This is a genomic window from Bacteroidota bacterium (genome assembly GCA_018816945.1).
Classification (GTDB): domain Bacteria; phylum Bacteroidota; class Bacteroidia; order Bacteroidales.
Genome location: JAHIVC010000006.1, coordinates 1 through 57,671, shown reverse-complemented (window position 1 = coordinate 57,671; position 57,671 = coordinate 1). Strand labels below are relative to the sequence as shown.

Sequence of the window (57,671 nt, the reverse complement as noted above, 5' to 3'; positions counted from 1 at the left end):
GTCCTTCAACCCGTAAATTAATTGAAGATTTCAAATTAGTTTATCCGGGCACAAAATGGATCACTTATGATGCAATTTCATATCAGGCAATTCGACTTGCGCATCAGAAACAGTTTGGTGCTGCAATTATCCCATCGTATGATTTTTCAAAAGCAAAACTAGTGGTTGGGTTTAATGCTGATTTTCTTGGCACATGGATTTCACCTGTTGAGTTTACCAAACAATATTCAGCTGCCCGTAAATTATTGAATGGCGAAACAAGCATGCTTCGTCACATCCAATACGAAACTACCATGACCATTACCGGTGGCATGGCTGATCATCGAACCCCGATGAAAGCCAGTGATGAAAAAGCAACCTTATTGAATCTTTATAATGAGATTGCAAGATTGCTTGGAAAGACTCAATTTTCAATTTCAAAACCAGTTGTTGAGGTTCACAAGCTGGCAGTGGAGCTCATAGAAAAGATAGGTGATTCTATGGTTTTGTGTGGAAGCAATGATGAAGAATCTCAATTGATTGTAAATGCCATCAATTATTTACTTGGCAATTATGGAAAAACCATCGATCTTGTTCATAACATTCAATTCAAACAGGGAAATGATATTGAATTTGCTGAATTAATCGAAAGGATGAACGACGGGAATGTAGGTGCCATCATTCATTACAACGCAAATCCGGTTTACAATTACCCTAATGCCCAAAAATACGTGGATGGGTTAAATAAAGTAGATTTAAAGATTTCATTTGCCGAATCTCCCGATGAAACCAGCACTGTTTGCGATTATTTAGCTCCCGATCATAATTACCTTGAATCGTGGAACGATGCAGAACCCAAACTGGGCTTTTACAGCATGACGCAACCCTCAATTCGCAATATTTTTGAAACCCGTCAGGCGCAGGACAGTTTACTAAAGTGGATTGGCAATGATCAAAACTATCAAAGCTATATTGAAAAATTTTGGGAAGAGCATTTATTTGCAAAACAATCTAAGTTCGGAACTTTCAAAGCATTCTGGAACCAATCGGTACATGACGGAGTTTTTATTTCCGAAGAAAAACAAAATTCAAACTTTGCATATCAGGAAGCTGAACTTAAAATTACTGAGCCTGAGAAGGATAACTCAAAATATGAATTATTCCTTTATGAAAAAGCAGGAATAGGAAGCGGAAATTTTGCCAACAATCCATGGCTTCAAGAGCTACCCGATCCTATTAACATGTCAACCTGGGATAATTACTTATGTGTTTCTACCCCTTTGGCAGAAGAATTTGGTTTTAAAACTGAAGATGTTGCACTTATTAATGGCAATTTTGAAATGCCTGTGCTCGTACAACCGGGACTTGAGAAAAACAGTGTTGCCATTGCTCTAGGTTACGGAAGAACCAACGCTGGTAAAGTTGGAGATAATTTAGGCACCAATATTTATCCATTTATGACCCTTACAAATGGGTTAAAGAAATTAAGCGGTTCATCTGTAAGTATTGAAAAGGTTGATGGTAAAACTTATCCCTTGGCACTGACGCAAACGCATCACACCATGGAAGGACGTAGTTTAGTGCGCGAAACGACCCTGGAAAAATATTTGAAAGATCCTGCATCAGGAAATGAAAGACATGCCGAGGATGCAAAGAAAAACACGACTCTTTACACCAAACCGGAATTTACCGGATTCCATTGGGGCATGGCAATTGACCAGAGTTCATGTATTGGTTGCGGGAATTGCGTGATCAGTTGTCAGGCTGAAAATAACGTGGCGGTAATCGGTAAACAAGAAGTTCGTAATCGCCGGATCATGCATTGGATCAGGATTGACCGTTACTATTCGGAAGAATCGGAAAATCCGGAAGTATTCCACCAGCCCGTAATGTGCCAGCATTGCGATAATGCACCTTGCGAAAACGTTTGTCCTGTCGCGGCCACTCCACACAGCAGTGAAGGATTAAACCAAATGGCCTATAACCGATGTATTGGAACACGTTATTGTATGAATAATTGTCCATATAGGGTGCGTAGATTTAACTGGTTCGAATATGCCAACAATAAAGATTTTGATTACAACATGAACAATGACGTTGGCAAATTGGTTTTGAACCCTGATGTGGTTGTTCGCTCACGCGGAGTTGTAGAAAAGTGCTCCTTATGTGTTCAGCGAATTCAGGAAAAAAAATTACTGGCAAAAAGCGAAAACAGGCAATTACTGGATGGTGAAATAAAAACTGCTTGTCAGTCGAGTTGCCCTGCAGACGCAATTACTTTTGGTAATTTATTGGACCCGAACAGTGAGATTTCAAAGATATATGAAAATCCAAGAAATTATCATTTATTGGAAGAAATCCATACTTTACCTTCAACCAGTTATTTGACAAAAATCAGAAATAAAAAAAGCTAAACCAAGCCTTTAGAAATGTATAAAAAAGAAGTCAGAGGAATATTAATTGAGGGGAATAAAAATTATGGGCAAATCACCCGTGATATTACTGGACCCCTTTATGCACAAACCCCACTATGGTGGTATATTGCCATTTCAATTTCAAGCATCGCCATTTTGATTGGGGCCTTGGCAATTTACAGGACCATTTCAACAGGAATTGGCACCTGGGGTGTAAATAATAATGTTGCATGGGGATGGGCCATCATCAACTTTGTATGGTGGGTAGGGATTGGTCATGCCGGAACCGCTTTTTCAATTTTCCTTCTTATTTTACGCCAAAAGTGGCGTACATCAATCAATCGCGCTGCTGAAGCAATGACTGTTGTAGCTGTAATCTGTGCTGGTCTTTTCCCGATGTTGCACATGGGTAGGATTTGGAATGCTTTTTTCATATTTCCTTATTGGAACACAAGAGGTCCGCTGTGGGATAATTTTAATTCTCCCCTATTTTGGGATGTTGTCGCCATTAGTACTTATTTCATGGCATCGGCTGTGTTCTGGTTTATTGGAATGATCCCGGATTTTGCGACCATCCGTGATAATACGACCTCAAAAATTAAAAAAAGGGTTTATGGATTTTTAAGTTTTGGTTGGATCGGCAATGCAAGGGGATGGTTGCGTTTTGAAACAGCCTCACTTTTATTGGGAGGATTAGCTGCGCCATTAGTAATAGCTGTTCATTCGGTAGTTTCAATGGACTTTGCAACATCAGTAATGCCGGGTTGGCATACCACCATTTTCCCGCCTTACTTTGTTGTTGGGGCTATCTTCTCAGGATTCGGAATGGTTTTAACATTGATGATTATTGTCAGAAAAGTTTTTAAATTCCAGGATTATATCACCCAATCACATTTCGATGCCATTGCCCGGATCCTGACATTCATCAGCTTGATCATGGCTACGGCCTACACTACTGAACTTTTTATAGCCTGGTACGGTGGCAACGAATATGAAATGTTCACATTCATGAAAAACAGGGTTACGGGTGAATACACCATAGCCTTTTGGACCATGATTACTTGTAATGCAATTATTCCACAACTTTTTTGGTTCAAAAAAATCCGAAAAAATATTACCATTGTTTTCATCATGTCGATTTTTATCAATATCGGAATGTGGTTCGAACGATACGTAATTGTGGTGACCTCCTTATCAAAAGATTTTCTCCCATCAAGCTGGGCAACTTATTCACCAACTTATGTTGAGATTGGAATTTTTATTGGTACGCTTGGAATTTTCATTACAGGAGTATTATTATTCTTCAGATATATACCCATGATTGCAATAAGTGAAGTAAAAGGAATTTTGAAAAAAACCAGTAATTAAACAGCTATGTTAGAAACAAATATTATTGGAGTTTATGAAGATGAGGATGTTTTGCTCAAAGCCATTCATCAAATTCAGGATAAAGGAATAAAAATAAAGGACGTTTACTCCCCTTTCCCGATTCACGGAGTATTTGAAGCTTTAAAACTCAAGACAAGAATGCCATTGGCCACTTTTATTTATGGGGTTTTCGGAACCATAATCATCTTTGGTTTCCTTTATTGGACTTCAGTTGTAAGTTACCCTTTGAAATTTGGGGGCAAACCATTGAATTCGCTTTCATTCATCATCATCATTTTTGTAGCTACCATATTTGTAGCCTCATTCTTAACTTTTATGACTTTTTTCATTCGTGAAAAACTTGGACCGGGCAAAACCGTGGATGTGATAGATCCACGATCGACCGATGATAAATTTCTCATCGTGATTGAGAAAGAAATAAACATGACCGCAGAAGAAATTGATTTGATAAGAAAATCATTAAAAGAAAGTGGAGCATCGGAAATCAATGAATCAATAAAGGAAATCAAAGAAAAAAAATAATCTGAAATATTCACATAATGAACAAAGTGAAATATCAAATACTTAAAAGCACATTTTTCATCCTCCTTTTAATGGTTGGATTGAGTTCATGTAACCATGATAAAACAAAACCGGGATATGCTTATATGCCGGATATGTACTATTCTGAGGCTTACAATGCGAATTCTCCCAATCCCGTATTTAAAAACAATATGACGAACCAATTACCTGCACTCGGAACTATTGCTCGTGGACAAATGCCTTACCCCTATCAGGCAAAAAATTATTTTGATCAAATTGCTGCGGGCAATGAACTCATGAACCCTGTTGAAATAAATTTACAGACTTTGGCGGAAGGTAAAGTGCAATTTGATATTTACTGCATGAGCTGCCATGGTGAACAAGGTGACGGAAATGGTTATTTATATACCAGCAAATTATACCCTATGAAACCTACCTCTCTTATCGAATCATATGTCCAAAGTAAAAAGGACGGTGAAATTTTCCACGTCATCACAGTAGGTTCCCTATCTGGTCTAATGGGAGCGCATGCGAGTCAAATTAATGCCGAAGACAGATGGAAAATCATCAATTACATACGAAACGATCTGGCTAAAAAATAATTGAACAAGATAATCTTAACCCAATGGATAAAGAATTAACAATCTCATCAAAATTTAAAAATGCTGCTTTTGCATTGATTGGAATTGGCATCATCGCGTTCATCTATGGATTTATCAAACATCCTGAAAGGGCCTGGGCAAATTTATTGATCAACAATTATTATTTTTTAGCCTTGACGATTGGTGCTACTTTTTTTATGGTCCTGCAATACATTACACAAAGCGGTTGGTCCTCGGGTTTTGTTAGAATTCCTCAAGCCATTGCCAATTTTTTCCCGGTACTGCTTTTATTAATGATCCCCTTGTTATTTGGGTTACATCACCTTTATCATTGGAGCCATGCAGAAGAAGTTGCTCAGGATGCGATCCTACAGCACAAATCACCATATCTGAATGTTCCCTTTTTCATCATCAGGTTTTTTATTTATTTCGCAGTTTGGATTGGTTTGACCCAATTGCTGCGAAGACTTTCACATAAAGAAGATATTGAGGGTGGGCTTAAATATTTTGAGAAAAGCGAATTTTATTCAAAGGTTTACATTTTTTCTTTGGCGTTAACATTTTCTCTGGCTTCCTTTGATTGGATCATGTCGATAGATGCCCATTGGTTCAGTACTATTTTCGCTATCCGAAATTTTGCAATGGGCTTTTATCATGCAGTAGTTTTGATTACAATTATCGTCATTTTATTAAATAAATTGGGTCACTTTCCTTTCTTCAATAAATATCACCTACAGGATTTAACAAAGTATATATTTATCCTGAGCATTATTTGGGCTTATACCTGGTTCTGTCAATATATTTTAATATGGTATGCCAATATTCCTGAAGAAACAGTATATTATGTGCCGCGAACAATGGGTGAATTCAAACCTTTATTTTATACTGAACTGATCGTAAACTGGTTATTCCCATTTTTAGCTTTAATGTCGAACAAAGTTACGGCCAATAAAAATGCGGTTTTGGTTGTTGCAATTGTTTTAATGCTTGGTCAATGGGTGGATGTGTATATGCAGGTTACCGTAGGTACCCTTCACCACTTAAATATTGGGTTTATCGAAATTGGCAGTTTCTTAGGTTTCATTGGAATATTTGGATTGGTTTTAGCTTATTCTCTTAAAAAACATCCATTGGTAGCAAAGAATCATCCATATTTGGAAGAATCACTTGAACATCATAATTGAAAAGACTGTTAAATCTTCATCTAAAAGATGATTTTTATCATCCGAAGCTTGATCTATTTTTTATTAATTTTGCCATTTACTAAAAGCTACTTATTAAACTATCTATACTCATGAGAAAATTTTTTGACTTTCTATTTTCGATGCAATTTGCAGGCACCCTAATGTTGGTTTTTGCTGGAGTTATCGGAGCAGCAACATTTGTGGAAAACGATTTAGGAACACTTGCCGCAAAAATTATTGTGTACGATTCGCTCTGGTTTGAGGGTTTATTGCTACTTATGTCAATCAGTATGTTTGGCAGTATCTATAAATACAAGCTCTATCAACGAAAAAAACATACCGTTTTAATTTTTCATATTTCGTTTATCATTATACTCATCGGATCGGCCATTACACGGTATGTTGGAGAAGAAGGGAATATGAGAATTCGTGAAGGTGAAGCTTCAAATCAAATTATTTCGCAACAATCCTATATTCAAGTATCCGTAAATAATGGAGTAAATCGATATAACTACAGCGACAAGAAATTATTTAATCCTTACAAAAACAGTAGTTATGATAAAACACTTCATTTTAATAATGAAAGCAGCCATATCTCAATGGTAAGGTTTGTTCCGAATGCCGCAGAAACCATTATTGATGATCCAACCGGGAAACCAATTATTTCGGTTGTTACTATGGGTAGAAATGGCCAAGAAGCAAGATTTATCAGAAAAGGGGAGTCTGTTCTCATAGGAAATGTTTATTTCTCTTTCGAAACCGGAAATATTAATCCAACTCATGTACAAATCATTCAGAATGCTGATGGATATTTTTTCATTTCACCGTTTGAGGCAAGTTATACGGAAATGACCAATCAATCAAAAATCGTTTTGGAAGCAAATGCTATGCAGCAGTTTGAACCGATGAAATTGTATTCGTTTGGTGGAACAAGTTTAGTCATTCAAAAAATATATGAACGCGCCAGTGCAAGATTGGTTGCCGGACCGGCCAGTAAGGATGCGAATTATAATGATGCGGTTATTTTTAATATTTCGTATCATGATAAAAATGAACAAGTCACTGTTTTTGGTGGTCAGGGAGCAATGGGAGAAACAAGCTCTGTTAAAATTGACGGGATTGAATTCACGATGAGTTATGGTTCAAAAATTATTGATGTTCCGTTTTCACTGTACCTGCGTGATTTTCAGTTGGATCGTTATCCAGGCTCTATGAGTCCATCTTCATTTGCCAGCGAAGTGACTTTGATTGATAAGAGAAATAATATCGAAGAACCACGAAGGATTTTTATGAATAATGTACTGAATTATGATGGTTATCGCTTTTTCCAATCGTCTTATGATCAGGATGAGAAGGGTACAATTCTATCGGTGAACCATGATCGTTGGGGAACATTTGTAACTTATATTGGTTACTTCATCATGGCATTAGGGATGATTTTGAATTTTTTCCATAAAGACAGCAGATTTAGGCACCTGATGAGGTTATCAGCAAATACTAAAAAGGCCGGCATTGTTTTACTGCTGATTACTGTTGGTATTCTGAATACTAATAATGTTCAGGCTCAATACACGAACATTGATCCGACTAACTACATCAATGCATCTCATGCAAAAAGCTTCGGGCAACTCATGGTTCTGGATCAAAAAGGGAGGATTGAACCAATCAACACCCTTTCTTCAGAAATAGTCAGGAAAGTAACTAAAAAAGGAACGTTCCTCGGATTGAGTTCAGATCAGGTATTTTTAGGAATGCTTGCCGATCCTGGCAGTTGGCAATCAGTACCAATGATCAAAGTTACTGACAGTGAATTGAAAAGAATGTTAGGTGTAAGAGGAAGTCTTGCGTCATTTAATGATTTCATCGATTTTAATAAAGGGGGATCTTATAAACTTTCGGGCTATGTTGATGCAGCCTATAAAAAGAAACCGGCAGGCAGAACAGGTTTTGATAAGGAAATTATCAAGGTTGATGAAAGGGTGAACATCTGTTATATGGTTTATTTAGGAGATTTTATGAATATTTTCCCACTTAAAGATGACAAAAATAACGGATGGTATGCTGTCAGCGATTCGCTAAAATTTGCACCGGAAGATAGGGCTTTTGTGAAAAATGTGCTTCCAATGTATTATGGAGCGGTGCTAAAAGGTATTCAATCGGGAAACTGGAATGAAGCTTCGCAAAGTTTAACTTATATAAAAACTTTTCAGGAAACATTTGGAAGTCAGATTTTGCCTTCAAAAACCAAAACCAACATAGAAATTACTTATAATAAATTGAATATTTTCAAACGCCTGTTCCCATTATACAGCTTGGTTGGATTTGTCATGCTGATTCTATTATTTGCGGGTGTTTTAAATCCCAGATATAAATTTGAAAAAATTATTAAGATTGGAATCGTTTTGATCATTCTTTTCTTCGCTTTTCAAACCATTGGATTAGTGGCCAGATGGTATATCTCAGGTCATGCTCCGATGAGCAACGGTTACGAATCCATGATTTATATTTCATGGGCCACCGTTTTTGCCGGATTATTTTTTATTAAAAAATCTAAAATTACGGTCGCAACGACCGCTATTCTGGCTTCCTTAACTTTAATGGTTGCCAATATGAGTTGGATGGATCCGGAAATTACAAATCTGGTTCCTGTTTTGAAATCATACTGGCTTTTAATTCACGTTGCTATTATAACAGCAAGTTATAGTTTCCTGGCCATAGGTGCTTTACTTGGGTTTTTAAATCTTGTGATGATGATTCTTAAAAATCCAAAAAACAAAGATCGGATCAATGCCACAATAAAAGAACTGACCAATATCAATGAAATGAACCTGATCATCGGAGGATTCTTACTTACCATTGGAACTTTTCTTGGTGCCGTATGGGCAAACGAATCGTGGGGAAGATATTGGGGCTGGGATCCAAAAGAAACCTGGGCCTTGGTGACTGTAGTGGTTTATGCATTTATAGTTCATATGCGTTTAACTCCGGGTTTAAAAGGAACTTATGCTTTTAATTTTGGAGCATTGATTAGTTTTAGTTCTGTACTTATGACTTATTTTGGTGTAAATTATTACCTGTCCGGTATGCACTCTTATGCTAAAGGCGATCCTGTTCCGGTTCCTGTATTTGTTTATTATACCATTGCAGTCATATTTGCTGTTTCAATCTGGGCCTATATCAAGGAAAATAAACAAAACGTTAAAATAAAATCTGAATAATTTTAAATCAAATTCCTTGTAGTCTCCCCTGAATAAGGGACCTGCCTTGCCGCTGACAGGGATGTCAGTCGAATGACTGACAGAGGGGTAAAATAATAAAAATCTCATTTAAAACCGAAGCCTAATTCAGACTTCGGTTTTTTTATGTTGATTAATTTTATTTTTATTAGGTCTAAATTATAATAGTGTAATTTTTATACTATTTTTGTAACGGATTTATCTACTTGAAAATAAAGAATACTAAACCTGAAATAATGAAAATAGCTGAAAATAAAGTAGCTGTACTAGCATATACCATGACCACTGACGGTGGTCGAAAAATTATTGAACTCATCAGAAGTGAACATCCACGCGCTTTTATTTTTGGAGCGGGTGTATTGCTCGAAGGTTTCGAAAATGCAATGATGGGGCTAATAGCCGGCGAATCATTTGACTTTAAACTGGAGCCTGAGCAGGCATATGGACCACGTGACGTTTATGCGGTAATCGACATTCCAAAAGATACTTTTGAAGTGAATGGTGTAATTGACGAAAGTGTGCTCGTGATTGGAAACGAAATTCCAATGGCCGACAATCACGGTAACAGGCATGTTGGAGTTGTTGTCGATACCAATGCAGAAAATATTATCATGGATTTTAATCATCCTTTAGCAGGTAAAATACTCCATTTTAAAGGTGAAGTAATTGAAGTCAGGGAAGCTAATCAGGAGGAACTTGATTCATTAAATCATAGCTGTGGCTGCGGAAGCAGTTGTGGATGTGGAAGCGGTGAAAAGAAGAATAATTCAGGAGGTGGATGTGGTTGTGGAACTCACGAACATGAACACGCACATGCCGAAGACAATAGTTGTCCTACTTGTGGAAACGCTCCGGAAGATCAGGGAAAAGGGATTGGAAGTTGCCGTTGTAGTTAATGCAACCTTTTTTCAAAAACTCAAACCGAAATTTATAGCTAACTTTGAATCTAATTCAAATCAGGCAGTAAATTGGCTAAATCAGAGAATTTCACATGTTTCCATTGCGGAGATGATTGCGGATCGCATCCCATCATATACGAGGATAAACCCTTCTGTTGTAATGGGTGTAAATCAGTATATGAAATCTTGAAGGATAGCGATGCCTGTGAGTATTATGCTATCGAAGATAAACCAGGGACCAAAAATATAAATCCTGAATTGGGCAATAAATTTGCTTACCTCGACTTGGATGATATCAAAAAAGAATTACTCGATTTTTCAGATTCGGGAGTAAGTAAAGTCACTTTTTTCATCCCCTCAATTCATTGCAGTTCCTGTATCTGGTTACTCGAAAATCTGAATCGCTTGAATGCCGGAGTGATATTATCTTCGGTCAATTTTGTTAAGAAAGAAGCTCGAATCACATTCCGTGATACGGTAATTAGCCTTCGTCAACTTGTCGAATTAATGGCCTCGATAAATTATGAGCCCAGAATTACACTGAATGATCTTCAGAAAAAAAACGAAAAAACAGCGGACAGGAAAATATACTACAAACTTGGTGTCGCCGGTTTTGCCTTTGGGAATATTATGTTGCTCAGTTTTCCGGAGTACGTAAATTTTAACGATACGCTTGAGCAATCATATCGTAATTCATTCGCCTGGTTAATGCTCATTCTTTCTTTGCCGGTGGTATTTTACGCTGCCACCGATTATTATGTATCCTCTTTTAAAAGTCTTAAAAAGAAGATTATCAATATTGATATTCCAATCGCTTTGGGAATTTCTGTTTTATTTCTGCGCAGTGCTTATGAAATAATTTTTCAACTTGATGTCGGATATCTTGACTCTCTTTCGGGTCTGGTGTTTTTTCTGCTTATCGGAAAATGGTATCAGAATAAAACTTATCAGGCCTTATCTTTTGAGAGAAATTATAAATCATATTTCCCTGTCGCTGTTACAGTTATTGATAAGAATGAACAGGAGAGAGCCGTTCCGTTAAAAGAACTCAAAATCGGTCAACGATTGATCGTCCGAAACCGTGAAATCATTCCGGCCGATTCCATTTTACTAAAAGGCAAAGCCAATATCGATTACAGCTTTGTAAGCGGAGAATCAAATCCCGTTTCGAAAAGTTTAAAAAGTTTGATTTATGCAGGTGGACGACAGGTCGGAGAAGCCATTGAATTAATGGTCGAAAAAGAAATATCGCAAAGCTACCTGACTGAATTATGGAATCAGGAAATCGGCCTTGAAAAGGAAGGATCGAAACTAAATTCTATCATAGATAATGTCAGTCGTTACTTCACTCTGGCCATCATTTTGATCGCCCTCATGAGTGGGATTTACTGGCTCATTATTGATCAAAATATTGCAATGAACGCTTTTACTTCTGTATTGATTGTGGCATGTCCCTGTGCATTGGCGCTCACGTTGCCTTTTGCCTTCGGAAGTACCATGCGCATCTTCGGTCGTGCAGGTTTTTATCTCAAAAAAACGGATATTGTTGAACAACTTACGCGTATTGACACCATCGTTTTTGATAAGACCGGGACCTTAACCCGGAATGATGAATTTATGGTTAATGCTGATCAGTTAGAGCTTAAAGATAACGAATATTCACTTGTTAAATCTGCCGTTCGTCAATCCTCGCATCCAATGAGTTTGGCTATTTACAAAAGTCTAAGCCATCCGCTTTTAGAAGAAATTATAAGTTTTGATGAAATTCCTTCCGAAGGAATCAGTGCCATAATTAATCACCAGGAAATTAAGATTGGTTCAGAAAAATTTGTAACGGGAAAAACCAAAAATCAATCGACTTATTCTAGCAGGGTTTATGTATCGATTGATGGAATCCAGAAAGGATTCTTTCAAATAAACAATAAATACAGGAATGGCCTTGAAGAAGTGATCCGGCAACTAAAACCCAATCATCAATTGCACCTGCTTTCGGGCGATAACGATGCAGAAAGAGAAAAATTGCTGCATCTTTTTGAAGACGAAAACAGTATGCATTTTAACCAATCCCCAACTGACAAGCTCAACTATGTAAAACTTCTCAAATCCAAAGGAAAACATATTTTGATGATCGGGGATGGATTAAATGATGCCGGTGCATTGAATGAAAGTCATGTGGGCATTTCTATTGCCGATAATATTTATCACTTCTCCCCTGCCTGTGATGCCATTTTGGAAGCAAATAAATTTTCTGAATTATTCAAATTTATTGCATTTTCAAAAACCGCCATGAATATAATCAAATGGAGTTTTTTAATTTCCTTTCTCTACAATATTTTTGGGATTTCCTTTGCAGCTGAGGGTTTATTAACTCCTATTCTTTCTGCCATCTTAATGCCTCTTAGCTCTGTGACCGTAGTTGCTTTCATAACACTGAGAATAAGAACCCTCGCCGGATCAAGAAAAATTATATTCGACTAAAATTTCGCACACCTCAATAACGCTGAATTATCTAATCAAATTTATGGCTTGATTTAATTATTGATTATCTTTATGATTGTGAGATGTAAAAAAGCAATTAAGTGCACTATTCCAATCACTTCCAAACAATTCTTATCTGGAATAACTCTAAATTATTATTTTGGTAAACATTTACTTGATTACTTTTTTGATATCGTTAAAAAGCTTGATATTTTTGTTTAATAAGATGAGTGCATTATTTGTATTAATTGGTTTCAGTCTGTTGGTAGCCGCAGGATTTTTAATCGCGTTTATATGGTCGGTTAAAAGTGGCCAATACGAAGATGATTATACCCCATCCATTCGAATTTTATTTGACGACAAGCCTAAAAAACAAGAAGAGCCAGTGGAAGAAACAAAAGAAACACCCGATCATAAAACTAAAAATACAGAACATGGAAATTGAAAAATTCTATTACGACAACCGGATTGTAAAGTATTTTGCTTATGCCACCATCTTGTGGGGTATTATCGGAATGCTTGTAGGATTATTGGCAGCATTGCAAATGGTATGGCCGGCCCTCTCATTTGATCTTGCTTACACCACTTTCGGAAGGATCAGACCCGTGCATACCAACGCGGTAATATTTGCATTTGTAGGCAATGGAATTTTTATGGGGATTTATTATTCCCTTCAGCGCCTTACCAAAGCGCGGATGTATAGTGATATGCTTAGTTACATTCACTTCTGGGGATGGCAACTTATTATACTAGCAGCAGCAACTACACTGGTTTTAGGGTTCACAACAAGTAAGGAATATGCTGAATTGGAATGGCCCTTGGATATAGCCATCGCAATTATCTGGGTTGTTTTTGGTTGGAACATGATGGGTACCATTATCAAGAGAAGAACGGGACATATTTATGTTGCCATTTGGTTTTACATTGCCACTTTTGTTACAGTGGCGGTCCTGCATATTGTTAACTCTTTTGCAATTCCTGTTACTTTTTGGAAAAGCTATTCATTGTATGCCGGGGTTCAGGATGCGCTCGTACAATGGTGGTACGGACATAATGCAGTTGCGTTTTTCCTGACAACCCCATATTTGGGGTTGATGTATTATTTTTTACCAAAGGCTGCCAATCGCCCCATTTATTCTTATAAACTTTCAATTATCCATTTCTGGGCCTTGATTTTCTTATATATCTGGGCCGGCCCACATCACCTTTTATATTCATCCTTGCCAGATTGGACGCAAGCACTTGGGGTTGTTTTTTCAATTATGCTGATCGCACCATCGTGGGGCGGAATGCTCAATGGCTTACTTACATTGCGCGGTGCCTGGGATCGTGTTCGTGAAGACCCAATATTGAAATTTTTGGTAGTTGCCGTAACAGCTTACGGTTTATCAACTTTTGAAGGTCCTATGATGTCGTTAAAATCCGTAAACGCTATTACACACTTTACCGACTGGACCATCGCACATGTTCATATTGCTGCCTTAGGCTGGAATGGATTTATGACTTTCGGGATTATTTACTGGCTGATCCCACGCATTTTCGACACGAAACTCTACTCGAAAAAATTGGCCAATACTCACTTCTGGCTTGGCACATTAGGGATTTTATTTTATGCCATTCCACTATATTGGGGTGCAGTAACACAAGCTTTAATGTGGAAAGAATTTACAGCTGATGGGTTCCTGAAATATCCTAATTTCCTTGAAACGGTAACCCAAATTATACCAATGTACCATGCCCGAATTTTGGGAGGTACCCTATATATTTCAGGAGCTTTTCTCTTTGTATATAACATATTTAGGACTGTAAATTCGGGGAATTTTGTTAAAGAGGAAGCTGCTGAAGCTCCCGCTCGTGAAAAGATAGGCCTCAGACGCCAGCAAGGTGAAGGTTTTCATCGATGGTTGGAAAGAAGACCAATTCAATTTATGCTTCTGGCTTTATTGGCAATTCTGATTGGTGGCGTTATTGAAGTGGTACCAACTTATTTAATTAAGTCCAATATCCCAACCATTTCAAGTGTACAGCCTTATACTCCGCTTGAATTAGAAGGACGTGATATTTATGTTCGCGAGGGTTGTTATACCTGCCATTCACAAATGGTTCGACCGTTTAGGTCGGAAACAGAGCGTTATGGCGAATACTCCAAGGCTGGTGAATTTGTTTATGATCGCCCATTTCAATGGGGCTCGAAACGAACAGGACCTGATTTGGCTCGCGAAGGTGTGGTTACCGGTAAAATGTATAAACCTGCATCATGGCATTATAACCACATGAAAGATCCACAGCTTGTGAGTCCACAATCGATCATGCCCGCATATCCATGGCTCCTGACAAATGATTTGGATTTATCGGTCATCGATAAAAAGATAAGAGTAATGCAAAAACTTGGGGTACCTTATACTGAAGGGTATGCCGACATTGCAAAAGACGAACTTTTAAAACAGGCCGATGCGATTGTCGAAAATCTAAGAAACGGTGGAGTTGAAACTCAAAACAACAAAGAAATCATTGCTTTGATAGCTTACCTTCATCGTTTAGGAACAGATATCAGTAAAAAATAAGAATTATGAAAATCGTAAGTCATTATTTACAATCAATTGATGGAATCGCAATTTATCCGATTATCACCTTGATCATTTTCTTAAGTATGTTTATTACTATTACTATTTGGGCATTAAAAATCAGCAAAGAAGATATTCAGGATATGAATCAAATTCCTTTTGATGATGGCATGATTAGGGATGGGAATGAAGATGCTCATTAGAAAATTTGCTAAGGATACATATTTGACTATTGTATTGAATGAATAAGAAGAAAAACAACGAATAAAACCTTTCTTGTGTCCCTGCCTGCTGCATGCAGGTTGATACTTGAATTTTTTATCTAAAATTTTAACAGATGACAACCAATAATGAACACGAACTCGAAAAAGATGAACTAACCGGTGATGAACTTTTATCAGGTCACGATTATGATGGCATCCAAGAGTTGAACAACCCAATGCCAAAATGGTGGCTTTGGCTTTTTTATCTAACCATTGTATTTGCGGCCATTTACTATGTTCGTTACGAGGTGATGTACACCGGTATTTCGCAGGCGGAAGAATATGAAAACGAAATGAGTGAAGCAGCAAGAATCATGGATAGCCGAAGAACTAAGGTACTCGATGAAACCAACGTAGAAGTGCTGACCGATGAAGCCGGTTTAGCAGAAGGGAAAGTTATTTACGACAAACTATGTTTGGTGTGCCATCTCTCAAATGGTGAAGGTTTGGTTGGCCCAAATCTAACAGACGAATATTGGATACATGGTGGGAGCATTGGGGATATTTTTAAAATCATTAAAATTGGAAACCCATCTATGGGAATGATTTCATGGAAAGATCAATTAACACCGGTTCAAATCCAGCAAGTTGCTAGTTTTATCTATAATCTTGAAGGAACAAATCCTCCAAATCAAAAAGCAGCACAAGGCGAAAAATATGTACGTTAATCAAATTGGTCATGGTACAATTTAAACGCGATAAACCAGATGAACCCTCCTTTAGGGACCACCTCGCAACCATCGACAATAAAGGAAAACGGCTGTGGGTTTATGCAAAAAACCCAAAGGGAAAACTTACCAGTTACCGTACGATTGTTGAGGTGGTTTTATTAATATTCTTATTTGCAGGACCATTTTTAAAGATTAATGGAAATCCTGTTCTCTTACTAAATTTTATTGAACGGAAAATTATCATTTTAGGGATGCAATTTTGGCCCCAGGACTTTCATCTCTTTTTTCTGGCTATGCTTTCTCTTTTTGTTTTCATTATATTATTTACAACCACTTATGGTAGGGTTTGGTGCGGATGGACCTGTCCGCAAACTATTTTTATGGAATTTGTGTTTCGAAAAATAGAATACCTGATTGAAGGGAATACAAGAAATCAGAAAATATTAAGTGAACAGGCTTGGGGTTTTAATAGAATTTGGAGGAAAACTACAAAACATTTAATTTTTTACCTGATTTCATTTATAATTGGAAATACTTTTTTGGCCTATATTATTGGCATCGAGAATTTAAAATTAATCATACTCGGAAATCCTTTGGAGCACCTGAATGGACTGGCAGCTATGCTAATATTCTCAGGGGTTTTTTATTTCATTTTTGCGCATTTCCGCGAACAAGTCTGTACAGTTGTTTGTCCTTACGGCAGACTTCAAGGTGTATTGCTCGATAAAAATTCAATTGTAGTAGCCTATGATTATAAGCGGGGCGAACCCAAAGGTACCTTTTTCAAAGGAGAAGATCGCAAGAAGAATGACAAGGGCGATTGCATTAATTGTAAGCAATGTGTTCAGGTTTGCCCAACCGGAATCGACATCAGAAATGGGACCCAATTGGAGTGTATCAACTGCACGGCCTGCATTGATGCATGCAATAGCATGATGGATGCAGTAGAACAACCACGTGGCTTGATCCGATATGCTTCGGAAAAAATGATTGCCGAATCACAGAAATGGAAGCCAAATGCGCGTTCAATCGCATATTCTGCAGTCTTGGTGATCCTTTTGGCACTGATTGTATATTTGTTCAATACACGTACAAGTGTTGAAACGATTATTTTACGTGCCCCGGGTATGCTGTATCAGGAACAACCCGATGGCAGGATCAGTAATCTTTATAATATTAAAATGGTCAACAAAACCAATGTTGATGTGCCCATCGAAATTAGGTTATTGTCGCACAACGGAGAAATTACAATGATTGGGGATTTTACAAAAGTAAAAGCGCAAACTATTGGAGAATCTGTTTTTTTCATCAATTTCAAAAGCAATGAAATTGATAATCAGGAAACAGATATTGAGATTGGAATATTTGGCAATGGCCAAATGATCGAGCAAATAAAAACAACCTTTATCGGACCAAACAAATAAAAACATGCAAAAAAGGTTTAATTGGGGAACAGGGATTTTTATATTTTTAGTACTATTTTTTATTGCCATTTTTTCGTTTGTATATTTTGCATTCATGCAAAATAATGATCTGGTTGAAGATGATTATTATCCAAAAGAACTGACTTACGAAAAACAAATTGAAAAGCGCAAAAATTTACAAAAACTGGGCGAGGAAATTCGCTTGATTCAAAACAACAAAGAATTATGGTTTAGTTTTCCTTCAAGTCAAAAACAGAATGATATTGAAGGAGAAATATATATTTACCGGCCATCTGATGCGCGTTCGGACATGACATTCAAAATAATTCTCGACTCACTTAACTCACAAACCATTAAAGCTGACAAATTACTTAAGGGCAAGTATATTGTAAAAGTTGACTGGACCTATCAAAGCGAATCATTTTATCAGGAATTAACAATAATCTTATGATATGGAATTATTAGCAGCATTAACTTTAGGTTTGATAGGGAGTTTTCATTGTATCGGAATGTGCGGCCCCATAGCCATTGCCCTTCCCTTGACACATTCAAATTGGATATCTAAAATTTTAGGTGCATTTATTTATAATATCGGCCGGGCATTTACCTATGGCTTGATGGGGGTTTTCTTTGGTTTACTTGGCAAAGGATTTAAATTGGCAGGATTACAGCAATGGGTATCAATCGTAATGGGAGCCATCATGATCATCTCGGTCCTATTCCCAGTAGTTCTCAGAAACAGGGCACAATTGGATGGACTGATAAACAAATTAGTGAGCGGATTGAAAAAGGCATTCAGTGATCTTTTTAAAAACCATTCTTATAATTCGCTCTTTTTAATAGGATTATTGAACGGATTTCTTCCTTGTGGTCTGGTTTATATGGCCATAGCAGGTGCAGTTGCGACCGGCGAGGTATTAAATGGGGCTATGTACATGGTTATCTTCGGGTTAGGAACCCTTCCGGTGATGTTAAGTGTTTCATTAATTGGGAATATAATCAGTACACGCTTCAGAAACAGAATAAGAAAATTTATCCCGGTATTTATTGTGATCATTGGAATATTATTTATTCTTAGGGGAATGAACCTGGGCATAAAATACATCAGCCCAAAACTTAACAAGACAAATAATACCGAAATGAAAATGATGCATTAGTCAAAATACTTTATATTAATTTTACATTATAATTCAAACATAAAACATAAACAGATGAAAACTAAAAATATCATAATCATAATATTAATAGCAATTGGATTTATCACACTAAATTCATTCGGGAGGATTTCAAACACATTGAATTCAGACTCAGAAATGACAATGGGCCCTCAACAGGCTGCTGATCCGGCCGATGCAAAATACCCAAAAGGGGCAAAAATTTATAAAGAAAAATGTATCATTTGCCATATGGCCAATGGCGAAGGCATAACCGGAGCTTTTCCTCCTTTAAAAAATTCAGATTATCTTTTTAAAGACAAAGTACGTGCTGTTACTCAAACACTGAATGGCTCTCATATCCCGATGGTTGTAAATGGTGTAACCTACAATGCTCCCATGACACCTCAGGTTAATACCAAAGAAGATGCTGTTGCAGTAATAAACTACGTGCTCAATGCATGGGGAAATAAAGGTGGCACAGTTACTCTTGATGATGTAAAAAATATTGTAATCAATCCCCGCTAATAACTAATTAACATTCCACTTCTGATATCTTAGGCGAAATACCTATAGCATTAGGTTTTTAATTCATTAATTTTGCTTTTGGGTGATATGATTATGTAATTCCCATTTTGAGAATAAAAAATCATATTTGGATATAAACCATTCTGTATTATCTCAATAAAAAAATCATAATCACTTAAATATGTATCAGTTATAAACATATTTAATTATTGGCATACTGATTGACTATATTACTGAAACTATAAAATTATTGCTATGAAAAGTTTAAGGTATTTACTGGGAATTGTGATCATCATCATGTTCACACTTGGGTCTTGCAGAAAGTGGCCTGATTCGGATGAAAGTCAAACTGATTCAAAATTAATGGAAAACCTAGTGGTAGCCAAAAACTTTGATTGGAAGACTACAAAAACAGTTACCATTTCTCTTACGCTTCCTGTGAATAACCCATCAGAAGTAGTAAGAATATACACCGAAAATTTGGAGCAACTATTATATATTGGCTATGGTAACGCTACAACAAATACGGTTAGTACTACTATTACAACTCCTTCATATTTAAGTACTGCTGTCATTTATTATGGGTACAACAACAGATATGTACCTATATTACTTGGGTTCAGCAATGTTTTATCATATGATTACAATCTTGATTTAAAAAGCACAAATGCGGTTAATTGTGGATGCGAAGGGGGCTTACAAACCTTAACCATGAAATATAACGGCAGTTCTTCAGCCACGATTAAAGTTGTAGAAAATAAAAACAGTGTTGTTATATTCGAAAATACTGTGCAACCTGGCGGAACATTTAGTTTTACAGGATCAAAGAGTACCGGTAAAATGGATAAGATAATCTATTTTTATGTAAATGGAACTAAGAAATCGTCCATGCAGGTAGATTGTAAGTATAATCTTTATGTAGGTGATAATTTTGATGTTTTTAGCATTATTTCAGGAACCAGCGATAATCAAATTCCATTATGTGATGCACCAAACGAATGTGGATGCGAGGGTGGATTGGTATCATTAACTTTAAGATACACCGGCAGCACAACAGCAAATATAAAAGTAATATCAAAACAAGGTTCACAATGGGTCACCTCATTTAGTGGTATAGTTGATCCAAACGAAGAATTTACCTTTACCGGGGACGGCAATGATGGTAGGTTAAATAATTCACTTTTCATTTATGTAAATGAAAGTGAAAATACATCAATCCATACCAGTTGCTCTGTTGATATTGCAATTGGAGATACTTATGGATCTTTCAAAATTGTTAAAGGATACAACAAAAACAACTTATCGCTTTGTGGAGAAATAGAGCCGGTTGATCCGGGTGATGATCCGGGTGATGATCCGGGAAACAATAATACAACTACAACCTCTAAAGGGACACTTGCATATGAAGATCTTTGGCCATCAAAAGGTGATTATGATTTTAACGACCTCGTTATCTCCTATAATTTTGTGGTAACAAAAGATAATCAGGATCGGGTATTAAATATTGCTTCAACATTCATTGTTCATGCATTCGGAGCATCCTTTCATAATGCTTTTGGATTTCAACTACCTAATGTTAACAACAATCAAATAATAAGTGTAACAGGTCAAGACATCGCTTCAGGTGGAATCTTCTCTTTAGCGTCAAATGGGCTTGAACAGAATCAAAGTAAGGCTACGGTTATAGTTTATGACGATTCATATAGAATAATGACTCACCCCGGTTCAGGAATTGGAGTGAACACGGTTGAAAATGCACCATATGTGACTCCGGATACCATTGTTGTTAATATGGTTTTCTTTGCAAATGGTTCATTTGCAAGTGGAGGTGCCGTAAGTTATAATAATTTAAATATTGGTAATTTCAATCCGTTTATTGTAGTTAATAAAGTTCGTGGAAGAGAAGTTCATTTACCCGACTATCCTCCTACTTCACTTGCTAACAATGCATTTTTTAGTACCTTTAATGATGATAGCGATGTTGCAACAAATCGCTATTACAAATCAGAAAATAATTTACCTTGGGCAATAAATATCCCCGAAGTGTTCGAATATCCTTATGAAAAGCGTGAAATCGTACTAGCCTACTTGAAATTTGCCGAATGGGCAGAAAGTAGTGGAGCCTTGTATGATGATTGGTACTTAAATAACTCAGGATACAGGAATAGCAATTATATTTACAATCCTAATTAATAATAAGTTAAGTTTTAGAAAGCCCTTTCGCTACATGTGGAGGGGCTTTTTTTTGTCATTAAGTCAAAATCTTCTATCATTTAATTTATCTCTTTTTAATCATTGACATATGCCACACCTAATTCGTAACTTTATACCTTGAAAAAGAGAATGTTATTTGTATATAAGAGTATAATTATAATTATTTGGCTATGAAACGAGCATGTTCGATTAGCACAAACAAGGATGAAAATCTCAGCTGTGAGTTCCCTGTCTGCCGACAGGCAGGCATCCGACCAACTTGCTTGCAGCAGGCAAGTTTAATTTAAATTATTAACAGATGAAAACAATTACATACATATTGGGCTTTTCAATCATATTCATGATGAATCCCGATCCGCAAAACAAAGAAAAACATAAAAAGCTGCAGTTGGAAACCAAACAGGAGATTGATAGTGTTGAATACGATTTACTTGTATTTGAACCCGGATTTGAAACATTTCTGGCAACGTTACCCTATTCGAAAGAATTTTATGGGAACGAATATTATAAAAACTGGAATGTGCTTTATGTTTCAGAGTGGAATGCACGAGCACTCAATCCACTAAAATATGGGGATTTTTATGAGACCCAGATCGATTACCAACCCAATATTGATTATGGGATCGATTTAAATTTTAAACTCTATCAATACTTTCAATTTATTGAGAAAGAATACGGTATTATTCTAGTAAAAAGGAAATGACAAATAAATTGTCACTGGTTATATGAAATTTCATTATTGAACTCAACCAACATCCGATGGCAATACAATACCTATAATTCTGCAAATCTGCAGTATAAATACTTATTAATATCTTTAAATCCCGTACATTTTAACAAATTGTCTTCTATTTCATAATTCATTATTGCGTGCTCGGCAATCATAAATTTTATCATTAATAATGAACATTTTTTGTTTTTTATTTATAATTATTCTAAATTAGCAGCATTATTTTTTGACAAACAGTTACTTATCCTAATTACTTCATTTATGAAAATCAAAAAATCATTAAGAATATTGACTTTTATCCTACTTTTCCTATCGTTTTCAAAGTTATATGGCGAGGAACTGGGATTATATGAAAAACTAAACGATTTTTTACCACCCAATATCTCAATAATTGACGAAAGCGGAAATACCGTTCTTTTGCAAAATATCATTGATAAACCTACAGTTATATCATTTGTTTATTATGAATGTCCGGGCTTATGCAGTCCTTTATTAGAAGGGATATCACAGGTGATTAGCCGAACGAGCCTGGATTTAGGAAGCGAATATCAGGTATTGACCATCAGTTTCGACCCAAGCGAAGGAACTGAATTAGCAGTCGGGAAAAAAGCTTCATATTCAGAACTCGTGCCGAATAAAGATGTAAAAAACGGATGGAAGTATTTTACTGCCGATCATGAAAATATAGATCAGCTTTTAAACAGCTTTGGTTACAAGGTAAAAAAGGAAGGTGAAGAATATATTCATCCGGCAGCAATCATGGTAGTGAGTCCTGCAGGAAAAATCACCCGATACTTGCACGGGACTTACTTTCTGCCCTTTGATTTAAAAATGGCGATAGTTGAGGCACAGCAAGGAAAATCCGGACCTACAATAAACAAAGTCCTACAGTTTTGTTTTAGTTATGATGCAGAAGGCAAAAAATATGTTTTTAACGTAACTAAAATTTCCGGGAGTATTATTCTTCTTCTTGCCATGGCTCTATTTGGAACTTTGGTTATTCGAAATAAAAAAAACAGAACCCTAAACGCTTAATTTAAATGTCAGAAACACTATCAACCGATCTGAATTTTTTTCAGGTAAAAAAAGGACTTACTTCTTGGCTATTCTCGCTTGACCATAAACGAATTGGATTAATGTATCTGTATGCTGTCATTTTGTTCTTTCTTGTTGGAGTTGTACTCGGACTTTTAATGCGATTAGAACTCATCGCACCCGGTGAAACCATCATGAAGGCAAAAACCTACAATCAAACCTTTACATTGCATGGGGTCATCATGATCTTTTTATTTATCATCCCCAGCATCCCTGCTATTTTTGGGAATTTTTTCCTGCCTATTATGTTGGGTACCGATGATGTTGCACTTCCAAAACTAAATTTAATGTCATGGTGGCTTTATGTGATAGGAGCACTTTTCGCACTCTCAACACTTGTATTTGGAGATGGTCCTGCTGATACAGGTTGGACTTTTTATGCCCCTTATAGTGTTCAAACAAGTACCAATGTCACCATGTCGGTAATGGCCGCGTTTATTTTGGGGTTCTCCTCAATTTTAACGGGCCTAAACTTCATTGTCACGATACACCGCCTTAGAGCACCCGGTATGGGTTGGCTTCAAATGCCACTTTTTGCCTGGTCGCTTTATGCTACATCATGGATACAATTACTTGCAACCCCAATCATTGGGATTACCTTACTCATGATTGTTGCAGAGAGGACATTCGGTGTTGGTTTATTTGATCCTGCTATCGGTGGTGATCCCATCCTTTATCAGCATTTATTCTGGATTTACTCACATCCGGCAGTATACATCATGGCACTACCTGCCATGGGGATTATTTCTGAAATCATACCCACTTTTGCCAGACGAACCATTTTTGGTTATAAAGCCATTGCCTATTCAAGTATGGCCATAGCTTTTGTGGGTTATTTTGTGTGGGGGCATCACATGTTTACTTCCGGGATGAGCGGACCGGCAAGAATCATATTTTCAGTGCTCACATTCATGGTCGCAATTCCAACTGCCATAAAAGTATTCAACTGGGTAGCTACCATGTATAAAGGTTCTATCGACTTACAACCACCCATGCTTTATGCCATGGCATTTATCTTTCAATTTATGATAGGTGGCTTAACAGGACTTGTACTTGCCGCTCTTGCCGCTGATATTCATTTACACGATACGTATTTTGTAGTCGGACATTTCCATTACGTCATGTTTGGTGGAACAGGTTTTGCCATGTTTGGGGGTATGCATTATTGGTTTCCTAAAATTTGGGGAAGAATGTACAATATTAAAATTGCCAAAATTGCATTTGCCCTATTGGTTTTAGGTTTTAACATGCTGTATTTCCCAATGTTAATCCTTGGTTTGATGGGAATGCCCAGAAGATATTACGACTACTTACCTCAGTTTACAGATTTAAACGTCATATCTACGGTTGGCTCATGGATTTTGGCCATAGGGTTGATCACCATGCTTCTGAATTTAGTAAATGGGATGAGAAATGGGGCTCCTGCAGGGCGCAATCCTTGGGGATCGATTAGTTTGGAGTGGCAAACAAAGTCACCTCCCCCACTCGAGAATTTTGACAAACAGCCAGAATTGAATGAAGGCGGTCCTTATAACTACAAAAACTAAAAATACTTATGGCGCATTTTGTTCTTCCAAACTCAGGACATAATTACGACCCCGAATCTTCCAAGCTTGGAATGTGGTTATTCCTTTTTACAGAAATTCTGCTCTTCGGTGGACTCTTCATCGTTTACTTCGTTTATCGAACCATAAATGCTGATGCCTTCTTACGTGCTTCCTATGAGTTGAACATCACTATGGGAACCATCAATACCATCATATTGATCACTTCCAGTATGACGGTAGCAATGGCCATAACTGCCCTACAAAAAGGGAAAGAAAAATTTGCCATTAACCTTCTGTGGATCACCCTGCTCTTTGCAATTGCGTTTTTAATTAACAAATATTTTGAATGGAGTATAAAAATCGAACATGGCATTTTTCCAGGCATGGAACATTACAATGGATTGGAAACTGGTCAAAAATTATACTTTTTCCTATACTATTTTATGACAGGACTACATGCCTTGCATATCATCGTTGGTGCCATTTTTATCGGTTTTGTTATTAAAGGCATCCAGGAAGAAAAAGTCACTGCCAACCGTATATCCTTGCTTGAAAACAGTGGATTGTACTGGCATCTGGTTGATTTAATCTGGATTTATTTATTCCCCTTATTTTATCTGATAAATTAACGTTATGGAAGATCATACAAAAGAAAAACAGCATATTGTAAGTTATAAGGAAAATTTTGGCACCTGGTTGGGATTGATGTTACTTACTGCACTTACCGTTGCCGTTTCCGTAGTTAATGCAAGCTTGATAACATTGACGGTTGTTACAGCTCTGGTTATTGCGACTACCAAGGCAATTCTGGTAGCCTACTATTACATGCACTTAAAATTTGAGCCTAAAATATACCGGATAATGCTATTAATTATTACACTATTATTCAGCAGTTTTATGCTTTTAACCGTACTTGATTATTTATCGAGATAAAGAACCTAATAAGCAATTTAAAGAATTAAAGTATAGAAATATATGTTTTCAGAAGCATCAAATTTTGTAAAAGGAGTTGACGACTCGCTAGTAGTTATACTTGGAATTTCAATCTTTTTTCTGGTTGGTATTACTGTGGTGATGATTTATTTTGTGATTCGCTACAGTCGCAAAAGAAATCCGATAGCTACCAATATTGAGGATAACAGTAAACTTGAAATCTTATGGACCGTAATCCCCACCATACTGGTCGTTGTTATGTTTTATTATGGTTGGGCCGGATTTACACCCATGCGTAACGTACCAAAAGATGCAATGGTAGTAAAGGCTCATGGTCAAATGTGGGCATGGTCGTTCGAATATGAGAATGGTTCTCGTTCAGAAAATTTAATTGTCCCACTAAACAAACCGGTAAAACTTGAACTCATTTCAAAAGATGTGTTGCACAGTTTATATATTCCTGCATTTAGGATCAAAGAAGATGTGGTTCCCGGAAAAGAGAACTATATGTGGTTCATTCCTCAAACCGAAGGAAGTTATGACATTCTTTGTGCCGAATATTGTGGCGAACGTCATTCCTACATGCTCTCAAAATTAGAAGTCTATTCTCAGGATAAATATGATGATTGGTACGCCAACGAACTCGGCGTGAGCCGCGACCATCCCGGATTAGCACTCTTAAAGCAAAATGCCTGCATAAGCTGTCATTCAACTGATGGTTCAGCCATTATTGGCCCAACCTTCAAGGGACTTTGGGAACGCACTGAAATAGTGATGACCGATGGTGTTGAACGGGAAATTACGGTTGATCGTGACTATATCCGCAGATCATTGAATGAACCTAATGCAGATATTACCAAAGGTTTTAACCCAGGTTTGATGATTTCTTATTCAGCTAACATAAGCGATGAAGATATGGATCAGATTATTGAATACCTAAAAACACTAAAGTGAAACGATTATTAGGAATCTATCTCGAACTCAGCAAAGTTAAAATCACCTTTGCCGTTGCACTTACAACCATCACAGGTTATGTGTTGGCCAGAGGAAAATTCGATGCTGGTTTTATTGTTCCGACCATCGGGATTTTTATTCTTGCATGCGCCTCTTCAGCGCTAAATCATTATCAGGAATTTGACGCGGATAAAAAGATGATCCGAACGCGAAACAGGCCCATTCCATCCGGGCGGATCAGTTCAACCCATGCACTTTTGTTTGCATTTGTAATGACATTTATCGGATCATATTTAATTTATTACGGGTCGAATTTTTTAGGCCTTCAACTTGGATTATTAGCGATGATTTGGTACAACGCCATTTATACGCCTCTAAAGCGCAAAACTGCTTTTGCCGTTATTCCGGGTTCTGTGATTGGCTCCTTACCCCCCCTTGTTGGTTGGGTTGCCGGTGGCGGAAGTTTGACCGATCCAAGAGCATTGATGATCGCCTTTTTCTTTTTTATATGGCAGGTACCACACTTTTGGTTGCTCATGCTCAAATACGGAGAAGAATACAAAAAAGCAGGTTATCCTTCAATCACAAGTATTTATAGCCCTCAACAATTAAAAAACACCACCTTTGTTTGGACATTTGCCACAGCCATTTCAGCTTTGATGATTCCATTTTTCGGGATCAGTAAATCATTGCCTGTAACCATCGGTTTATTAATTGCAAGCATTTGGTTGATTGTAATTTTCATGAAATTATTATTGGGAAAAGAGAAAAAATTCAATCCCTTTTATTATTTTATGCGGATCAATTATTTTGTGTTGGCAGTAATGATCTTTTTAACGATTGATCACTTGATAAAGTAAAGGTCATACCTACCAATAAGCTATATATTATTTTTTTTCAATTTTCATTGCAAAAACATACTCATTATTTTTTGCATTCACTCCCCATACCAGTTTTGAGCCATCTTCATCTGGCTTAAAAAAGATTTTACAGGTTTCTTTTTCAAACACTTCAGAAATAAAAGAAATTTGTAAAGTGGAAATACCTGCAATTTCTATATTTGCCATTCTTAATCCATCAAGCGACCATTTTACATATTCAGCATTGTTTACATGCCCGTTTTCGTCGATAGCACTGAAAGGGACATTCACATCAAATATTTCCAGGCCCTCGCCAAATCGTTTTGGGTTTAATCTGCTCAACTTTTCATCGAGTGCTTTTACACCATGATCGGGTAGCTCAATTTTAAAGTCATTAATATTTATTGGTTTTCTTGAATTTAAGTCAATAGCTAGCCATTCGCTGGTTGCAGAGATCAAATGTTGATCATCCTTATCAGTAACCAAAAATTCCCGAAATCCAATCAATCTGTTATGGCCGCTTGGCCAGGTTGATATATTTATAGGTTCTGTCCATTTAGGGAATTGCATCCTCTTAATTTTTACACTGGCCAAAACCCAGGTCATATTCTTTTCTTGTAAACTATGATAACCAAAACCCAGATTTTCTGCACTAACATAAGCAGCTTCCTGAAACAACAAAAGCAGGTTATTGATTCTCAATTCGCTATTGGGCCCACATTCAAACGATTTTACAGTATGGGTTAGCTTTGTAACAAGATTCGATTTATTCATACTATCCTAAGAATTTCTATATGTTTTAACACCAAAATAATTCAGTTATTATAAATCAAAGGTCGTAAAACGATTCCAATTTTGAATTAGAAAATCGATTTAAAAGCAATCTTCAGTCAAAAAATAGAGAGGCAATGATTCATCCCTGTTTCGCTTACCGGAACAATGTCATCACCTCTCATGGAAACGAACTACAAACCTATTAACCAATTGTTGGATGTATAACAACCTATCTATTTCTTCAATAGATATGTTGATATGCTTTGAATATTTTAAAATACTACCACTTAAATCTTGGACATGATAACTTATAATTTATAAATTTTTCCTTCTTTTGGGAATCATAAACTACCCATAATTTATCTCCTTTGATGAGGAGGCCTTGCTCTCTGATGTCTTTCTTTCGCTTCGGGATATTTACATCGATCACCCTCTTATCAAAAAACGCTGAAATCGAATCCACTTCCGTATGTCCAACAATTAAGGCCTTAGTATTATAAAATGCTAATATTTGATTTAATGTAAAATGACTGATTACGTCTTTTCGTGAGTCATCTTGAATTAATCCCCGATACCATAGCACCCCTCCATTACCAAGTAAATATTGTCGGGTTTTTATGTTTTTTTCATTTTCAATATCATTATGGTACTGCCAAACAAACTTATTTATTGAATCAGCGATTAACTGCATTGCTAATAATTCGGGAGAAACACCTGCATGCATAAAAGTAAATTGATTAATTTTTATCATAACAGGTTTTTGTCGAAGCCAATGTCCAAGAACTGAGTTTTTATTAAAGAGATCGGAATAGTCAAGTCCCAGATTTTCACATAACGAGTAATATTCATCGGTAATATATCTTAAGTCATCATTAAATATCATTGGCTCATGGTTACCCAGGAGTAGATGAACTTTACCACCCGATTTTTCGGCTTGTTTCTCGAGCGAAAAAATCAACCATAAAGTTTCTGTCACTTTATTACCACGATCAAAAATGTCGCCCACAAAAACGAGATGACCTTTGCCCCAGTTCCAATTTCCATTTTTATCAATGATCTTATTGTTTTTTAAAAGATTAAAAGCCCTATCGAATTCGCCATGGATATCGCCAACGACAAATATTTTTCTTGCATCCAAATAGCTGCTTTTTGGAATCATGGTTTTATTTTGCAAATCAAAATCTTTAGGCTCAATTAAATAGCCATTAATTTTCATTGGAAATTCACTGAATGAATGTTTTTCCTGAATTAAGGTAGATTTGCGATTCAAACTATCGTGTTTCAGATAAAGTACTTCAATATTTCCGGAATTAATAATTCTAACATGTGGACCTTCATACATATCCGGAAGTTCTTTTACAAATGTTTTGGCCCCATTCTCGATCAGAAATTTTTCTATATCTGCCTTGTTCCTTTTTTTAGCATAATCTAAAGGAGTCCACCCATTACTGTCGGGATGATTAGGATCGATTCCCTGTATAATCAAAGATTTTACGACCATAATATCCCCAAATTTTACTGCTTTATGTAAGGTGTCCCTACTGAAAACTTCAGTTTTCTCTAAAAGTAAATCCATATCAAGGATTCCTTCGATATTGCCATATAATGTAACGTTTGCAATAAACAAACAAAAATATACTATCAGCATCCTCAGATTTGAAGAAATTTTATTGACAAAAATTAAAAGAATCATTTCACCAAAATTTATTATTTAACTATTTTTAAACAAAAAGAGCGCTTTACATTACTTTCTAAGAGCAATATATCAGAATCTCAGATTTACTATTTAGTAAGATTTCAGATGATAAGAACTTATTGAAATTAGAATCCAAAAACTTCAAATTACGTTCTGGGAATCATCTAATTAGAAGCACCAAAACTTTGACTATTAATTGAGGATATATGAGACTGACACATAAGAATTAATTTTATTCTTAGGGTGACAGTCTCTTTATATCTAATTTTCCTCCAAATAATTTACATTTTAATATCCGGGATTTTGTTGGTTTTTAATGTTGGGATTAGCGTCAATCTCGTATCTTGGAATTGGCAATATAGCATGAAAATAATCCCTGTTATAAGTAGTTACTTCAGCCGGAAGGTTAGAAATTTGCCAGCCACCAAGTCTGACAATGGTTTCGTTGTTCCTTAAAGCATCAAATTGTCGGTGACCTTCTCCAACCAATTCTTTTCTTCTTTCCTTGATTACCCTTTCCAGTGTAACCGTAGTCCCGACAACAGTTTTAGCCGGATTTGCCCTTTTTACAATGGCATCCAGATAAGTGACTGCTTTAGCATTATTGCCGGTTTTAACAGCAGCCTCGGCAGCATTTAAATAAGCTTCAGAAAGACGTAAAACAGGAATATTAGCGTTTCTTACATCCGTATCTGGCCCCGTGTATTTAAGCAAATAAATTTTTCTGGTTTTGTTGAATGAACTGCTTGAAGTTTCCAGCTTGGTAATTGAATGTCTGACATCCTGAGAATCTTCTTCAAGCAAAGTCAGAAAATCACTGGTTAAAACGATATCATTATACCCTCCTCTAAACATTAAATAAGCGATACCTTCATTTCCGGTTCTATCACTTATTGTGTTTATTACCTCGAACAATACTTCGGGTGTAAACCTGCTTTTCCATGCTGCACTAGATGAACCATATTCAGCATTGGTCCATAGTCTGTATCCGTTCGCCTGCGCCCCTGTAATTGCTTCTTCGGCCTGGGTCAGCGCATTGGCATTATCTCCCTTGTATAAATAAACCCTGCTTAATAATGTTTTGGCTGCCCATCTGTTAATCTTCCCATCATTTTTGGTCGCTTTCAATAAAGGGATAGCCGTAGTTAAATCACTGATAATTTGAGTATAACATTCGGCAACGGTGTTTCTGGTCGGTTGGTAATCAGGTGTAACTGGTTGTGTAACAATACATGCGCCCAAAGAAGCTCCATTATCTTTTGTATATGTAGCACCATAAACCCTGGTAACATCGAACAAAGCAAGTGCCCTAACAGCCAGAGCCTGTCCTTTAAGATCATCTCTTTGGGCCGCTTCTGTTGGGGTTACCGACAAGCCATCAATTTGCGACAGTATGTTATTCGCATTTCTCATTATCCGGTACGGTAGTGCCCATAAAGAAGTATACACATTATCGGGAGTAGTATACATCATATAATAGGCAGATGATCTTTTATTGGTACCTGTTGCCTGCATATCATCACCTGTTACATCGGCATAATATTGCATTCGGGCTCCATAATATTCATTACTCTGAAATGTTGAATAAATGCCATTGATGGCATAATCGGCATCCAGAATGTTTTTTATCGCTTCGTTCGAAAGTACCTGTGTGGTTGGTTTTAAATCAACCCAATCTTTACTACAAGAGATGAAGATTAAAGGTACTGTAATTAATATATATAATATTTTTTTCATAGTTTATAGGTGTTAAAAGTTTACGTCTATTCCAAAAGTCACAGTTTTCAACTGGGGTGTTTGCCAGGCCATTACACCGTCACTACCAACCTCAGGATCGTACATTTTCCATTTTGCCAAGGTCCAAATATTAGATGCGGAAGCAAAAATCCTTATCTTTTCCAATTTCAAATAATCAGTTACTTTGCTTGGAAGTGTAATTCCCAAACTGATATTTTTCAATCGGATATGATCGGTGCTATGAATCCTACGTGAGTTGGAATATCCATCTGCCATGTCCCATTTATTATTTGCGATGTAAATTCCATAGATAGACTCATCACCCGGTTTTCTCCATCGGTCGCTGTAATAAGTTGGGATATTTGCATGCAAACCATTGGTGGTTCCTTCTTTATCCAATTTGCCTGCTGCTGCATCATACGAATGCCCCCCAAGAGAATAGGTAAAAGTAAACCCGAAGTCAATAAATTTGTATTTAAAGTTATTTGTGAAACCACCTATTAATTTTGGTTCAGCACTTTCCAGCGGAATCGCATTTACGGTATTCAACTCTTTTGTTGTTTCTTTTACATAGTTTCCGTTTGCATCGATGGTATTGGTATAAAACATGGTTCTTCCATCAGTTGGGTCAATCCCTGCAAATTCTCTTAAATAAAAGGTATAATATGGCTTACCAACCATTCTGATCTGAGTTCCACTTATGATTGATTGCTGTACACCATCTAAAACCAAAATTTCATTTTTGTTATGCGAAATATTGAAACTAGAGGTCCAGTTAAGGTCCTTCTTATTGATAATGGTGGAAACCAACTCCAATTCGAAACCTCTGTTTCGCATTTCCCCAATATTGCTTAGGATGGAACTGAATCCTGTTGAAAGAGAAACAGGTTCGTTCATCAACAGGTCCTTCGTTAATCGGTTATAGTATTCAAAAGAAACCCTTACTTTATCATAGATGCTAAAATCGAGACCAATATTAGTATTATAATTAGTTTCCCATTTAAGGTTACTGTTTAAAAATTGTGTTTCAACAATACCGGGTAATGCATTATATTCGGCACCATAAGATGATAAACCCATATAATCATAATAACCTGATGGCAAGGTACCATTCACACCATAAGATGCCCTTAATTTAACTTCCGGAAAGATATCCGTTAATCCTTCCATAAAGGATTCGTCGGAAACCCTCCATGCACCTGATAATGACCAGAAGTTACCCCAACGGCTTTCGGGAGCTAAACGGGAACTACCATCACGCCTGAAACTGGCTCCGGCATAATACCTTCCTTTATAGTCATAATTGACCCTTGAAACATAAGATAACATTCTATACCCATTAGCTGAACCGTCAACACTTCGAACAACAGAGAAATTGTCCAGTTCTACCATATTCCAGTTTGCCAGATTTTCTTTTGATCCGTAAAGAAAGTCTCTGGTAAAATCAGTAATTTCATATGCTACCAAAGCATCTAAATTGTGATCTTTATTGATGGTTTTAACATATTGCATGCTATTGGACCAAACCGTACTTCTTCGGTCGTAAACTGATTTACTCAGGGTACCAAGATTAGCAGGATACGATGATAAGGGGTGTGTAAAGTATTTTCCTTTAATCATATTAAAATCATAGCTAAGTGATGATTTAAAATCCAAGCCCTGCATGATATTGTAATTTGCATATACAGTATTGAATGCGCGCATTACATTTTCAATCTGGTAATTTAAATCGGCATAGGCTTTAGGATTTCGCCCTGTTCCATTTCGGGGGAATTCATAAGCATAACTCCCATCTTCTAAAAACGGAACATCTCTTGAAGTTACGGAATTGAATGTTGAATAAAATGGCCCTATGTAAGTGGTTCCTTCTGTATTAGTACTTTGCTCAACACTTGAGAACAATAAATTTGTACCAATGCTTAGCCTTTTAGAAGCTTCAAAACTAAGATTCAAACGACCTGAGATTCGCTTCATATAACCCATCACTGAAATACCCTCCTGATCGGTATATCCCAGAGATGAGAAGTATTTTATTTTATCTGTACCTCCACTAACCGAAACCTCATTATTGGTATACTGGCCCTTTCTGAAAAGGATGCTTTTCCAATCGGTCCATTCTCCGGTCCAGGGTAGCTTGGCATATCTATCAATATTGGCATCGGCATATGCCTGGGCTGCAGTTTGATCCATTGCTTTATAATAAATTCCCTCATTAACCAAGCCTTCATAAATTGTTTCCCTTCGTTCTTGCCCACCCATGAAAGGTCTGTAATCGGTTGCAAAATCAGAAAAACCGATCTCGGATTTAAAATTGACTTTTGCAGCTCCCGAAATACCTTTCTTTGTAGTAATGATGATGACACCATTTGCTGCCCTTGATCCATAAAGAGACGCTGCTGCTGCATCTTTAATTACCGAAATACTCTCGATGCTTGAAGAGCTAATCGTTGAAAGGATATCTAAACCAGAATGTGTACCTAAGGATGACAAATTCCCTGATATAACAGGAACTCCATCAATAACATACAATGGATCATTAGATGCATTGAATGATCCAATCCCACGAATTCTAATTTGGGTTGACGCACCCGGCTGGCCGGAAGAATTGGTTACCTGAACTCCTGATGCAGATCCTTGCAGAAGGGTTCCGATACTTGAAACAGGTACATCTGAAAGTTTATCCATTTTAATGATGCTTGCTGAACCTGCATAAGCCTCCTTTTTAATAATCCCATAGCCTGTTACGATTACTTCTTCCAAACTAAAATTGTCTTCCTCCATCATAATTTCCAATGGAGTTCCATTGGCATTTATCGGTACCTCCAAGGATTTCATCCCAATAAATGTTATTCGGAGAATAGCATTTTCACCTGAAACTGCCAGGGTAAACTTCCCGTCAATATTCGAAGTCGTTCCATTTAACGGAACACCCTTCTCTATAATAGTGGCACCAGGTAGTGCTAATTTGTCGAAAGCAGAAATAATGGTCCCGGTTACAACAATCTTTTGTTGAGAGGTCATCGGATTTAGGCTTTCATCTTCCATAAATGAAGATTCTCCATACGTTGTAGATGAGGCAGAGACCTGAATTGACAGTAGAAAGACTGCCAAAGTCAATAGCCATGCTGAATGGCATAATTTTATCGCCCCTTTTCTAAACGAAAAGCTTTGATAAGTCAATCTTTTCTTCATACTTTTTGATTTTTTAGGTTAGTGATTAAAAATTGATGAGTAATATTTTCTTCATCTTTTTGGGTTTAGGTATAGATCTTCATAAGCAGTGCTGCATTAATGCATTAAACAGCCTGTTAAACAAATTATGACCAATTTCGTAAAGTAATGATAGGATGTACAGAAATGCTTAGATACAAAAACAATAACTGATCAAAATCACATAGCTACAATTTAGATACATCATTTTTCATCATGCTGTCATACAGCAATATAAGTGTAATAAAATAAAAACTCCACGCCACAAGCGGATGAGGTATCCTAACGGGACTAAATTTCTTCCTCGCCACAAGCCCGCCTGCGGCCGGCAGGTGGCGAGGAACCTGACTGCCGTCAGGCAAGTTATTATCCAAATAATCCTTCGACATACTATTAGTTTAGCAAATAATTTTGCTTTTCAAAATTATTGTCCTACTGATTTAAATAATCTTTAGAATTTACTTAAAAATGAGGCCAGATTTTCGGAAGTATTTGCAATTCCAAGCTTTTTTCTAAGCCGTGTTCTGGCAACCGTGAGCGAATGTAAGGATTGATGGGTAATATTTGAGATTTCTTTTGTTGAGAGGTTTAGTCTGAGAAAAGCACTTAAACGCTTCTCATTTGATGTCAGATCAGGGAATTGCCTTCCCAATGAGTTGAAATAGTCCGGATGAACTTGTAAAAAGGTGTACTCAAATTCTTCCCATAAATGGGTATCGGAATGGAACCTCAGATCTTTCAAGGTTTCTTTTAATTCTTTTGCGCTCTCTGTCGGGTTCACGATTACCTTTCTTAAACGATTACTAATATCATTTATAAGTTCATTTTTTTCAGCAAGGTGAATGGCTTTACTTACTAATTCTTTATTTTTGAAATCAACTTCTGACTGCAATTGTTTTTTATCCAACTCGAGGTTTTTCTGTTCCAGATTTTTTCGCTTAAGCTTTATACTTTGGTTCTTGTAAATTAATATGAGAAAAAGAATAGAGAACAACAGAATGGCAAAGCCGACACTTCTATAAAGCTTCTTTTTTTGCTCCAATAATAAAAGCGTGTTTCTTTCTTTTTCAAAAACATACTCCATTTCCATTTGTTCAATCCTAAGTAAAGTTTCGTTGTTTAATATACTATCCCTTATATTATCATACGATTTATGGAATGAGATAGCTTTTTGATAGTCGGAATTCTCTTCATATAAATCACTTAAACTTTTTAAAACATTCTTTACAGTCTCAAGTATTCCAAGAATTTTTGAAAGCTTAAGCGCTTTTTCATAATATTCAATTGCCAGGGGATAATCTCCTTTTTTAAAATAAAAATCTCCATAGGCCTGCATTGCTATTGCAATCCCTTTTTTATCATTTAATAGCAATGCGGTTTCATATCGCTTTTCATTGTAAATAAATGCAGAATCTAATTGATTCATATCAAGATACACCTTACCAATATTACCATAATTTGTAGCTACTTCTGAATCAAGTTTTAAGGACAAGTTTATTGCTAGGCTTTTCTGATAATGTTTTAAAGCCAATTCATTGTCCTTCATCCTTGCATATACAATGCCAATATTATTGTATGAGGCAGCTATACTTGATGTATTCTCTAATTCTTCATTGATTTTTAGTCCGTTAAAATAGTAGAAAAGTGATTTTTCATATTCACCTTTGTATTTATAAATACTGCCCATCACTCTGTAAATTAAGGCAATTCCTGCTTTGTCATCCAAAGCCTCAAAAGCTTTGAGCCCTGCCAGACAACTCTCGGTTGCTTTTTCGTAATTCCCAATTGTCTTATAAATGCTCCCGATACGATAATGAAGCATGGCAATATCTTCTTCCTTTTCTAATTCATTATAAAGTTTGATTGCCTCCAGATAACAATTCAAAGCTTGAGTATATTCAAAATTATTATACAGAAAATAACCCTTTGTGTTTAATGCGTGGGCAATATCCTCTTTACTATTTTTTTCCCTTGCCAAGGTTAAAGCTTCGTCCGACAATTCAAATGATTTTTGGGGATCTTGCAACCTCAATTCATAGGCCATCTGGTTGATTATCCTGATTCTTTGATCAACATCCATAGTTTGATACAAATCACGATTCAAGGAGTCAAAAGCTTCTGTTTGAGCCTGCAAAGGACTCTCATCAATGAGCCCAATTAAAAAACAAGCCAAAATCTTTAAGCATTTTCTCATCACCATATGTTTTTTGATCATAAAATTAATCTTTTAAGTCATAAATACAATAGGCTGCATTGATCAAATATTCTCGTTAAGGGTTATATTAGCTTTATTATCTTGCCTCATAATCATTGTGAATAGAAATGAATATAGTGATCATCTCCATTTCCGGATATCATGAAAACATCCTTAAATATGACTGAAAACACTTCGATATGAACCTATATTCATTATCCCAGAGGGGGTTTTCGCATTTCCTTCTTCTTTGCCAGCATCTTTTTCCCTTCTATTCGTTTTTCTTTTGAAGCCCGGGTGGGTTTTGATGGAATTCTTTTATTAGTAGGTTTGAGTGCCCGTGAAATGGTTTTATAGAATTTTTCAATACAAAGTTTCTTATTACCTAATTGGGTTCTTTCAACTTGCGAAACAATAATCAGCTCAAATTCAAGAGTAAGTTTATGTGCAAGTTTATCAAGCAAGATTTGCTTTTCCGATTCAGTAAGGATAATTGATTTGGGAATTGAAAACCTGAGTTCAACTTTGGTATTTACTTTATTAACATTTTGTCCTCCGGCACCACTGCTTCTTGAAGTGCTGAACACAAATTCATTGCTGAAATCCCTATTTTCAAGATAATTCATTTTTTAGTCATTCAGTGGACAAACAATAGTCATTCAATTGTATTAGTTCATGTTAAATACTATCGATCATTCTAGAACACATCATTGCAATAACACCCAAATACATTAACACGTAAACACATTAACACTTAAACACATAAACACGCGAACACATAACTTAAAGTTCTTCATACCGCTTATCTGTAATTAACATCTTACCCGGCACATGCGTAATGGCAAAAGGCAATTTTGCATTTTTAATGGCCAATTGAGGCGTTACCCCACAAGCCCAAAAAACAGGAATTTCACCTTCGCGAACTTCAACTGAATCTCCATAATCAGGTTTGGATAAATCACTTATTCCTATTGCTTTCGGATCTCCGCAATGCAAAGGTGCCCCATGCGCTTTTTGAAATTTTGAGGTTATTTGAATCGCCCGATCAACATTTTCAAGTTTTATCGGACGCATGGAAACCACATAATTTGAAGCGAAATATTTGCTTGGCTTTGCCTTAATATTGCTTTGATACATCGAAACATTTTTATTCATTTCAATATTTCTAATATTGATCCCACTTTCGATTAAAGCATCTTCAAATGAAAAAGAGCAACCCAAAATAAAAGTAACAAAATCATCTCGCCAATAATGCTTGATATCACTTACAGTTTCATTTAATTTCCCATTGATGAAAATATGATATTCGGGTACATCTGTTCGGATATCGATATCTTCACCCAAATCATTTATTTGATAAGCACCTGCTTTTGAAACGCTGAGAAGCGGACATGGTTGAGGATTATACAGGCAGAACTGATGAAAATCGTTGGCATATTTCTCAGGCAGGATTACCAAATTCCCCTGAACATATCCCTTGCAATATCCACTGGTATTGCCCGTAAAATCACTATTTCGGATTTTTAGTCGAAGTTGTGCCGGTTTAAGGTTATTCATATCACTAACTAAATTCAATCAGACAAGTTACAAATTAATTCAGTTTTTCGACAACTCATTTTTATTCATTAACTTTGAATGAGTAAAAATTTATCAGTATAAAATAGAGTCAAATCATGCATCGGATAATTCTAACCAACCTGAATAAGGTCTTTCGATTTTACTATGATGGTTTCAGGGGAATGACCTATGGTAAAAAATTATGGATCATTATACTGATTAAGCTATTTGTGCTATTCTTTATCCTCAAATTGTTTTTTTTTAAAGATTTTTTAGATTCAAAGTTTGATACTGATCAAGAGAAAAGTAATTATGTAATTGAACAACTAACAAAATAATTTATCATGGAAAACATTGATTTGGGTTTGGTCGATTGGTCGAGGGCACAGTTTGCGCTAACCGCAATGTATCATTGGATTTTTGTACCATTAACGCTAGGTCTTGCCTTCATTATTGCCATCATGGAAACGATTTATGTGAGGACCGGCAAAGAGGAATGGAAAAAAATCACCCAATTTTGGATGAAATTATTCGGGATCAATTTTGCTATTGGCGTTGCCACCGGGATCATCCTTGAATTCGAATTTGGGACCAACTGGTCAAATTACTCCTGGTTTGTTGGTGACATTTTTGGCGCACCCCTCGCCATTGAAGGCATCATGGCCTTTTTTCTGGAGTCGACCTTTATTGCAGTAATGTTTTTTGGATGGAACAAAGTGAGTAAAAAATTCCACTTGCTGTCGTCCTGGCTGGTAGCCATTGGAGCTAACTTAAGTGCGCTTTGGATATTGGTTGCCAATGCCTGGATGCAAAACCCTGTAGGGATGCGGTTTAATCCGGATACTGCCCGAAACGAAATGGAAAACTTTTGGGAAGTATTGCTTTCTCCAACGGCCGTAAATAAATTCCTGCATACCGTAACCTCTGGTTATGTGTTGGCTGCTTTGTTCGTATTGGGTGTAAGTGCCTGGTTTTTGCTCAAAAAAAGGGAGCAAGTTTTTGCAAAAAAAAGCATGGTAGTTGCGGCCACTTTTGGTTTATGTTCAACCTTCTTTCTTGTATTAACCGGGGATGAGTCAGCAAGGCATATCGCAAAAATCCAACCTATGAAATTTGCAGCGATGGAAGCTTTATACGATGGTCAAACTAACGCTCCACTAGTTGCGATTGGGATTTTGGAACTTCCGCAGGACCCAAAGAATCCGCATCCCAGGGAGTTTGCCTATAAAATTGAAATCCCAAACATGCTGTCCTATCTGGCATTTTTATCCCCACGTGCTTTCGTTCCAGGGATCAATGATCTGGTGATGGGAAACCCTGAAGAAGGGATCATGTCGTATTACGAAAAAATACGACGGGGAAAACTGGCCATTCAAGCATTAAAAAATTACAAGAGTGCCCAGAAATCAGGTGATATTTCATTAGAAGAAGAGAGCCTTGCAGTTTTCGAAGCCAATTATCCTTATTTTGGGTATGGATATTACGATAATCCTGAAGATCTTATTCCAAGCGTTCCGATTTCATTTTATGCTTTTCATATCATGGTTATCCTTGGTGCACATTTCGGAATTCTGTTCACCTTGGTTTTGTTTTTCCTTTATAAGCGAAAACTGGAGAAAATGAAGTGGTTACTCTGGGTGACCATCCTTACGATACCACTTGCCTATATTGCAAGTGAAGCTGGTTGGGTTTTAGCAGAAGTTGGTCGTCAACCTTGGGTTATTCAAGATTTGATGCCTACTTTGTCGGCCGTAACACAAATTGATAAATCATCCGTCCAAATTACTTTTTGGCTCTTTGCAGTCATCTTTACTACCTTGTTGATTGCAGAAATTAAGATCATGCTTACACAAATAAAAAAAGGACCTAACGAAGGAGGACATTAAAATGTTTGAAAATTTATCATACTTAGCATTACAGCAATACTGGTGGATTATTATATCACTGTTGGCTGCCATTTTGGTTTTTCTGATGTTTGTTCAGGGAGGGCAAACCCTGATTTACACCTTGGGCAAAACGGAGATGGAACGCAAAATAATTATCAACGCGCTCGGGAGAAAATGGGAATTTACTTTTACGACGCTGGTTACTTTCGGAGGTGCATTTTTTGCTTCTTTCCCCTTATTTTATGCCACCAGTTTTGGCGGTGCCTATTGGGTTTGGATGCTGATTTTGTTCTGCTTTATCATTCAGGCAATTGCCTATGAGTTCAGGTCGAAACCCAATAATTTTCTGGGATCAAGAACCTATGAAACCTTTCTGTTTGTCAATGGACTACTTGGAACGATCCTGATCGGAACCGCTGTTGCGACTTTTTTTACAGGTTCCGAATTTTCAATAAACGACATGAATCAATCAACCTGGAGAAATTCATTTCGGGGGCTTGAATTGGCTTTTGATTTTACAAATTATAACACCTTCATTAATCTTTCATTGGGATTGGCCGTGTTTTTTCTGTCTCGCACCATGGCACTCTTGTATTTTATCAATACGGTTGCCCATGGAAATATCATTGAACGTGCCCGTAAACAACTGGTAAGAGAGGCGATTCCATTCGTAGTTTTCTTTTTGTTCTTTGTGGCTAATCTGTTATTAATGAAAGGATTTGCGGTTGACCCGGAAACTAAAATTGTTAGTATGGAATCATACAAATACCTGCACAACCTGCTTGAAATGCCCTGGTTATTTGCACTTTTCGCTATCGGTGTGATTTTGGTTTTGTTGGGGATTTACCGAACCATCACTTGTTTTGAAGTATGCCATGATAAAGGGATTTGGGCTACCGGGTTTGGTATTATTTTTACGGTCTTTTCCTTATTTTTGATGGCCGGTTTTAATCATACCGCTTTTTATCCTTCCACTTTCGATTTGCAAAGTTCGCTGACCATTGAAAATTCTTCATCAAGCCAATACACTTTAACAGCCATGAGTTATGTTTCTTTATTGGTTCCCTTTGTAATTGCCTATATTTGGTGGGCATGGAAAGCCATTAACAATAAAAAGATCACTGAAGATGAGATGAATGAAGGAGGACACTCTTATTAGAATGAATAATGATGAATGATGAATGATAAATGAAAAAGGATAAATGAAAAAGGATAAATGAAAAATTTTTTACAAATTCAATAAACATTTTAACATTAAAAAATAATCATTAGACATTAATCATTAATAAATAATCAATAACAAATAATCATTTAAAATGTATACTGCACAAATCATTTGGTTAATCATCTGGCCGGTATTTATTTACCTTAGCTATCGTTTGGTATTATATGCTTTGAAAAAATTTGAAAAGAAGATTGAGGATTGATGATGGTCAATTTTTGATTTTTGATTTTCGATTTTCGATTTAAATAATTTTTTTGGCTGTCGTATTACTATTTTAATTTTTTACTTACTTTAATAGTATAAATTTATACAACGTAAATTTACAGAAATACATGTTTGGCAGTGTTCGTAAAGCATATTTTATATAATAATTTGAAAATCAGTTCTTAAACAAAAGTTTAACGAGTGATAGGCTGCAAAATTGCTGCTTATTTAGTAGTTAGAACACACAAAATATTGAGATCGTCATTAGACAATAATTCAATCATAAAAAAGTATGAATATGAAAACTAAAATAGTGTTTGCTGCTTTGATAATAGTTCTATTCACATTTACTATCTCTAATGCTCAAGATTCAATCCATTCAAAAGTTCCTACACAAACAAAAGCAATAACTGAGAATTTGAGTAAGGACAACGGGAAAATTGGATTCTTTGAATTATGGTTAATCCCGATTTCGCAAATTATTACTATGCTATCTGTATCAGTTGGGATTATTATCGCGATATGTCAATACCGATTAAAAGTCCAAGAGGAAATCAGACTTTCAAAAAGTGCTCAAGCTGAAAATGATGTGAAACTTCTTAAACTATTTTCAGAAACATTTGACATTGCGCATAGCAGAAAAATCAATGTTTTGTCAGAAAAAGTTATAGAGAAATTATTTGATAAAGATATAATTGAGAAAAAAGACTTTGGTGATCTAAATAATCTTACTGATGTAACGAAAAAACTAGATATTGCTGCAAGAGTTTTACCAGTAGGTGCCGGATCTCAAGTAGCAGCAATTGCTGCAATAGGGTCTCTTGGATTGGCATATGAGGTTTTACAAGAACCAGCATTAAAAGGTTTGCTTAGTTTAAAGAGCCAAGGAATAAATGATCCTACAGAAGAGTATATAAGAAAAATTAAAGCAAAAATGAATGTTTAGAGTCGTGTTCTAACCCAGTTGGCTTGAGGCTATAAGTAAAAAGAAAGAAGTTCGGCTGAGGTTTTACCTCGGTCGTTCTATTTTTGTAGGCTTTGCCTATCTGGTGTCCGAAATTATGCAGGACTGGAATCATTAGTTGATTTATTTTTCTTAACTTTCGCTGGAAAACATATTTGATTTGTTACATACAGGCATAGCCTGTGTTAAATATTTCGACTGAGCTTAGAACCTCAGCCTAATAGGGGTATATTAATAATAACTCTAGAAATGCAAAAAGGTTTAGGACTATTAATTATTCTTGGAATAATTATATTTATTATCGTACAAATATTTCAATTTATTGCTGAAAATTGGATTGTAATATTCAGTAGTGTAATAATTGTAATAATAATAATTTCATTATTCAATTATTTCACAAACCAAGAAAATAAACGAGAATCTTATATAGAAAAACTAGAACAACTCCGACTTGATATTACTAATCAATATGAAAAGCAAAAGAGCCTAATAAGTAAATCAAAAGAAGCCAGAATAAGAAAAATAGAAGAACTAATAGAGAACTTAGATAGCAATAAAATTGATAATCATAATTTATATCTGGGTATCACAGAAAGAGCAACTATCTCTCAAAATGCAATAAATAAATTAGAAAATATACTTATTGAAAATGATATGGATAATATTAGTGTTTGGGATTTGTTTTATGACAAATCGGATTTCAAAGATATTAATCCAAGAATAATGATTGGAGAAGAGCTTTCTAAAGTAAATAATCTAAATAAGTTAGATTTTGTAGAAATTGATATTCCGACAAAATTAAATGATAAAAAAAATAATTCACTATCATTTGAGATTGAAGAAAAAAAGAATGAAGTTAATAAGAATTTAGAAGAATATTATGAAGTTTCCCTAAAAGAACTAAATCTAATAGAAAACATCTTAGAAAATAAAATCAGAGAAAAAGAAAAAAAATGGGAAAATAGCAAAGAAAGTTTTTATAATGATCAGAGAATAAAAAATTCGCAAATTGATAATTTAAAAATAGACTACCAGAAAAAAAGAAAACAAGCCATTGAAATATTTTGTTCTAAACTTTTACAAAACATTAATTATTATTCTGAATTCGAAAAATCAATTGAGATTGAATATAATGAAACCAATAAAATTTTAATTGTTGATTATTTACTTCCTTCAATTGAGAATTTCCCAACATTAAAAGAAATAAGATTCATTAAAACCAGAAATGAATATAAGGAAGTGGATTTTTCGCAAAAAGAACTTGAAAAACTTTTTGATGAAACTATTTATAGAATTATTTTAAACTCTATAAGTAAATTATTTATTAATGATAGTATTAATGAACTTGAATCTATAGTTTTCAATGGTTGGACAAATTCAATAAATAGAGCTATTGGGAAAACCATTAAAGCTTGCATTATTTCAGTTCATTGTAATAAAAATGAATTCTTAAATATAAACTTATCTGAAGTAGAACCTAAAATATGTTTTAAAAATTTAAAAGGAATCTCTGCCAGCAAAATAAGTAATTTAACCCCTATAAAACCTCTTTTAAGTATAGACAAACATGACAAACGTTTTGTATCCTCAAAAGAAGTAGAGATTAATTCATATACAAATATAGCAGCCATGCATTGGGAAGATTTTGAACATTTAATTAGAGAAATATTTGAAAGAGAATTTAGTAATAATGGAGGTGAAGTTAAGGTTACACAAACAAGTAGAGATGGAGGAGTTGATGCTGTTGCTTTTGACCCAGATCCAATAAAAGGGGGTAAAATTGTTATCCAAGCTAAAAGGTATACAAATATTGTGGGAGTTTCTGCTGTTAGAGATTTGTACGGGACAGTTCTAAATGAAGGTGCATCTAAAGGTATATTAGTTACTACTTCTGACTTTGGGTCTGATTCATATGAATTTGCAAAAAACAAACCTCTCACTTTGATTAACGGAGGGAATTTATTGTATTTACTTGAGAAACATGGTCATAAAGCTAGAATTAATATTAATGAAGCTGAAGAAGAACAAAAGCAAGCAAAACCCTAGCCCAGTTGGCTTGAGGCTATAAGTAAAAAGAAAGAAGTTCGCCTGAGGTTAGAACCTCAGCCTAACAGGGAAAACTAATTTTAAATCATCGAAATAACAATAGAGCAACTTGTCTGCGGTAGGCAGATGAAGCAATCGAACAATTTTATATCTTGTAAACAAATTAAATGAAAACAGAACAAAGCCCATGCACCTATTTTATTGTTCAGATATTACAACCGGAAACTATACCCTTAATGAAGAGGAATCGAAACACTGCATCCGTGTTTTACGCTTAAAGATTGGGGATATCATTTATCTTACCGATGGAAATGGGAATTTGCATAAAACGGAATTGGTTGATGATCATCCAAAAAGAAGTACCGTAAAAATTCTGGAAACAAAGAAGGAATATGGTAAAAGGTTCTTTTCGGTTCACATGGCTGTTGCGCCTACTAAAAGCATTGACCGTTACGAATGGTTTTTAGAAAAAGCTACGGAAATAGGAATAGACCGTATCACTCCAATTATTTGTGAACATTCTGAAAGAAAAGAAGTGAAAATAAACCGATTAGAAAAGGTAATAATTTCGGCACTCAAACAATCCTTAAAAGCATATCTTCCGAAACTTTCAGAAACAGTAAAATTCAATCATTTCATCAATCAGCCATTTGAAGGACAAAAGTTTATTGCCTACTGCGAAGGCAAACCACAGTTATTAAAAAAATTATATACACCCAAAACGGATGTTTTAATTTTAATCGGGCCCGAAGGGGATTTCAGTCCGGATGAAGTTGAACAAGCCATTAAAAAAGGATTCATTCCCGTAAGCTTAGGCAGCAGCCGTTTACGAACCGAAACGGCTGCCATTGCTGCCTGTCATGCCATCAATCTTTTGAATGACGAATAAATAACAGATTAAATCAAGGTAAAATCGGTATGATTGATTAAGCTGGTATAAATCCCATTATTCAGCATTCTACATTCTACATTCAACATTCAGCATTCAACAATAATCATTTATCATTTGGTATTGGGTATTCTAAATTGTTTTAAGTCCAATTTACTAAAACTTCAGGTTTTAATTACATTACCTTTTGAAACAGGTGTTGTATTGTTTTGCTTCCTGATTTCAGGCTTCTTAAGAATAATTGAGTCGCGTGAATTCCTAAATTGTTCAAAGTACTCCATCATCTCCTCCTGATGCTGCTTCATCATTTCCTGCATCTTTTCAAAGCCTGAATTCCCCAAAAATGGAAATGTTCCGAAGTGATCATAAATTCTAGGGCTTAAGGAGTCTGAGCGATTTTCAAAAAAATCATCATTGAAAAAATCTCCGAAATCAAAACCGGAAAGAATAGAATCCCTATGGGATAAGAAATCATGATCAAAGAAATCATTTCCGAAAATATCATTTTTGAAAAAGTCCTTCAAATGACCATTCATTTTGAATTCATTAAAAATTGAATCCATTAATTCCTGACTCATATTTTCACCATGCCATGAATAGCTGTAAGTAGAATCGAAACGAATGACATTGCCTTTATCATCCTTTTCTTTATTTACTTTTATTTCAATTTTTGGGTTATTTTCCTTTTTCTCTTGTGCCATTAGAGCATTTGCCGATAAAAAGACCAAAGCAGGTATCAGGATAAAAACCCAACTAAAATTTTTGTGAGTTTGCATACCAATAAATTTTTGAATTAAAATTCAAAATTAAAATGGCATTTTCCCGATTTCAAGTGTTTTAAGAATTTTTAACTTTCCTTCATCAAACCCTAAATCGCAAAATAATCTTCAAGCACTTTCAACGTATCGCTATTGGTTTGAATATCGTGTGCAATTTCACCTTCATGCAATACAACGATACGCTCGCAAACTTCTGTTACATGGTTCAGATCATGGCTTGAAATTAGCATGGTTACATTCTTGTCTTTTTGTAATTCTTTGAGAAGATTTTTCAAGCGAATTTGGGTGGTCGGGTCAAGACTATTGAAAGGTTCATCCAGTATCAGCACACTTGGTTTGGCCATTAAAGCAGCAGCAATTCCAACCTTTTTTTGGTTTCCGCTCGAAAGGTCGCGGATATACTTTTTCTTACCTAAAATTTCTCCGCTAAAAAACTCTTTAAAAGATGCATGAAATTCATCCAGATCACCTTTCGAAAGGCCATTAATATTGGCCAGGAATTGAAAATATTCGTCCGGGGTAAGAAAATCGATCAGGAAACCTTCATCAAGGTAAGAACCGGTATGGGATTTCCATTTTGCTGACTTTGCAACATTCTCACCACTTGAAAGCACCTCTCCTGTATTCGGTCTGATTAAATCTAAAAGGCAACGAAAAAGAGTTGTTTTTCCTGCTCCGTTATTCCCAACCAAGCCAAAGCTCTCACCTTTTTTAATGGTCAATTCGGGTACATTCAGAACGGTAACACCGTTATATACTTTTGTTATTTTAGTTATTTCAATCATAATAAATAATTTTTACTAACGTTTCCGAAATCCTTCGGCCATTTTATATTTTCTATTTAAAAATTGTTTCACGAGTTTATCGATAATCGTCTTGTTAAAGAGCAATCCCAGAATTCCGCCCAATCCTATAATTGCCAGTCCGACATAGGGTAATCCGAGAGAACTGAAAAGCCAGAATATCAATACAGGAACCAAGATGGCCGGAATCATTGATAGCCAATTGGAGGCTCCCATCCCCTGATAATTAAATGCCGCACCTTTGCTAAGATCCATCCGGTTGGAATTGAACGTAGCCAGATAAAGCAAGGCAAAGCTAAGAGTACCAATGTTGTACAAATACATCACGAAATGGAACAATAAAATTTTAGCTCCGAAATAAACATAGGGAATGGTTAGCACAAAACAGGCCGAACTGATTAAAAGTGCAACCATAAATTTCATTCTGAAATAACGGCGCATATCAATGTCATGAGTCAGAATGGCATCGAAATAATTGCTTTCGTAAGTAAAAGCAAAATTCAAATAATTGTACATTAATCCTCCGGTTATGAACCATCCCAGAAAGATTTTAAAACCATCCTGATCGTACATTTCAGGTTGGGTATAAAAAATCAATCCATAAAAAAGAAATATGGGGGTCATATAAAGAATTGATTTTGTTCGCTTGTGTCTTAAAAACAATTTTATCTCAACCCCGACTATATCACCAATTTGGCCTAATTTTTTTAAATATTTAATGTCGGAAACAGCATCAACCTCCTTTGCCTTGCCAACCCTTAGCTCTTCGGGATACATCCGCCCGCGCAGATAATTATAATTAAGACGGTAAAGAAGAATTAAGAGAAGGATTGGAACTACCACTGCAATCGGCTGATTTATGATTTGATCAAAAATATTTGCAGAAAAACCTGAAAGAGAAATGATCTCAAATCGATCTCCAATCAATAAAGCAAGAATGAAGAGCCCAAAAAACCCCACAACTTTAGCATTCCCAACCAATTGTCTTTTCATGTATAATAAGAGGAAATTATTCGAAAGCATCAGAAAAAATACTGACAAAATCCATGCAAACGCAATGGTGGAGTCATGATTAGCTGCCACTTGAAAAATTGCGATAGGAATAAATACCAATAATGGCAAATAATTAAAAATGCTTAGTAAGGATTTTGATAACAGATAATGCAGAATGCTGGATTTCTTAACCGGCAAATGCAAGTAGGACTGAACAGACATTATAGGCAAATTTTGCATAAAAAACCGGATGATCAGATCAAATGCAAAATAATAAAGCAAAATGCTGTTGAATTTTGATACCGGATCATCATTCGGAAAAAGTGTATGCCACTTATCGCCCAAATATAATCCTGCTACCAGAAACTCCAGAAACAAAAGCAAAACAATTAATCCTAGAAAAATGTTTACCACAATATTTTTCTGAAAAATGGTGGATCGGGTTGCTTGTTTCCATTGATGATCAATAAAACTTTTTATAAGCATAAATTTGAATTATTTATAATATGATGATTTGGAATTCTAAATAGTATTAGAATCAAAAAAGAATATTTTATTACAAAAACCTTATTTTAATTTCGGATTATTTGCGTGGCGAAATTTATCTCTTTTTGTTTTTTTATCCAAATTAATTTTCAGGGCTTCGGTAAGATCAACGCCTGTTTGATTGGCCAAACATATCAACACAAACAATACATCGGCAAATTCATTTGCCAGATCTATTTCACCTTCTTCATTTTTGAATGATTGTTCTCCGTATTTTCGGGCAATAATGCGGGCTACTTCCCCAACCTCTTCTGTAAGGATTGCCATATTGGTCAGTTCATTAAAATACCTGACTCCGTTTTCTTTGATCCAATCATCAACGGTTTGTTGTGCTTCTTGAATAGTCATTGGTTGTATGATTTAATTAAACCAAAAATAGGGAAAAGTCCCGCTAAATTATTAGTACTTTTGTTTTTAATTTAGAAGTACTTAAAGTGAGCTAAATTTTGAAGTGCCTAAAGTTATATAAATGAATAACTTGAAGTATTTTAGGCACTCCAAACTCTAGGCACTTGCTAGCAAAGAAGAATCAGGTATCCACATTAGAATCTTAACACCTTGGAAAATAAAAGCGATAAATACACAATGATTGCCACAACCTTTTTTGGTCTGGAGTCGATTTTAGCCGATGAGTTAACAGCTATTGGTGCCACTAAAGTTGAACCTATTAACCGGGCCGTGAGCTTTGAAGGCAACAAATCAACCATGTACAAAGCCAATTATCTGTGTTATACCGCCATCAGAATTTTAAAGCCTATTGCTTCGTTTACCTGTGCTGACGAAAATGAATTGTACGATCAATTACTTAAAATCGAATGGTGGAATTACATGGATGTTGACCAAACACTGGCTATTCATGCAGTTGTAAGCAATTCGGTTATTACTCATTCAAAATTCGCGGCATTAAAAAGCAAGGATGCGGTAGTTGATGCTTTCCGAAATAAATATGGCCGCAGACCCAATGTTGATGTCGACAACCCTGACTTACAAATTAACATTCACATTTTCAGGGAAAATTGCTCGGTTTCACTTGATAGTTCCGGAAGTTCATTACACAAAAGAGGGTATCGCGGACAAGTGGATAAAGCTCCTTTAAATGAAGTGCTTGCTGCCGGTTTGGTCAAACTCAGTGAGTGGAACGGCCAAACCGATTTGATCGACCCCATGTGCGGATCGGGGACTTTGCTTATAGAAGCAGCCATGCAAGCCTATGGAATTCCTGCCGGATTTTATCGCAAAGATTTTGGATTTATGTATTGGAATGATTTCGACAAAGATTTATGGGAAGAGATTTGTAAGGAAGCCCTTCTAAACCAAAAAGATTTTAATCATCAAATTATAGGAATCGATCATTCATTTAAAGCAATTTCCATTGCAAAAGAAAACTTAATATCTGCCCGATTTCATAAAGATATTGAACTAAGGCATACTTCCTTCGAGGAACTCCCGACACCATTTAAAAATGGTACTTTGATCACCAATCCACCTTATGGTGACCGGCTTGAAGAAAGCGATATCATTGGCTTATATAAAATGATTGGAGACCAGCTTAAAACAAAATATGCCGGATTTAAAGCCTGGGTATTGAGTGGGAATTTAGATGCTTTAAAATTTGTCGGACTTCGGCCTTCAAAAAAAATCATTGTTTTCAATGGCCCGATCGAATGCCGTTTTGCCAAATTCGAAGTTTATGAAGGCAGCCGGAAATTTTCGAAATCGGATCAAAACCCAGATCGGAAGAAATAATTTTCAGTATTCCAGAACTCTATTAATATGTTCTTGGCTCTGTTTTTTGTCATTCCTGCGAATGCAGGAATCTTTCTTTTGAGCATTTTTAGATTCCGGTATTTTGCTTTTGCAAAAACCGGAATGACATTTTAATTTTCAACCAAATCCATTATCTAAATCAAACATTACGATTAAAAAAACCTTAAATTTGACTCAACTCAAAAAGCGAATATGTTACCTATCAAAAAAATTGGCGTTTTTACCTCGGGTGGTGATTCACCGGGAATGAATGCTGCTATCCGGGCTATTGTTCGGACCGCCATTTCCAATGATTTGGAAGTTGTTGGAATTCTCAATGGATATGACGGAATGATCAACGGAGATTTTAAAAAACTTGAAACCACAGATGTGTCAAATATCATCCAGCGTGGTGGAACCATTTTAAAAACGGCCCGAAGTGAAGAATTTAGAACTAAAGAAGGTCGACAAAAAGCCTTTCTGGCACTGAAGAAAGAAAATATTGATGCCGTTGTTGCTATTGGTGGCGATGGTACCTTTACCGGTGCTTGCATCTTTGAAGAAGAATTTGGATTTCCGATGATCGGCCTGCCGGGCACCATTGACAATGATTTATATGGATCGGATTTTACCATTGGTTTTGATACAGCCATTAACACTGTAGTTGAAGCGGTAGACAAAATCCGGGATACAGCTACATCCCATGACCGACTTTTCATCATTGAAGTAATGGGCCGCGATGCTGGATTTATAGCGTTGCATAGCGGTATTGCATGCGGGGCGGAAGACATCCTGATCCCGGAAACCAAAACCTATTACAATTCACTGCTTCAGAAATTAAAACATGATTGGCGCCGAAACAAAAAAACAGGCATTATTATCGTAGCCGAAGGTGACGACTCCGGAGGCGCCTATGAAGTAGCCAAACACATTGAAAATAATTTTCCTGAATTTAAAACAAGGGTAACCATTTTAGGACATATCCAACGAGGGGGATCGCCAAGTTGCAACGACCGCTTACTGGCAAGCAAACTGGGCTATGAAGCGGTTATTGCTTTATTGAAAGGGAAACGTGGAATGATGGTTGGTATCGTAAACAATAAAACTGCATTTACCTTATTTTCAAAAGCCATTAAACATCATCAAACAATTAATAAACACTTACTCGAAATGGCTCGGGTACTTTCAAATTAAATTTTTATGGAATTAAACTTAAACTTTGTAAGAAAACAATTTCCTGCTCTAAGTGGCGAATGGACTTATTTTGATAATGCCGGAGGTTCGCAAACCGTTAAATCGGTTGTCGATCGGATCAGCGAATATCTATTAACTTCAGATGTTCAGCTTGGGGCCAGTTATGAAATTTCGGAAACTGCCGGTAAACGGGTAAGGGAAGGATATCGATTCGTTGCAGATTTGATTAATGCACGTGACGTATCAGAAGTGATATTCGGTTCTTCAACTACTATGCTTTTAAGGCAACTGACCTCCGGTTTCGTTCAAACCCTCAGCCCGGGTGATGAAATTATTGTAACCAATTGCGATCATGAAGCAAATGTTGGAGGATGGTATAACCTTCAAAAACAAGGCATTGTGATCAAGTTTTGGGAAATAAACCAGACAAGTTTAGAAATGGATCTTGATGATCTGAAAAAACTTTTGACCCCAAAAACCCGATTGGTTTCCTTAACGCATGCTTCTAATATTTTAGGAACGATAAACCCGATCAAAGAAATCGCCAAAATTGTTCATCAAAACAATAGTTACCTTTGTGTCGATTCAGTGGCTTATATGCCTCATCGTATGCCTGATGTTCAGGATTTGGATGTGGATTTTTATGTTTTTTCTTTTTACAAAGTTTATGGACCTCATTATTCTGCACTCTACGGACGAAAAGAAATTCTTGAGAAATTGCCCAACATCAATCACTTTTTTATTCAGGAAGATGACATCCCATATAAACTGCAACCCGGAAGTGCCAATTATGAGTTAAGCTATGGTTATTTAGGATACAGGGATTATTTAGGTGCTTTGGTGAAAGCACATTTCCCTGAAATTAAAGATCAATATACAAGGGAATCTTTCAAAAAAATATATACCCTTTTTGCCACTCACGAAGCAGAATTAACCCAACGATTATTGGATTTTTTAAATAAAAAGAAAAATGTAAGGATTATTGGTCGCCCAGATGCCAATCCGGATAAACGGGTTTCTACTGTTTCATTCGTGATTAAAAGTGTTGTAAGTAGCACCATCACAAAAAAGGTGGACGATTATAAAATTGGAATTCGCCATGGTGATTTCTATGCAAGACGATTAATGGATGCGCTTGATTACAGTAAAACAGATGGCGTAATCAGGGTAAGTATGGTTCACTACAACACCCTCGAAGAAGTTGATCGCTTGATAGCAGTTTTGGATCGATTATTTTAAAGATTAATGGATAGGATCACGATCTTTGCCCAGGTTTTGCTGCCTTTGCCGGTTCCCGGTTATTTTACTTACCGGGTTCCGTACGAGATGAATGAAGCAGTGAAAGTCGGGCAAAGGGTGATCGTGCAATTCGGAAGGAAGAAAATTTACACGGCACTGATACGCGAGCTTAACCAAACCGCGCCTGATTATGCACCTAAATATATTTCTGCCATTTTAGATGAGTTTCCGATTGTCACAGAAAAACAATTTTGTTTTTGGGAATGGATAGCAACCTATTATATGTGCACGGTTGGAGAAGTGATGAACGCCGCCTTACCTCAGGGTTTAAAACTGATCAGCGAATCTCAGATCATTTTACACCCTTCATTTATTCCCGACCAAATCGTTTTAAATGAAAATGAATTCATCATTACCGAGGCCCTTCTTGCCAGAAAAAAAATTACGATTTCGGAGGTTACCCAATTAACCGGCTTACAAAAAACCATCCCGCTCCTCAAAACAATGATCGATAAAAACCTCATCATTGTGGTGGAGGAATTAAATGAAGAATTTCTTCCAAAACTCATCACCTATATCAGGATTACAAAGGAATATTCAGAAGATGAACTGAAGCTTCGGGAAGCATTTGAAACACTCAGTAAGAGAGCTTTTAAACAAGTTCAGTTACTCATGTCTTTAATCAATCTTTCCCAAAATAGAGGAAAGGGTAAGGAAGAAGTCAAGCAAAGCGAATTACTTAAAAGTGTGGATGCCTCGGTCGCCCAACTCAATGCTTTGGTTGAAAAAGGGATCCTCCAAAAATATCAGAAATTAAGCAGTCGCCTTCTGTCTACTGATGCCACAAATAAGATTTCATCTATTGAACTTAGCGAATCTCAATGCACGGCATTCGATCAAATTAATACAATTTTTGAAGAAAAAGACGTGGTTTTGCTTCATGGCGTAACCTCTAGCGGTAAGACTGAAATTTACATCAAACTCATTGACGAGACCATAAAAAAAGGAAAACAGGTTCTTTATCTTTTACCCGAAATTGCTTTAACAACGCAAATAATCACCCGACTTCAAAAGTATTTTGGGGCAGCGGTTGGGGTTTATCATTCGCGGTACAATAAACACGAAAGGGTTGAAATCTGGAATAAAGTCACCCAAAAATCAGGTATTGAAGAGCCGCCTTACAAAATTATTATCGGCCCACGTTCGGCCCTCTTTTTACCTTTCGAGAATTTAGGGCTCATCATTGTAGATGAAGAACATGATAATTCATACAAACAATTTGATCCGGCTCCAAGATACAATGCCCGCGACTCAGCCATTTATCTTGGCGGTTTGCATTCTGCAAAAACCTTGTTGGGTTCTGCCACACCAAGTATCGAAACTTATTATAATGCAAGCCATCAAAAATATGGATTGGTCGAATTGAATGATCGATACGGAAACATCAGTATGCCCGAAATATTGGTTGCTGATATTAAGGATGCGACGAAGAAGAAACAAATGCATTCTCATTTTTCGTCTTTCCTTTTAAAGCATATTGATGAAGCATTGGAAAATAAAGAACAGGTTATTTTGTTCCAAAACCGCCGCGGTTTTTCATTGCGACTGGAATGCGATGTCTGTAATTGGATTCCGGAATGTATTCGATGTGATGTGACATTGACTTACCACAAACACAGTGATCATTTACGTTGTCATTATTGCGGTTATTCAACAAAAATACCCGAGAAATGCCCCAATTGCGGGAATCCTAAAGTGCTCATGAAAGGGTTTGGTACGGAGAAAGTTGAGGAAGAGCTTGCCCTTTTGTATCCGAAAATCCGCATCATGCGAATGGATCTCGATACAACCCGATCAAAATATGCATATCAGAAAATTATTACAGATTTTGAAAATAACGCCATTGATATTTTGGTAGGCACCCAAATGGTGACCAAAGGTTTGGACTTCGACAATGTGAGCGTAGTTGGTATTTTGAACGCGGACAATATGTTAAGCTATCCCGATTTTCGTTCTCCGGAAAGAAGTTACCAAATGATGGCCCAGGTAAGTGGAAGGGCAGGTAGAAAGAACAAACGCGGGAAAGTGATCATTCAAACTTATAATCCTTACCATTCGGTGATCAGGGATGTGATCGATAATAATTACGCAAAAACCTATAAGGACATTATTCAGGAACGGATTAATTTCAAATATCCGCCCTTTTACCGGCTGATTGAAATTCGTTTAAAACACAAAGATTATAATATTTTAAACGCTGCTTCTGCCGAACTTGCAAATAAATTAAGGGCACACTTTGGTGAGCTGGTTTTGGGCCCTGAATATCCAATGGTTTCCAGAATTAAAAATTTATACATCAAACATATTCTGCTGAAAACAGAAAAAACCAATGCACTGGGTAAAGCAAAGCTGGAACTAAAGGAAATACTTGATCAATTCAATAAAAACAGAAAGTTTACTGGGGTTTCTATGATCATTGATGTTGACCCACAATAATTAAAATATGGAAGAATATACCTTCAAACTGGAAATGGATGTACGCGATTACGAATGCGATATGCAGGGAATTGTGAACAATTCGGTTTACCAAAACTATCTCGAACATACCCGTCATCAATACCTCAAAGCAATTAATTTGGATTTTGCCGACCTGACTGCCAGAGGGATTAATTTGGTTGTAAAAAGAATTGAAATTGATTATCAATTTTCATTAAGAAGCGGCGATAAATTTGTGGTAGATGTAAAAATAGAACGACTCTCGCCACTTCGATTTGGATTCAGACAAAGCATTTACCGATTACCAGATCAAAAATTGATTGTTAATGCTTTGGTTATTGGAACCTCTATTAATGAAAAGGGACGCCCTTTTTTACCGGATGAGTTGGTTAAGGTTTTTGGGATTGAATAATTAAAACTTTGGGGCTTAAAATAAAATCATAAACCCTATACATTATATCCAAATTTGACATATATTGTACTGTAAACATGTACAAATAACATAGTTGTGCGTCATGCAAGACAGCATTACTGACAGACTTGAAACTAAAATGAAAAAATAATATAAATGGACTCAGATTTATTTTCATTTCCAATTGGTTATCATTATTTTCATAAAAAGCAGTTATATAATTTCCAGCTTAACCGATGGCACTCATTAGGGTATTTGTCGCACGACGACTTAAAAACAGCAGCTCAAAAAATTCGGAAATTTAGTGACTGGAAATCTGTAATGTTGGAGCAAGCAGAAAGCAAACTGGGTTCTGGGAAAAACATTGAAGCCTCATTCTTTTATCGTGCTGCTGAATTTTACACTCTATACGGACAGGAAGATAAAGAATTGCTTTATGATAAGTTCATAGATTTGTTTTATTCAAATATGCCATTAGAGGGAGTGCATGTAGAAAAAGTGCCTTATAACGAATCATTCCTTCATGTATTGAGAATGCCTAACAAGTCTGAAATAAAAAAAGGAACCATTCTTATTCACTTCGGTTTTGACTCATTTATTGAGGAATTTTATTCAGTAGCATGGTATTTCGCAATAAAAGGCTATGAAGTTATAGCATTCGATGGGCCAGGACAAGGAAAAACTGTTAAGAAATTTAATATTCCATTCGACTTTGAATGGGAAAAACCAGTTAAGACAATTTTGGATTATTTTAGAATTACAGAAGCTGCTTTGCTGGGAATGTCTCTTGGCGGCTGGCTTTGTTTAAGGGCTGCAGCTTTTGAACCTCGAATTTATTGGGTAATTTCTACAGGTGGAGCGTATGATAATTATAAAATTCCGCCTGCAATAGCCCGTTGGATGATGGATTTCTTCAAAAAATACATGAGAGAGGGTTCTAACAAAGTTGCTTTGAAAGGAATTAAAAAGGGAGGAATGGAAGCATGGAGAAATAGCAATATCATGTACATTACCAAAATTAACGTTCCAATGGATGCCTTTGAATACGCATGGCAGATGAATAGTAAAAATTTGCATGCTGATAAAATTACTCAAGACGTGATGGTAATTACAGGTAAGGATGACCATTTTATTCCATATAAGCTGCATGCACCTTTGATTAAATCATTGACAAATGCTAAATCTGTGACGGATATTGTATTTACTAAAAAAGACCATGCCAGTAATCATTGCTCGATAGGAAATATTAAACTGAGCCTTGACACAATGATTAATTGGCTTGATAAAAAATAATGCACGAACGCACAATCGAGTAGGCTGCCCCACCAGCGTTAGCTGATGGGGAGAACCTCTCACACCACTGTACGTACGGGTCTCGTATACAGCGGTTCATTAAGATGTGGGGCAATCTTTACGTAGTAAGTAAGCAAAGCCTCGTAAC

At 36.2% G+C, this 57,671-nt stretch carries 47 protein-coding genes (1 of these 47 running past the window's edge); 36 read left to right on the top strand and 11 right to left on the bottom strand.

What is annotated here, in order from left to right; translation table 11 throughout:
- The 24 genes from KKG99_00395 to KKG99_00280 all read left to right on the top strand — a co-directional run.
- Window positions 1–2,393: the 3' portion of a TAT-variant-translocated molybdopterin oxidoreductase gene (locus tag KKG99_00395; GenBank protein MBU1011435.1), read on the top strand. It extends 556 nt beyond the left edge of the window; 2,393 of the gene's 2,949 nt are visible here — the last part of the coding sequence; its start codon lies off the left edge, out of view; its stop codon occupies window positions 2,391–2,393.
- 15 nt (window positions 2,394–2,408) lie between these two features.
- Entirely contained in the window at window positions 2,409–3,761 is a 1,353-nt protein-coding gene (gene nrfD / locus KKG99_00390; protein MBU1011434.1) for a polysulfide reductase NrfD, read from the top strand.
- Window positions 3,762–3,767: 6 nt separating this feature from the next.
- Entirely contained in the window at window positions 3,768–4,304 is a 537-nt protein-coding gene (locus KKG99_00385) for a DUF3341 domain-containing protein (protein MBU1011433.1), read from the top strand.
- Window positions 4,305–4,321: 17 nt separating this feature from the next.
- Window positions 4,322–4,906, top strand: coding sequence for a c-type cytochrome (locus KKG99_00380; protein MBU1011432.1), 585 nt, complete (start codon window positions 4,322–4,324; stop codon window positions 4,904–4,906).
- A 23-nt stretch (window positions 4,907–4,929) separates the two neighbouring features.
- A complete protein-coding gene (locus KKG99_00375) occupies window positions 4,930–6,090 on the top strand; it encodes a quinol:cytochrome C oxidoreductase (protein MBU1011431.1) in 1,161 nt (386 codons plus the stop codon).
- Window positions 6,091–6,200: 110 nt separating this feature from the next.
- A complete protein-coding gene (gene ccsB, locus KKG99_00370; protein ID MBU1011430.1) occupies window positions 6,201–9,308 on the top strand; it encodes a c-type cytochrome biogenesis protein CcsB in 3,108 nt (1,035 codons plus the stop codon).
- Window positions 9,309–9,562: 254 nt separating this feature from the next.
- Window positions 9,563–10,222, top strand: a complete 660-nt coding sequence (locus tag KKG99_00365; protein ID MBU1011429.1) for an FKBP-type peptidyl-prolyl cis-trans isomerase — start codon at window positions 9,563–9,565, stop codon at window positions 10,220–10,222.
- A gap of 72 nt (window positions 10,223–10,294) precedes the next feature.
- Entirely contained in the window at window positions 10,295–12,703 is a 2,409-nt protein-coding gene (locus KKG99_00360) for a heavy metal translocating P-type ATPase metal-binding domain-containing protein (GenBank protein MBU1011428.1), read from the top strand.
- A gap of 226 nt (window positions 12,704–12,929) precedes the next feature.
- The gene (gene ccoS, locus KKG99_00355) at window positions 12,930–13,148 is read left to right on the top strand and encodes a cbb3-type cytochrome oxidase assembly protein CcoS (protein ID MBU1011427.1); all 219 of its coding nucleotides are present in this window, start codon (window positions 12,930–12,932) and stop codon (window positions 13,146–13,148) included.
- The gene (gene ccoN / locus KKG99_00350; protein ID MBU1011426.1) at window positions 13,138–15,267 is read left to right on the top strand and encodes a cytochrome-c oxidase, cbb3-type subunit I; all 2,130 of its coding nucleotides are present in this window, start codon (window positions 13,138–13,140) and stop codon (window positions 15,265–15,267) included. The genes ccoS and ccoN overlap by 11 nt, the downstream gene beginning before the upstream one ends.
- Window positions 15,268–15,272: 5 nt before the next feature.
- Window positions 15,273–15,470, top strand: a complete 198-nt coding sequence (locus KKG99_00345) for a CcoQ/FixQ family Cbb3-type cytochrome c oxidase assembly chaperone (GenBank protein ID MBU1011425.1) — start codon at window positions 15,273–15,275, stop codon at window positions 15,468–15,470.
- Window positions 15,471–15,604: 134 nt separating this feature from the next.
- Window positions 15,605–16,198 carry a c-type cytochrome gene (locus tag KKG99_00340; protein MBU1011424.1) on the top strand — a complete coding sequence of 198 codons (594 nt, stop codon included), beginning with the start codon at window positions 15,605–15,607 and terminating at the stop codon, window positions 16,196–16,198.
- Between the two features lie 11 nt (window positions 16,199–16,209).
- Window positions 16,210–17,625: a cytochrome c oxidase accessory protein CcoG gene (gene ccoG, locus KKG99_00335; protein ID MBU1011423.1), complete on the top strand. Its 1,416-nt coding sequence runs from the start codon at window positions 16,210–16,212 to the stop codon at window positions 17,623–17,625.
- 4 nt (window positions 17,626–17,629) lie between these two features.
- Window positions 17,630–18,076 (top strand): FixH family protein, encoded by a 447-nt coding sequence (locus tag KKG99_00330; GenBank protein MBU1011422.1) that lies wholly within the window; start codon window positions 17,630–17,632, stop codon window positions 18,074–18,076.
- Between the two features lies 1 nt (window position 18,077).
- Window positions 18,078–18,782 carry a sulfite exporter TauE/SafE family protein gene (locus KKG99_00325; GenBank protein ID MBU1011421.1) on the top strand — a complete coding sequence of 235 codons (705 nt, stop codon included), beginning with the start codon at window positions 18,078–18,080 and terminating at the stop codon, window positions 18,780–18,782.
- Between the two features lie 156 nt (window positions 18,783–18,938).
- The gene (locus tag KKG99_00320) at window positions 18,939–19,307 is read left to right on the top strand and encodes a cytochrome c (protein ID MBU1011420.1); all 369 of its coding nucleotides are present in this window, start codon (window positions 18,939–18,941) and stop codon (window positions 19,305–19,307) included.
- Between the two features lie 255 nt (window positions 19,308–19,562).
- Window positions 19,563–21,500, top strand: coding sequence for an LruC domain-containing protein (locus KKG99_00315; protein ID MBU1011419.1), 1,938 nt, complete (start codon window positions 19,563–19,565; stop codon window positions 21,498–21,500).
- A gap of 319 nt (window positions 21,501–21,819) precedes the next feature.
- Complete coding sequence (locus tag KKG99_00310) at window positions 21,820–22,224, top strand: hypothetical protein (protein ID MBU1011418.1); 405 nt, start codon at window positions 21,820–21,822, stop codon at window positions 22,222–22,224.
- Window positions 22,225–22,512: 288 nt separating this feature from the next.
- Window positions 22,513–23,286 (top strand): SCO family protein, encoded by a 774-nt coding sequence (locus KKG99_00305; GenBank protein ID MBU1011417.1) that lies wholly within the window; start codon window positions 22,513–22,515, stop codon window positions 23,284–23,286.
- 5 nt (window positions 23,287–23,291) lie between these two features.
- Window positions 23,292–24,893 carry a cytochrome c oxidase subunit I gene (ctaD, locus tag KKG99_00300; protein ID MBU1011416.1) on the top strand — a complete coding sequence of 534 codons (1,602 nt, stop codon included), beginning with the start codon at window positions 23,292–23,294 and terminating at the stop codon, window positions 24,891–24,893.
- An 8-nt stretch (window positions 24,894–24,901) separates the two neighbouring features.
- Window positions 24,902–25,522, top strand: coding sequence for a cytochrome c oxidase subunit 3 family protein (locus KKG99_00295; GenBank protein MBU1011415.1), 621 nt, complete (start codon window positions 24,902–24,904; stop codon window positions 25,520–25,522).
- Between the two features lie 4 nt (window positions 25,523–25,526).
- The gene (locus KKG99_00290; protein ID MBU1011414.1) at window positions 25,527–25,826 is read left to right on the top strand and encodes a cytochrome C oxidase subunit IV family protein; all 300 of its coding nucleotides are present in this window, start codon (window positions 25,527–25,529) and stop codon (window positions 25,824–25,826) included.
- Window positions 25,827–25,868: 42 nt separating this feature from the next.
- The gene (coxB, locus tag KKG99_00285; GenBank protein MBU1011413.1) at window positions 25,869–26,780 is read left to right on the top strand and encodes a cytochrome c oxidase subunit II; all 912 of its coding nucleotides are present in this window, start codon (window positions 25,869–25,871) and stop codon (window positions 26,778–26,780) included.
- Window positions 26,777–27,640, top strand: a complete 864-nt coding sequence (locus KKG99_00280) for a protoheme IX farnesyltransferase (GenBank protein ID MBU1011412.1) — start codon at window positions 26,777–26,779, stop codon at window positions 27,638–27,640. The genes coxB and KKG99_00280 overlap by 4 nt, the downstream gene beginning before the upstream one ends.
- 27 nt (window positions 27,641–27,667) lie before the next feature.
- On the opposite strand, the gene KKG99_00275 is transcribed toward KKG99_00280, so the two are convergent.
- The 7 genes from KKG99_00275 to KKG99_00245 all read right to left on the bottom strand — a co-directional run bounded on the left by KKG99_00275 (window position 27,668) and on the right by KKG99_00245 (window position 38,808).
- The gene (locus KKG99_00275) at window positions 27,668–28,414 is read right to left on the bottom strand and encodes a hypothetical protein (GenBank protein MBU1011411.1); all 747 of its coding nucleotides are present in this window, start codon (window positions 28,412–28,414) and stop codon (window positions 27,668–27,670) included.
- Window positions 28,415–28,694: 280 nt separating this feature from the next.
- Entirely contained in the window at window positions 28,695–30,107 is a 1,413-nt protein-coding gene (locus tag KKG99_00270; protein ID MBU1011410.1) for a metallophosphoesterase, read from the bottom strand.
- A gap of 291 nt (window positions 30,108–30,398) precedes the next feature.
- The gene (locus KKG99_00265; GenBank protein ID MBU1011409.1) at window positions 30,399–31,847 is read right to left on the bottom strand and encodes a RagB/SusD family nutrient uptake outer membrane protein; all 1,449 of its coding nucleotides are present in this window, start codon (window positions 31,845–31,847) and stop codon (window positions 30,399–30,401) included.
- A 12-nt stretch (window positions 31,848–31,859) separates the two neighbouring features.
- Window positions 31,860–35,039, bottom strand: a complete 3,180-nt coding sequence (locus KKG99_00260; protein ID MBU1011408.1) for a TonB-dependent receptor — start codon at window positions 35,037–35,039, stop codon at window positions 31,860–31,862.
- Between the two features lie 469 nt (window positions 35,040–35,508).
- Window positions 35,509–37,272: a tetratricopeptide repeat protein gene (locus tag KKG99_00255; GenBank protein MBU1011407.1), complete on the bottom strand. Its 1,764-nt coding sequence runs from the start codon at window positions 37,270–37,272 to the stop codon at window positions 35,509–35,511.
- A gap of 194 nt (window positions 37,273–37,466) precedes the next feature.
- Window positions 37,467–37,877: an aminoacyl-tRNA hydrolase gene (gene arfB, locus KKG99_00250; protein MBU1011406.1), complete on the bottom strand. Its 411-nt coding sequence runs from the start codon at window positions 37,875–37,877 to the stop codon at window positions 37,467–37,469.
- A gap of 157 nt (window positions 37,878–38,034) precedes the next feature.
- Window positions 38,035–38,808, bottom strand: a complete 774-nt coding sequence (locus tag KKG99_00245; protein ID MBU1011405.1) for a putative hydro-lyase — start codon at window positions 38,806–38,808, stop codon at window positions 38,035–38,037.
- A 116-nt stretch (window positions 38,809–38,924) separates the two neighbouring features.
- Here KKG99_00245 and KKG99_00240 point away from each other — a divergent pair, with 116 nt between their 5' ends.
- The 6 genes from KKG99_00240 to KKG99_00215 all read left to right on the top strand — a co-directional run bounded on the left by KKG99_00240 (window position 38,925) and on the right by KKG99_00215 (window position 46,022).
- The gene (locus KKG99_00240; protein ID MBU1011404.1) at window positions 38,925–39,146 is read left to right on the top strand and encodes a DUF4492 domain-containing protein; all 222 of its coding nucleotides are present in this window, start codon (window positions 38,925–38,927) and stop codon (window positions 39,144–39,146) included.
- Between the two features lie 6 nt (window positions 39,147–39,152).
- Entirely contained in the window at window positions 39,153–40,694 is a 1,542-nt protein-coding gene (locus KKG99_00235) for a cytochrome ubiquinol oxidase subunit I (protein MBU1011403.1), read from the top strand.
- Between the two features lies 1 nt (window position 40,695).
- Window positions 40,696–41,853, top strand: coding sequence for a cytochrome d ubiquinol oxidase subunit II (cydB, locus tag KKG99_00230; GenBank protein MBU1011402.1), 1,158 nt, complete (start codon window positions 40,696–40,698; stop codon window positions 41,851–41,853).
- Window positions 41,854–42,421: 568 nt separating this feature from the next.
- A complete protein-coding gene (locus tag KKG99_00225; protein MBU1011401.1) occupies window positions 42,422–43,069 on the top strand; it encodes a hypothetical protein in 648 nt (215 codons plus the stop codon).
- A 267-nt stretch (window positions 43,070–43,336) separates the two neighbouring features.
- On the top strand, window positions 43,337–45,133 hold the full coding sequence (locus KKG99_00220; GenBank protein ID MBU1011400.1) for a restriction endonuclease: 1,797 nt from the start codon (window positions 43,337–43,339) through the stop codon (window positions 45,131–45,133).
- 187 nt (window positions 45,134–45,320) lie between these two features.
- Window positions 45,321–46,022 carry a 16S rRNA (uracil(1498)-N(3))-methyltransferase gene (locus KKG99_00215; GenBank protein ID MBU1011399.1) on the top strand — a complete coding sequence of 234 codons (702 nt, stop codon included), beginning with the start codon at window positions 45,321–45,323 and terminating at the stop codon, window positions 46,020–46,022.
- A gap of 164 nt (window positions 46,023–46,186) precedes the next feature.
- Here KKG99_00215 and KKG99_00210 read toward each other — a convergent pair whose 3' ends face one another.
- The 4 genes from KKG99_00210 to KKG99_00195 form a co-directional block, all read right to left on the bottom strand.
- On the bottom strand, window positions 46,187–46,798 hold the full coding sequence (locus KKG99_00210; GenBank protein MBU1011398.1) for a hypothetical protein: 612 nt from the start codon (window positions 46,796–46,798) through the stop codon (window positions 46,187–46,189).
- A 92-nt stretch (window positions 46,799–46,890) separates the two neighbouring features.
- A complete protein-coding gene (locus KKG99_00205; GenBank protein MBU1011397.1) occupies window positions 46,891–47,586 on the bottom strand; it encodes an ABC transporter ATP-binding protein in 696 nt (231 codons plus the stop codon).
- A gap of 15 nt (window positions 47,587–47,601) precedes the next feature.
- On the bottom strand, window positions 47,602–49,083 hold the full coding sequence (locus KKG99_00200; GenBank protein ID MBU1011396.1) for a hypothetical protein: 1,482 nt from the start codon (window positions 49,081–49,083) through the stop codon (window positions 47,602–47,604).
- Between the two features lie 81 nt (window positions 49,084–49,164).
- Window positions 49,165–49,491 carry a nucleotide pyrophosphohydrolase gene (locus KKG99_00195; protein ID MBU1011395.1) on the bottom strand — a complete coding sequence of 109 codons (327 nt, stop codon included), beginning with the start codon at window positions 49,489–49,491 and terminating at the stop codon, window positions 49,165–49,167.
- Between the two features lie 210 nt (window positions 49,492–49,701).
- Between KKG99_00195 and KKG99_00190 the strand changes: the two genes are divergently transcribed.
- From KKG99_00190 to KKG99_00165, 6 genes are all read left to right on the top strand, one after another.
- Complete coding sequence (locus tag KKG99_00190; protein ID MBU1011394.1) at window positions 49,702–50,889, top strand: class I SAM-dependent RNA methyltransferase; 1,188 nt, start codon at window positions 49,702–49,704, stop codon at window positions 50,887–50,889.
- A gap of 213 nt (window positions 50,890–51,102) precedes the next feature.
- The gene (gene pfkA, locus KKG99_00185) at window positions 51,103–52,083 is read left to right on the top strand and encodes a 6-phosphofructokinase (GenBank protein ID MBU1011393.1); all 981 of its coding nucleotides are present in this window, start codon (window positions 51,103–51,105) and stop codon (window positions 52,081–52,083) included.
- 6 nt (window positions 52,084–52,089) lie between these two features.
- Window positions 52,090–53,322, top strand: a complete 1,233-nt coding sequence (locus KKG99_00180; GenBank protein MBU1011392.1) for a cysteine desulfurase-like protein — start codon at window positions 52,090–52,092, stop codon at window positions 53,320–53,322.
- 6 nt (window positions 53,323–53,328) lie between these two features.
- Window positions 53,329–55,818 (top strand): primosomal protein N', encoded by a 2,490-nt coding sequence (gene priA / locus KKG99_00175; GenBank protein MBU1011391.1) that lies wholly within the window; start codon window positions 53,329–53,331, stop codon window positions 55,816–55,818.
- Window positions 55,819–55,825: 7 nt separating this feature from the next.
- On the top strand, window positions 55,826–56,230 hold the full coding sequence (locus KKG99_00170) for an acyl-CoA thioesterase (GenBank protein MBU1011390.1): 405 nt from the start codon (window positions 55,826–55,828) through the stop codon (window positions 56,228–56,230).
- 156 nt (window positions 56,231–56,386) lie between these two features.
- A complete protein-coding gene (locus tag KKG99_00165) occupies window positions 56,387–57,523 on the top strand; it encodes an alpha/beta hydrolase (protein MBU1011389.1) in 1,137 nt (378 codons plus the stop codon).
- The last annotated feature ends 148 nt before the right edge of the window (window positions 57,524–57,671 follow it).

What these genes read in the sequence shown, in the direction of transcription:
- nrfD (MBU1011434.1), top strand. Translation starts at nt 2,409, where the DNA reads ATGTATAAAAAAGAAGTCAGAGGAATATTAATTGAGGGGAATAAAAAT.
- KKG99_00385 (MBU1011433.1), top strand. Translation starts at nt 3,768, where the DNA reads ATGTTAGAAACAAATATTATTGGAGTTTATGAAGATGAGGATGTTTTG.
- KKG99_00380 (MBU1011432.1), top strand. Translation starts at nt 4,322, where the DNA reads ATGAACAAAGTGAAATATCAAATACTTAAAAGCACATTTTTCATCCTC.
- KKG99_00375 (MBU1011431.1), top strand. Translation starts at nt 4,930, where the DNA reads ATGGATAAAGAATTAACAATCTCATCAAAATTTAAAAATGCTGCTTTT.
- ccsB (MBU1011430.1), top strand. Translation starts at nt 6,201, where the DNA reads ATGAGAAAATTTTTTGACTTTCTATTTTCGATGCAATTTGCAGGCACC.
- KKG99_00365 (MBU1011429.1), top strand. Translation starts at nt 9,563, where the DNA reads ATGAAAATAGCTGAAAATAAAGTAGCTGTACTAGCATATACCATGACC.
- ccoS (MBU1011427.1), top strand. Translation starts at nt 12,930, where the DNA reads ATGAGTGCATTATTTGTATTAATTGGTTTCAGTCTGTTGGTAGCCGCA.
- ccoN (MBU1011426.1), top strand. Translation starts at nt 13,138, where the DNA reads ATGGAAATTGAAAAATTCTATTACGACAACCGGATTGTAAAGTATTTT.
- KKG99_00345 (MBU1011425.1), top strand. Translation starts at nt 15,273, where the DNA reads ATGAAAATCGTAAGTCATTATTTACAATCAATTGATGGAATCGCAATT.
- KKG99_00340 (MBU1011424.1), top strand. Translation starts at nt 15,605, where the DNA reads ATGACAACCAATAATGAACACGAACTCGAAAAAGATGAACTAACCGGT.
- ccoG (MBU1011423.1), top strand. Translation starts at nt 16,210, where the DNA reads ATGGTACAATTTAAACGCGATAAACCAGATGAACCCTCCTTTAGGGAC.
- KKG99_00330 (MBU1011422.1), top strand. Translation starts at nt 17,630, where the DNA reads ATGCAAAAAAGGTTTAATTGGGGAACAGGGATTTTTATATTTTTAGTA.
- KKG99_00325 (MBU1011421.1), top strand. Translation starts at nt 18,078, where the DNA reads ATGGAATTATTAGCAGCATTAACTTTAGGTTTGATAGGGAGTTTTCAT.
- KKG99_00320 (MBU1011420.1), top strand. Translation starts at nt 18,939, where the DNA reads ATGACAATGGGCCCTCAACAGGCTGCTGATCCGGCCGATGCAAAATAC.
- KKG99_00315 (MBU1011419.1), top strand. Translation starts at nt 19,563, where the DNA reads ATGAAAAGTTTAAGGTATTTACTGGGAATTGTGATCATCATCATGTTC.
- KKG99_00310 (MBU1011418.1), top strand. Translation starts at nt 21,820, where the DNA reads ATGAAAACAATTACATACATATTGGGCTTTTCAATCATATTCATGATG.
- KKG99_00305 (MBU1011417.1), top strand. Translation starts at nt 22,513, where the DNA reads ATGAAAATCAAAAAATCATTAAGAATATTGACTTTTATCCTACTTTTC.
- ctaD (MBU1011416.1), top strand. Translation starts at nt 23,292, where the DNA reads ATGTCAGAAACACTATCAACCGATCTGAATTTTTTTCAGGTAAAAAAA.
- KKG99_00295 (MBU1011415.1), top strand. Translation starts at nt 24,902, where the DNA reads ATGGCGCATTTTGTTCTTCCAAACTCAGGACATAATTACGACCCCGAA.
- KKG99_00290 (MBU1011414.1), top strand. Translation starts at nt 25,527, where the DNA reads ATGGAAGATCATACAAAAGAAAAACAGCATATTGTAAGTTATAAGGAA.
- coxB (MBU1011413.1), top strand. Translation starts at nt 25,869, where the DNA reads ATGTTTTCAGAAGCATCAAATTTTGTAAAAGGAGTTGACGACTCGCTA.
- KKG99_00275 (MBU1011411.1), bottom strand. Translation starts at nt 28,414, where the DNA reads ATGAATAAATCGAATCTTGTTACAAAGCTAACCCATACTGTAAAATCG.
- KKG99_00270 (MBU1011410.1), bottom strand. Translation starts at nt 30,107, where the DNA reads ATGATTCTTTTAATTTTTGTCAATAAAATTTCTTCAAATCTGAGGATG.
- KKG99_00265 (MBU1011409.1), bottom strand. Translation starts at nt 31,847, where the DNA reads ATGAAAAAAATATTATATATATTAATTACAGTACCTTTAATCTTCATC.
- KKG99_00260 (MBU1011408.1), bottom strand. Translation starts at nt 35,039, where the DNA reads ATGAAGAAAAGATTGACTTATCAAAGCTTTTCGTTTAGAAAAGGGGCG.
- KKG99_00255 (MBU1011407.1), bottom strand. Translation starts at nt 37,272, where the DNA reads ATGATCAAAAAACATATGGTGATGAGAAAATGCTTAAAGATTTTGGCT.
- arfB (MBU1011406.1), bottom strand. Translation starts at nt 37,877, where the DNA reads ATGAATTATCTTGAAAATAGGGATTTCAGCAATGAATTTGTGTTCAGC.
- KKG99_00245 (MBU1011405.1), bottom strand. Translation starts at nt 38,808, where the DNA reads ATGAATAACCTTAAACCGGCACAACTTCGACTAAAAATCCGAAATAGT.
- KKG99_00240 (MBU1011404.1), top strand. Translation starts at nt 38,925, where the DNA reads ATGCATCGGATAATTCTAACCAACCTGAATAAGGTCTTTCGATTTTAC.
- KKG99_00235 (MBU1011403.1), top strand. Translation starts at nt 39,153, where the DNA reads ATGGAAAACATTGATTTGGGTTTGGTCGATTGGTCGAGGGCACAGTTT.
- cydB (MBU1011402.1), top strand. Translation starts at nt 40,696, where the DNA reads ATGTTTGAAAATTTATCATACTTAGCATTACAGCAATACTGGTGGATT.
- KKG99_00225 (MBU1011401.1), top strand. Translation starts at nt 42,422, where the DNA reads ATGAAAACTAAAATAGTGTTTGCTGCTTTGATAATAGTTCTATTCACA.
- KKG99_00220 (MBU1011400.1), top strand. Translation starts at nt 43,337, where the DNA reads ATGCAAAAAGGTTTAGGACTATTAATTATTCTTGGAATAATTATATTT.
- KKG99_00215 (MBU1011399.1), top strand. Translation starts at nt 45,321, where the DNA reads ATGCACCTATTTTATTGTTCAGATATTACAACCGGAAACTATACCCTT.
- KKG99_00210 (MBU1011398.1), bottom strand. Translation starts at nt 46,798, where the DNA reads ATGCAAACTCACAAAAATTTTAGTTGGGTTTTTATCCTGATACCTGCT.
- KKG99_00205 (MBU1011397.1), bottom strand. Translation starts at nt 47,586, where the DNA reads ATGATTGAAATAACTAAAATAACAAAAGTATATAACGGTGTTACCGTT.
- KKG99_00200 (MBU1011396.1), bottom strand. Translation starts at nt 49,083, where the DNA reads ATGCTTATAAAAAGTTTTATTGATCATCAATGGAAACAAGCAACCCGA.
- KKG99_00195 (MBU1011395.1), bottom strand. Translation starts at nt 49,491, where the DNA reads ATGACTATTCAAGAAGCACAACAAACCGTTGATGATTGGATCAAAGAA.
- pfkA (MBU1011393.1), top strand. Translation starts at nt 51,103, where the DNA reads ATGTTACCTATCAAAAAAATTGGCGTTTTTACCTCGGGTGGTGATTCA.
- KKG99_00180 (MBU1011392.1), top strand. Translation starts at nt 52,090, where the DNA reads ATGGAATTAAACTTAAACTTTGTAAGAAAACAATTTCCTGCTCTAAGT.
- priA (MBU1011391.1), top strand. Translation starts at nt 53,329, where the DNA reads ATGGATAGGATCACGATCTTTGCCCAGGTTTTGCTGCCTTTGCCGGTT.
- KKG99_00170 (MBU1011390.1), top strand. Translation starts at nt 55,826, where the DNA reads ATGGAAGAATATACCTTCAAACTGGAAATGGATGTACGCGATTACGAA.
- KKG99_00165 (MBU1011389.1), top strand. Translation starts at nt 56,387, where the DNA reads ATGGACTCAGATTTATTTTCATTTCCAATTGGTTATCATTATTTTCAT.